Annotated in this window: 48 protein-coding genes, 1 pseudogene and 1 riboswitch (1 of these 50 running past the window's edge); of the genes and pseudogenes, 30 read left to right on the top strand and 19 right to left on the bottom strand. The window is 43.3% G+C overall.

The genetic code is table 11. The annotated features are described in order from the left end of the window. From L3V37_RS04845 to L3V37_RS04820, 6 genes are all read left to right on the top strand, one after another. Positions 1–65, top strand: partial view of an FAD-binding oxidoreductase gene (locus L3V37_RS04845; RefSeq protein ID WP_054574096.1) — the 3' end only. 1,213 nt of this gene lie to the left of the window's left edge; 65 of the gene's 1,278 nt are visible here — the last part of the coding sequence; its start codon lies off the left edge, out of view; the stop codon is at positions 63–65. Positions 66–82: 17 nt separating this feature from the next. Continuing rightward, complete coding sequence (aguB, locus tag L3V37_RS04840) at positions 83–949, top strand: N-carbamoylputrescine amidase (RefSeq protein WP_237305929.1); 867 nt, start codon at positions 83–85, stop codon at positions 947–949. A 12-nt stretch (positions 950–961) separates the two neighbouring features. After that, positions 962–2,044, top strand: a complete 1,083-nt coding sequence (gene aguA, locus L3V37_RS04835; RefSeq protein ID WP_237305928.1) for an agmatine deiminase — start codon at positions 962–964, stop codon at positions 2,042–2,044. A gap of 54 nt (positions 2,045–2,098) precedes the next feature. Next, positions 2,099–3,526, top strand: a complete 1,428-nt coding sequence (locus L3V37_RS04830; RefSeq protein ID WP_165401695.1) for an NAD-dependent succinate-semialdehyde dehydrogenase — start codon at positions 2,099–2,101, stop codon at positions 3,524–3,526. A 14-nt stretch (positions 3,527–3,540) separates the two neighbouring features. Continuing rightward, entirely contained in the window at positions 3,541–4,812 is a 1,272-nt protein-coding gene (gene gabT / locus L3V37_RS04825) for a 4-aminobutyrate--2-oxoglutarate transaminase (RefSeq protein ID WP_130546063.1), read from the top strand. Positions 4,813–5,157: 345 nt separating this feature from the next. Then, complete coding sequence (locus L3V37_RS04820) at positions 5,158–6,654, top strand: EAL domain-containing protein (RefSeq protein ID WP_237305927.1); 1,497 nt, start codon at positions 5,158–5,160, stop codon at positions 6,652–6,654. Between the two features lie 132 nt (positions 6,655–6,786). Here the strand turns inward: L3V37_RS04820 and L3V37_RS04815 are convergent, their stop codons facing one another. Beyond that, positions 6,787–7,674, bottom strand: a complete 888-nt coding sequence (locus tag L3V37_RS04815; protein ID WP_064353868.1) for a DMT family transporter — start codon at positions 7,672–7,674, stop codon at positions 6,787–6,789. Between the two features lie 110 nt (positions 7,675–7,784). Here L3V37_RS04815 and L3V37_RS04810 point away from each other — a divergent pair, with 110 nt between their 5' ends. From L3V37_RS04810 to L3V37_RS04795, 4 genes are all read left to right on the top strand, one after another. Then, entirely contained in the window at positions 7,785–8,267 is a 483-nt protein-coding gene (locus L3V37_RS04810; protein WP_005377802.1) for a MarR family winged helix-turn-helix transcriptional regulator, read from the top strand. Positions 8,268–8,290: 23 nt separating this feature from the next. Then, entirely contained in the window at positions 8,291–8,644 is a 354-nt protein-coding gene (locus tag L3V37_RS04805) for an MmcQ/YjbR family DNA-binding protein (protein ID WP_005377801.1), read from the top strand. A gap of 119 nt (positions 8,645–8,763) precedes the next feature. Next, on the top strand, positions 8,764–9,198 hold the full coding sequence (locus L3V37_RS04800; RefSeq protein ID WP_005377800.1) for a DUF962 domain-containing protein: 435 nt from the start codon (positions 8,764–8,766) through the stop codon (positions 9,196–9,198). A 202-nt stretch (positions 9,199–9,400) separates the two neighbouring features. Continuing rightward, positions 9,401–9,712, top strand: coding sequence for a hypothetical protein (locus L3V37_RS04795; RefSeq protein ID WP_130546067.1), 312 nt, complete (start codon positions 9,401–9,403; stop codon positions 9,710–9,712). 146 nt (positions 9,713–9,858) lie between these two features. Here L3V37_RS04795 and L3V37_RS04790 read toward each other — a convergent pair whose 3' ends face one another. The 7 genes from L3V37_RS04790 to metA all read right to left on the bottom strand — a co-directional run bounded on the left by L3V37_RS04790 (position 9,859) and on the right by metA (position 19,970). Then, complete coding sequence (locus tag L3V37_RS04790) at positions 9,859–10,950, bottom strand: sulfate ABC transporter permease (protein WP_225478170.1); 1,092 nt, start codon at positions 10,948–10,950, stop codon at positions 9,859–9,861. Position 10,951: 1 nt separating this feature from the next. After that, positions 10,952–11,428: a hypothetical protein gene (locus L3V37_RS04785; RefSeq protein WP_025766726.1), complete on the bottom strand. Its 477-nt coding sequence runs from the start codon at positions 11,426–11,428 to the stop codon at positions 10,952–10,954. Positions 11,429–11,437: 9 nt separating this feature from the next. Further along, positions 11,438–14,614: a response regulator gene (locus tag L3V37_RS04780; protein ID WP_225455399.1), complete on the bottom strand. Its 3,177-nt coding sequence runs from the start codon at positions 14,612–14,614 to the stop codon at positions 11,438–11,440. 156 nt (positions 14,615–14,770) lie between these two features. Continuing rightward, positions 14,771–16,927 carry a GGDEF domain-containing phosphodiesterase gene (locus L3V37_RS04775; protein WP_237305926.1) on the bottom strand — a complete coding sequence of 719 codons (2,157 nt, stop codon included), beginning with the start codon at positions 16,925–16,927 and terminating at the stop codon, positions 14,771–14,773. Beyond that, a complete protein-coding gene (locus tag L3V37_RS04770) occupies positions 16,927–17,856 on the bottom strand; it encodes a phosphate/phosphite/phosphonate ABC transporter substrate-binding protein (protein WP_053303129.1) in 930 nt (309 codons plus the stop codon). The genes L3V37_RS04775 and L3V37_RS04770 overlap by 1 nt, the downstream gene beginning before the upstream one ends. A gap of 267 nt (positions 17,857–18,123) precedes the next feature. Next, complete coding sequence (pilW, locus tag L3V37_RS04765; RefSeq protein ID WP_017820928.1) at positions 18,124–18,849, bottom strand: type IV pilus biogenesis/stability protein PilW; 726 nt, start codon at positions 18,847–18,849, stop codon at positions 18,124–18,126. A 179-nt stretch (positions 18,850–19,028) separates the two neighbouring features. Beyond that, a complete protein-coding gene (metA, locus tag L3V37_RS04760) occupies positions 19,029–19,970 on the bottom strand; it encodes a homoserine O-succinyltransferase (RefSeq protein WP_005377792.1) in 942 nt (313 codons plus the stop codon). Positions 19,971–20,310: 340 nt separating this feature from the next. Here metA and L3V37_RS04755 point away from each other — a divergent pair, with 340 nt between their 5' ends. From L3V37_RS04755 to L3V37_RS04745, 3 genes are all read left to right on the top strand, one after another. Further along, positions 20,311–20,697, top strand: a complete 387-nt coding sequence (locus L3V37_RS04755; protein ID WP_005377791.1) for a DUF6559 family protein — start codon at positions 20,311–20,313, stop codon at positions 20,695–20,697. A 102-nt stretch (positions 20,698–20,799) separates the two neighbouring features. Continuing rightward, positions 20,800–21,156: a multidrug efflux SMR transporter gene (locus L3V37_RS04750; protein WP_005377790.1), complete on the top strand. Its 357-nt coding sequence runs from the start codon at positions 20,800–20,802 to the stop codon at positions 21,154–21,156. A gap of 420 nt (positions 21,157–21,576) precedes the next feature. Next, entirely contained in the window at positions 21,577–22,527 is a 951-nt protein-coding gene (locus L3V37_RS04745; RefSeq protein ID WP_225466641.1) for an LpxL/LpxP family Kdo(2)-lipid IV(A) lauroyl/palmitoleoyl acyltransferase, read from the top strand. 70 nt (positions 22,528–22,597) lie between these two features. On the opposite strand, the gene L3V37_RS04740 is transcribed toward L3V37_RS04745, so the two are convergent. Then, positions 22,598–24,070 (bottom strand): carboxypeptidase M32, encoded by a 1,473-nt coding sequence (locus L3V37_RS04740; RefSeq protein ID WP_237305925.1) that lies wholly within the window; start codon positions 24,068–24,070, stop codon positions 22,598–22,600. Between the two features lie 223 nt (positions 24,071–24,293). Between L3V37_RS04740 and L3V37_RS04735 the strand changes: the two genes are divergently transcribed. Further along, positions 24,294–24,929, top strand: coding sequence for a LysE family translocator (locus L3V37_RS04735; RefSeq protein ID WP_017820932.1), 636 nt, complete (start codon positions 24,294–24,296; stop codon positions 24,927–24,929). Continuing rightward, on the top strand, positions 24,929–25,495 hold the full coding sequence (locus tag L3V37_RS04730; protein ID WP_025766721.1) for a hypothetical protein: 567 nt from the start codon (positions 24,929–24,931) through the stop codon (positions 25,493–25,495). The genes L3V37_RS04735 and L3V37_RS04730 overlap by 1 nt, the downstream gene beginning before the upstream one ends. Before the next feature lie 106 nt (positions 25,496–25,601). Here the strand turns inward: L3V37_RS04730 and L3V37_RS04725 are convergent, their stop codons facing one another. Beyond that, entirely contained in the window at positions 25,602–26,978 is a 1,377-nt protein-coding gene (locus tag L3V37_RS04725; RefSeq protein WP_005377785.1) for a sodium:alanine symporter family protein, read from the bottom strand. Positions 26,979–27,100: 122 nt separating this feature from the next. Beyond that, positions 27,101–27,200: riboswitch (glycine riboswitch) on the bottom strand. Positions 27,201–27,727: 527 nt separating this feature from the next. Here L3V37_RS04725 and L3V37_RS04720 point away from each other — a divergent pair. Continuing rightward, on the top strand, positions 27,728–27,886 hold the full coding sequence (locus L3V37_RS04720; protein ID WP_005377784.1) for a hypothetical protein: 159 nt from the start codon (positions 27,728–27,730) through the stop codon (positions 27,884–27,886). 31 nt (positions 27,887–27,917) lie between these two features. Next, complete coding sequence (locus tag L3V37_RS04715) at positions 27,918–28,652, top strand: chromosome segregation ATPase (RefSeq protein WP_017820934.1); 735 nt, start codon at positions 27,918–27,920, stop codon at positions 28,650–28,652. Positions 28,653–28,742: 90 nt separating this feature from the next. Here L3V37_RS04715 and L3V37_RS04710 read toward each other — a convergent pair whose 3' ends face one another. The 6 genes from L3V37_RS04710 to proV all read right to left on the bottom strand — a co-directional run bounded on the left by L3V37_RS04710 (position 28,743) and on the right by proV (position 35,159). Further along, the gene (locus tag L3V37_RS04710; RefSeq protein WP_005377782.1) at positions 28,743–29,126 is read right to left on the bottom strand and encodes a hypothetical protein; all 384 of its coding nucleotides are present in this window, start codon (positions 29,124–29,126) and stop codon (positions 28,743–28,745) included. Positions 29,127–29,225: 99 nt separating this feature from the next. Beyond that, positions 29,226–29,591: a VOC family protein gene (locus tag L3V37_RS04705; RefSeq protein ID WP_237305924.1), complete on the bottom strand. Its 366-nt coding sequence runs from the start codon at positions 29,589–29,591 to the stop codon at positions 29,226–29,228. A gap of 146 nt (positions 29,592–29,737) precedes the next feature. Continuing rightward, positions 29,738–31,687, bottom strand: a complete 1,950-nt coding sequence (locus L3V37_RS04700; protein WP_237305923.1) for an LTA synthase family protein — start codon at positions 31,685–31,687, stop codon at positions 29,738–29,740. 194 nt (positions 31,688–31,881) lie between these two features. Continuing rightward, positions 31,882–32,889, bottom strand: coding sequence for a glycine betaine/L-proline ABC transporter substrate-binding protein ProX (gene proX / locus L3V37_RS04695; protein ID WP_005385703.1), 1,008 nt, complete (start codon positions 32,887–32,889; stop codon positions 31,882–31,884). Continuing rightward, positions 32,882–33,967, bottom strand: a complete 1,086-nt coding sequence (gene proW / locus L3V37_RS04690; RefSeq protein WP_237305922.1) for a glycine betaine/L-proline ABC transporter permease ProW — start codon at positions 33,965–33,967, stop codon at positions 32,882–32,884. The genes proX and proW overlap by 8 nt, the downstream gene beginning before the upstream one ends. Before the next feature lie 4 nt (positions 33,968–33,971). Continuing rightward, entirely contained in the window at positions 33,972–35,159 is a 1,188-nt protein-coding gene (gene proV / locus L3V37_RS04685) for a glycine betaine/L-proline ABC transporter ATP-binding protein ProV (protein ID WP_005377777.1), read from the bottom strand. A gap of 438 nt (positions 35,160–35,597) precedes the next feature. Here proV and L3V37_RS04680 point away from each other — a divergent pair, with 438 nt between their 5' ends. From L3V37_RS04680 to L3V37_RS04650, 7 genes are all read left to right on the top strand, one after another. Beyond that, a complete protein-coding gene (locus L3V37_RS04680; protein WP_005377775.1) occupies positions 35,598–37,478 on the top strand; it encodes a DUF294 nucleotidyltransferase-like domain-containing protein in 1,881 nt (626 codons plus the stop codon). Then, positions 37,478–38,224, top strand: a complete 747-nt coding sequence (locus tag L3V37_RS04675) for a 3'-5' exonuclease (protein ID WP_237305921.1) — start codon at positions 37,478–37,480, stop codon at positions 38,222–38,224. The genes L3V37_RS04680 and L3V37_RS04675 overlap by 1 nt, the downstream gene beginning before the upstream one ends. A 192-nt stretch (positions 38,225–38,416) precedes the next feature. Beyond that, the gene (locus L3V37_RS04670) at positions 38,417–40,075 is read left to right on the top strand and encodes a BCCT family transporter (protein ID WP_005377772.1); all 1,659 of its coding nucleotides are present in this window, start codon (positions 38,417–38,419) and stop codon (positions 40,073–40,075) included. 314 nt (positions 40,076–40,389) lie between these two features. Beyond that, positions 40,390–40,923, top strand: a complete 534-nt coding sequence (gene ectA / locus L3V37_RS04665) for a diaminobutyrate acetyltransferase (protein WP_005393379.1) — start codon at positions 40,390–40,392, stop codon at positions 40,921–40,923. Between the two features lie 34 nt (positions 40,924–40,957). Further along, complete coding sequence (ectB, locus tag L3V37_RS04660; protein ID WP_017820939.1) at positions 40,958–42,223, top strand: diaminobutyrate--2-oxoglutarate transaminase; 1,266 nt, start codon at positions 40,958–40,960, stop codon at positions 42,221–42,223. A gap of 14 nt (positions 42,224–42,237) precedes the next feature. Next, positions 42,238–42,624 carry an ectoine synthase gene (locus L3V37_RS04655; RefSeq protein WP_005377769.1) on the top strand — a complete coding sequence of 129 codons (387 nt, stop codon included), beginning with the start codon at positions 42,238–42,240 and terminating at the stop codon, positions 42,622–42,624. Between the two features lie 87 nt (positions 42,625–42,711). Beyond that, positions 42,712–44,133 (top strand): aspartate kinase, encoded by a 1,422-nt coding sequence (locus L3V37_RS04650; protein WP_005377768.1) that lies wholly within the window; start codon positions 42,712–42,714, stop codon positions 44,131–44,133. 189 nt (positions 44,134–44,322) lie between these two features. On the opposite strand, the gene L3V37_RS04645 is transcribed toward L3V37_RS04650, so the two are convergent. Further along, positions 44,323–45,888, bottom strand: coding sequence for an arylsulfatase (locus L3V37_RS04645; protein ID WP_130546076.1), 1,566 nt, complete (start codon positions 45,886–45,888; stop codon positions 44,323–44,325). 386 nt (positions 45,889–46,274) lie between these two features. Here L3V37_RS04645 and L3V37_RS04640 point away from each other — a divergent pair, with 386 nt between their 5' ends. Then, complete coding sequence (locus L3V37_RS04640; protein WP_130546077.1) at positions 46,275–48,605, top strand: tetratricopeptide repeat protein; 2,331 nt, start codon at positions 46,275–46,277, stop codon at positions 48,603–48,605. A 47-nt stretch (positions 48,606–48,652) separates the two neighbouring features. Here the strand turns inward: L3V37_RS04640 and L3V37_RS04635 are convergent, their stop codons facing one another. Then, complete coding sequence (locus L3V37_RS04635; RefSeq protein ID WP_047100658.1) at positions 48,653–49,441, bottom strand: SUMF1/EgtB/PvdO family nonheme iron enzyme; 789 nt, start codon at positions 49,439–49,441, stop codon at positions 48,653–48,655. A 178-nt stretch (positions 49,442–49,619) separates the two neighbouring features. On the opposite strand from L3V37_RS04635, the gene L3V37_RS04630 reads away from it, so the two are divergent. From L3V37_RS04630 to L3V37_RS04620, 3 genes are all read left to right on the top strand, one after another. After that, entirely contained in the window at positions 49,620–50,945 is a 1,326-nt protein-coding gene (locus L3V37_RS04630) for an anaerobic sulfatase maturase (protein ID WP_130546078.1), read from the top strand. A 53-nt stretch (positions 50,946–50,998) separates the two neighbouring features. Then, positions 50,999–52,084: a hypothetical protein gene (locus tag L3V37_RS04625; RefSeq protein WP_130546079.1), complete on the top strand. Its 1,086-nt coding sequence runs from the start codon at positions 50,999–51,001 to the stop codon at positions 52,082–52,084. A 170-nt stretch (positions 52,085–52,254) separates the two neighbouring features. Further along, a complete protein-coding gene (locus tag L3V37_RS04620; RefSeq protein ID WP_130546080.1) occupies positions 52,255–53,253 on the top strand; it encodes an HAD family phosphatase in 999 nt (332 codons plus the stop codon). Between the two features lie 106 nt (positions 53,254–53,359). Here the strand turns inward: L3V37_RS04620 and L3V37_RS04615 are convergent, their stop codons facing one another. Beyond that, on the bottom strand, positions 53,360–54,877 hold the full coding sequence (locus tag L3V37_RS04615; protein ID WP_130546081.1) for an arylsulfatase: 1,518 nt from the start codon (positions 54,875–54,877) through the stop codon (positions 53,360–53,362). 250 nt (positions 54,878–55,127) lie between these two features. Between L3V37_RS04615 and L3V37_RS04610 the strand changes: the two genes are divergently transcribed. Both L3V37_RS04610 and L3V37_RS04605 read left to right on the top strand, forming a co-directional pair. Beyond that, positions 55,128–56,564: an arylsulfatase gene (locus L3V37_RS04610; protein ID WP_237305920.1), complete on the top strand. Its 1,437-nt coding sequence runs from the start codon at positions 55,128–55,130 to the stop codon at positions 56,562–56,564. Between the two features lie 152 nt (positions 56,565–56,716). Beyond that, positions 56,717–57,671: pseudogene (locus L3V37_RS04605) on the top strand (RTX toxin); the annotation flags it as partial.

Here is a 57,671-nt window from a genome sequence, read left to right as displayed (position 1 = left end):
TCCAAATTCCGTTTACGGCAATGGGTGCGGCTTACTACAACCTACGTGACAAACTGGCGATTTAAGAGATAAGGAATATCCAATGAGCAAAGTGGTGAAATTTGCAGCCCTTCAACTGACGAAAAGCTGGGATCTGGAAGACAACTTAGCCAAAGCAAAAAAGGCGATTCGTGAAGCAGCACAAAACGGTGCGAACGTGATTCTTCCACAAGAGTTGTTTGCTGCGCCTTACTTCTGCAAAAGACAAGAAGCGAAGTATTTCGAGCTTGCAGAAGAAACGGAGAATTGTCGTCTTATTAAAGAGATGAGTGCGTTGGCTAAAGAGCTCGGCGTGGTGATTCCAGTCAGCTACTTTGAAAAAGCGGGCAACACGTTTTTTAACTCGCTAGTGATGATTGATGCCGATGGTACGGTACTAGATAACTACCGCAAGTCACACATTCCTGACGGCCCGGGCTACAGCGAGAAGTACTACTTTAGCCCTGGCGATACCGGTTTCAAAGTGTGGCAAACCAAGTTCGGTAAGTTTGGTGCTGGCATTTGCTGGGACCAATGGTTTCCGGAGCTTGCGCGCAGTTTGGCTCTACACGGGGCTGAAGCGATTTTCTACCCAACTGCAATCGGTTCTGAGCCTCAAGATCCAACTCTGGACTCGCGTGATCACTGGCAACGTACAATGCAAGGTCACTCGGCAGCAAACCTCGTTCCAGTGATTGCGTCAAACCGAGTGGGTATTGAAGTCGATGATGGTATCGAGACCACGTTCTACGGCTCTTCTTTTATCACGGACCACACTGGTGCAAAAATTGCCGAAGCACCGCGTGAAGGTGAAACCATCATTTACGCAGAAATCGACCTCGCTACGACAGCGAAAGCGCGTCACGCGTGGGGCTTGTTCCGCGACCGTCGTCCAGACCTTTACACCAGCGTTGGCAAGCTGGCTGTTTAAGGAGGCGTTAGTATGAAGTTATCGACAACACCAGCGCAAGATGGCTTCTATTTTCCGGCTGAGTTTCAGCCGGTTAGTGAAGTTTGGCTAGCGTGGCCAGAAAGGAAAGACAACTGGCGTGATGACGCATTACCCGCGCAAGAAACCTTCGCCAGAATCGCGAACTTAATCGCGGAAGTGACCAAAGTGTGTGTGGCGGTGTGCTCGCACAACTTTGACCGAGCGCGTCAAATGCTTCACTCAGATGTACGTTTGGTGGAAATCCCATTTAACGATGCGTGGATGCGAGACATCGGGCCGACCGTGCTTGTTAACCAAGCGGGCGAGCGCCGTGGGATTAGTTGGCAATTCAACGCGTGGGGCGGCGAATACAACGGCCTTTACGACAACTGGCAGCAGGACGATCTTGTCGCTGGTTCGGTGTGCGACATCATCGGTATTGATCATTACCGCGCACCGTTTGTACTTGAAGGTGGGGCGATTCACACCGATGGTGAAGGCACGCTTTACACCACAGAAGAGTGCTTACTCAGCCCAGGACGTAATCCGCAGTTGAGCAAAGCGCAAATCGAAGAGCAGTTAAAGGTCTACCTCGGTATCGAAAAAGTCATTTGGTTGCCAAATGGTTTATTCAATGACGAAACAGACGGCCATATCGACAACCTGATGCACGTTATCGCACCGGGTAAAGTGGTACTAAGTTGGACCGATGACCCAAGCGATCCGCAATACGCGTTATCTCGTCAAGCGGAACAAGTACTGAAATCTCAGCACGATGCGAGAGGGCGCGAGATTGAAATTGTCCGTTTGCCATTACCGGGTCCGTTGCATTACAGCGAGCGCGAAGCCAATGGCATTGACGCCAGTTCAGGAATGAGTCGACAAGCTGGCGAACGCCTAAGTGCCTCTTATGCCAACTTTCTTATCGTCAACGAGCATGTGTTCTTGCCGATGCTGGACGAAGAGACCGACGCTATGGCGATCGATATTTTGCAAAACGCGATGCCGGAATACCAAATCATCGCGATACCGTCGAGAGAGGTTCTACTCGGCGGAGGGAACATTCACTGTATTACGCAGCAGATCCCTGCTTAAACATAAACTCGCCGCTGGCTTAGCGGCGATGATGAGTTGTCAAAAGGAATGACCATGCAACAGATACAAAACCAAAGCCTTGTTTCGTTTATGGTAGCGAATCCACAACAGGGCATTGCAGTGACTAATCCGGCGACCGGAGAACTCCTCGGGTACGCACCAGTCTCAACCGAAAACGACATTTTAAATGGCATTGAACGTGCCAGTGTGGCGCAGAAAGAGTGGGCGGCACTGCCAGCAAAAATGCGTGCTGGCATGCTCAATCGTTGGTTCCAACTCCTGTTAGAAAACAAAGCCGACCTTGGCCGTTTGATGACGTTAGAGCAAGGTAAGCCGCTAGCGGAAGCTCAAGGTGAAGTGCTTTACGGTGCGAGCTTTATCGAATGGTTTGCTGAAGAAGCGAAACGTACCTACGGTGAGACGATTCCTGCCCCAAGTGCAGACAAGCGTTTGGTGACCATCAAACAGCCAATTGGTGTTGCCTGTGCGATTACGCCTTGGAACTTCCCAATTGCGATGATCACGCGCAAAGCAGGGCCAGCTTTAGCGGCAGGCTGTAGCTTTGTGGTGAAGCCATCTGAATCTACGCCGCTGTCTGCGTTTGCGGTCGCAGAGCTTGCCTATCAAGCGGGTATCCCACGCGATGTGCTGCAAGTGGTTCTCGGTGAAAATTCACGTCAGGTAGGCGCTATTTTCACTTCGCATCCGTTGATTCGCAAGTTGTCTTTCACTGGCTCTACCCAAGTTGGTAGTGTGCTGATGCAGCAAAGCGCGGCGGACATTAAACGTACCTCAATGGAGCTCGGTGGCAACGCGCCGTTTATCGTATTCGATGATGCCGACATTGATGCAGCCGTGGCGGGTGCGATGGCGTCGAAGTTCCGTAACGCAGGCCAAACGTGTGTTTGTGCGAACCGTTTCTATGTACACAGCAAAGTGTATGACGAATTCGTTGCTAAGTTTGACGCTGCGGTTCAGCAGCTCAAAGTTGGTAACGGATTGGAAGAGGGGGTCAACATTGGTCCAGTGATCAGCGAGTCAGCGAAGCAAGGCATTCAAGCGTTGATCGATGGTGCTATCGAGCAAGGTGCGAAGCCGGTTTCAGAACTTAAGAAGCTCGATGGTCTATTTATGCAGCCAGTGGTTCTCAAAGACGTTACTCACGACATGAAGATTGTCTCTGAGGAAATCTTTGGCCCTGTCGCGCCAGTGATTCGTTTTGACAGCGACGAACAGCTGATCGAAATGGCGAACGACACCATCTACGGCCTTGCGTCGTACTTCTACAGCCAAAACATTCACCGTGTTTGGAAAATCGCAGAAGCGCTCGAATACGGCATGGTCGGCATTAACGAAGGTATGATCTCTACTGAAGTGGCTCCTTTCGGTGGTGTTAAGCAGTCCGGTATCGGACGCGAAGGAGCAAAACAAGGTATCGATGAATACATGGACGTGAAATATCTCTGCTTTGGCGGCAACTAATTAAGGACAAAACAATGACAAACCAACAACTGCACGAAAGAAGAAGCCAAGTTATCGCTCAAGGCATGGGCGCACTGTACCCACTTTACGTCGAGAAAGCAGAAAACGCTTACGTATGGGATATTGAAGGCAATAAATACATCGACTTTGCGGCAGGCATTGCGGTGACCAATACCGGGCATTCTCACAAGCGTATCAGTGATGCGGTAAAAGCTCAGTTGGACAACTTTTCGCACACGTGTGCGATGGTTACGCCGTACGCGTCATTCGTTGAGCTGGCAGAAAAGCTAACTGAACTTGCACCAGGTGATACTAAGAAGAAAGCGATCTTTCTAACCACTGGCGCGGAAGCAGTCGAAAACGCCGTGAAAGTAGCGCGCGCTCATACTGGTCGTAGCGGCGTGATAGCGTTTAAAGGCGGCTTTCACGGTCGCACAAATATGACGATGGGATTAACCGGTAAAGTTGCGCCGTACAAAGCGGGCTTTGGTCCTTTCCCGAACGAAATCTACCACGCGCCGTACCCAAATGCGTTCCACGGCATCAGCGTTGAGCAAAGCTTACAAGCGATCGACGATCTATTTGCTTGCGATATTGAACCTTCACGCGTTGCGGCGATCATTTTCGAGCCAGTGCAAGGCGAGGGCGGCTTCTACAAAGCACCTGAAGCGTTTGCACAAGGCTTGCGTCAGCTGTGTGATAAGCACGGTATCATGCTGATTGCCGATGAAATCCAGACTGGTTTTGCTCGTACCGGTAAAATGTTTGCCACAGAATACCTAGGCATTGAACCAGATCTAATGACAATGGCGAAAGGCATTGCTGGTGGTTTCCCGATCTCAGCGGTGGTTGGGAAAGCGGATGTGATGGACTCTGCGCTGCCGGGTGGTTTAGGTGGTACTTATGCTGGCTCTCCACTTGGTTGCGTTGCTGGTCTTGAAGTGCTGAAAATTATCGAAGAAGAAGACTTGTGTGCCAAAGCGATGGGCATTGGTGAAGTGGTCAATGCACGAATGACTAAGCTGCAACAGTCAGTACCTGCTATCGGTGAAATCCGTACTACGGGTGCAATGATGGCGATTGAGTTTACTGACCCAGAATCAGGCAAACCACTGCAAGAGATGACCAAAGCGGTGATTTCTAAAGCGCAAGAAAATGGCCTTATCCTGCTTTCTTGTGGGGTAAAAGCGAACGTGATTCGTCTGTTACCTCCACTGACCATCGAATCTGACGTGCTAAATGAAGGCCTAGATAAGTTGGAAAAAGTGATTCTTGAAGTGGCGTAATTCACGCACTTTTAAATAGCAATAACAAATAAAGGAAGCGGTTGGCATCAATCGTTTCCTTTTTGTTTTTTAGCGTATCTGCTGCCTATCTAAAAAGTATTGCTCAAGCTCCAAGTCGTCACTTTTATTACGGATGACTTAATAATTGTGCTCGTTCTTACTTTCCACTTAGTCGCTACTTTGTTCTCCTCGAATGTGGGTTGGTGCTCACACTCTAAATCCCGACATCTGAAAGCCACTTGAGTCTATAATTTTATTGAGCGTCATTCCTCACTTTTTGGACTATAAAAATGAGATAGTATTCATATCCCACTTAGGTTGCTTGACAGATTAGCAGGACGAACTTTGATCACAAAGAATACAAGGTATGCCATTTTACTCGGCTTAGTTCCCATCGCCATATTTGTAGTGGCCTTTCATTCGATAACCAACTTTTACGTCAACTCGGTAAAAGCGTCGAAAATAGATGCTTACGTAGATTATTTAAATCAAAGGTCTGCCTATTTGGACGGAGCAATAGTGAAGCAGATTGCTCAGTTAGATTTTACTTGTAGTGATAGTGATGTAAGAACTTTACGCGACCCACGTTTTTATAACCGTTACATTCGTTTTATTGCGATGACCACAGAAGGCGGAAAAACGTGTTCCACGGTTGGTAGTGAAGTGTCTCGCCCATCTAGTAGTGAACGATTTCAGATGGATGAGAACTTTTTCGCATCACTCATTTTGCCGCAACAGAATGACCAAATAGAGTGGATGGTCATTTATGATAATGAACACGTTGAAGTCTTCTGGGTACTTGATAACAGTTGGGTTAACGAGGTAATAAAAACGCCTTGCAAAGACTGCCTATTTGTAGAGTTTAAGTATGATGAACCAATATTTGGTGATTTAACGATAAGCCGTGGCAAAGCGAATATTGCAGGAGAAGAAAACGCACTGTCAAAAGAGTTTTTCTTTTCAGGAGAGTCTCAAGCCAACATGCTCATCAAGATATTCAGCGGTGAAAAACTTAAAAATTATGCTCAGGAAAGAGTACTTTTGTGGGGCGGTCTTGTAAGTGTGCTTGCTGGTCTTGTGACTGCCTTTGCATACATATCTGGTAAAAGCTTGAGAAAATCCATTACAGGTCTAATTGAAAATGGGATTAGTAATGCAGAATTTATTCCTTACTACCAGGCGATTGTCGATAGTCGCGATGGTAAGACAGTAGGATATGAAGCTCTGATTCGATGGTCGCGACGTGATGGAATGGTGCCACCAAATATGTTTATTGGTGCTGCAGAAGAAAGTGGCCTGATTATCCCGATGACCAATCAGCTTATTCGTAAAATCATACAAGACTTAAGTGACTTACCCGAGCATACGTGGGTCAGCATCAATATTGTTTCCTCCCATTTAGAGTCAGGTGTATTAACGAAGTTGCTGTCGGAGTTAAATTGGCCAATCTCTAATAGAATTCATTTTGAATTGACCGAGAGAATACCAGTAAAAGACACTGAGGCCGCGAAAAAAGAGATTTTGTATTTAACGAATAAAGGCTACAAGTTCAAAATTGACGATTTTGGTACCGGATATGGTGGCTTTTCTTACCTACAAGATTTGGGCATCCGGTGTGTAAAAGTGGATAAGATGTTCATTGATCCAATAGGATCTGACGACCAAAAATTGAAAGTGCTGGACTCAATTGTGTCTGCAGCGAACAAAGCGGAATGTGAGATGATTGCAGAAGGTGTAGAGAGCCAGGCTCAAGTCGAATATCTGGCTCAGCATGCGATTTACCTTATTCAAGGTTATGTTTACGCTAAACCAGAGCCCCTGACTAACCTTGCAAGCGCTTAACAGCCATAATGTCAAAACGTACCGTTTTAAAGGTGTCAGTTGCCTAGGTTAGCGCTGATTTCTGCTGATGGGGTTACACTTGAGGATTCCTAACACTCTCATTACTTCTAGAGTGTTAGGAATTAACGTTACTTAGGAGGAGAGTGCGGCTCTTTTCGTTTTGATTGACGTAATGAGCTGAGGTAGTAATGACATTACGATCATTCCCAGCATTAAGCTGTATTGCAGAGGAGTGAACGTTTCCCCCAATAGCAGTAGGCCCGAAACAATGCCTGCGACTGGGTTTGCAATACCACCAAAGGTAAAATCTACGACCGACATCCGCTGTAATAACCATACATACATGCCATACCCTAATGCGGTGTTCAGAATAATTACCCACAGTAACCCTAGAATATTCGTCATGGATACGTCCTGAACGACCGTAACATATGGCTCTGGATTGTTTATCGCCAGCACACTTGTTGCGATAGACATAATCACGCCACCCAAAATGAGCTGCCATGTTAGCACTGTCCACCAGTGCATTTTTGTACCTAGTGACTTTGTTACGCTACTTCCTATCACGATGCACATAATGGCGGAGATCATCGCAAGTAAGCCCACGGGTTCGAGAGAAATAGAGCTAGGATCAAATAAGAACCAAGCTAAAGCAATCAAAGTTGCGCCGCTTATCGCTTGAATGCCACTAGGCTGACGTTTGTAGACCGCCCAACCAAACAGCATCGCAAAAACGGGGACCGAAACCATACCAACACCAGAGATGGCAGAAGGAAGCGTCAACGCCATGACAAAAATGAGACCAAAGAAGCAAGCGATGTTGATGGTTCCTAAAACAAGCAGCACCTTCCACTCACTTCTTTTCGGAAACGAGGGCTTTATTGCCAGCAACAAAAGACCCGCAGGCAGTGCCCTTAGAGCGCCAAGTAAGACGGGAGGCCAGTCCGGTAGAGTAAACTGAGTAACAGCGTAAGTCGTCCCCCAAAAAAAGGCGGGAATCATCGCAAGTAAAATGTTCATGTTAAATATCTTTATGTAGAGATAATTAAATGTAACGATATCGGCAAGGTGGCTTTTTGTAAAGTATCTTTATGTTAAAATAAAAAATATATGATGTTTGGAGAGAAATAATGGATGCAATTGATAGAGTGGTAGAGCAGTGGGCTAGGGAGAAGCCAGACCTCGACACTGAACCGATGGCAATAATGGGTCGACTAATGCGAATTGCAAAACACATGGAATCTAGGGTCGCCGAGCTACATAAGAAGTACGATCTGAAAATGGGTGAATTTGATGTGTTAGCGACACTGCGTCGAGCTGGTTCACCATATTGTCTTACTCCCTCAGCGTTAATAGAGTCGATGATGCTCACTTCGGGTGCGATGACTAATCGCTTAGATAAACTAGAGAAGAAAGGGTTTATTACCAGAACCCATAGTAAAGAAGACCGACGTAGCGTCACCGTTGAACTAACAGGGCAAGGCTTAACCTTAATTGACAAGCTAATTTTGGAGCATGTAGACGTTCAGCAATCGTTATTACATGGTTTAGAAGGCAATGAAAAAGAGCAGGTTAACCAGGCGTTAAAATTGCTATTGCCACAATTTGAGTGAGAACGCAGAAGGAGGTAGGGGATATGAAAAGCAAAGAACTAGAACAATACTTAAGTACCTTCATGTGTGCAGAAAGCGATTTCCCATTTGGGCCTGAAGCGGTTGTTTACAAAATCAAAGGCAAGATGTTTGCCATCATTGCAGAGAGAAACGGTCGGGAGTATGTCAGCGTAAAAGTAAAACCAGAAGATGGAGAAGTCTTAACGTCGCAGTTTACGGACATTATCCCGGGTTATCACTTAAATAAGCGTCATTGGATAACGGTTTATTTTAACGGTGATGTCGAGGATGGGTTGATTCAAGACTTGTGTGAACGCTCTTATGCTCTTGTCGTTGCCAAGCTGCCGAAAGCACAACGAGCGTTGCTTGGTGAGTAATCGGCAACGCACTGGCCTCTGTTGTTTTGTCGCTCGTTGCTCGTAGCCTTTACGGAAAAATTCGCACCTTTTTCATCCTCGGGCTATATAAGAATAAGAAGGTGGAAAAGGGGAATGATATGCGAGCATTATCTGAATGGCTAAAAGAATACGGGGAGAGTCACCAAAACCCTATTAACCAAAAGATTCACACAATCGCAGTTCCAGGTATCTACCTTTCTGTGGTTGGACTTATTTGGTCGATTCCCCAGATTTCATTATTAGGCTTCGAACTTAATTGGGTTTGGGTAGCAGTGATCCCCACTTGGGTTTTCTATTTTCGTTTGTCTCTGAGCGTATTCATGATGATGATCGGCTACACATTAGCGTGCATTGGCCTTATTTGGTCTCTAGAGGTATTGATGTTGCCCGTTCTGCATATTTCTATGCTCTTGTTTGGTGTATTGTGGATATTGCAATTTATCGGTCACAAGATTGAAGGTAAAAAACCGTCGTTTTTTGAGGATTTACAGTTTCTACTCATCGGCCCGATTTGGGTGTTCAGAAAACACTAGCGATAAGCAAAATCAGGCATCATCCGAATTACACAAGACATATAACGTTCAGAGATTATGTAGCTCTTACTACAGAATACCTCTCCTTCTTATTGCCACGACAAGCATTCACTTTAGATACGCACTATGATTAAAGAGGTGCCAACGCACTTTACGCTATCGAGATACTTAAACTTACGGCAAGTTTACTTTAGGGGGATGAATGTACGACCGACAATATAAATATGCCTATTGGAGAGAAGAGCGTAAAAAAGGCAAATGGCACTATATATTAAAGTCCTTCTTTATGATTTGTTGTGCATTACTGCTTGGTAAAGTCATCGGTTTGTTCATTTTTGGAGAGCTGCGTTCTTTAAGCGACATTTGGGAACAACTCCCTGCGGATGTTTTTATTATGATGCTCGTGGGTTTTCCAATTAGTGTGCTTGGTTGGTACCACGAAGAGTCAAAGTTTTTCCGGGCGCTGCGACGCAAAGAAAAGCGGTTAAAAGGCAATCAAAACAAACCGAAATAGAGTAACCTTTGTCTCTGTTTGGATTGCCACTTACCTATCTGATCGATTCTATCCCTTCCAGTCATTTAGCGTTTAGTTACGTGTTGCAAAAAGCCTTCTTAATACAACAGCCCCCAGTGTTGTGGAAATTGGTACTGTAAGAAACATTAAAAAACGAAGTTGAGCATTAGCGTATAAAGGCTCGCACTGTCATCCTTTGGGGCTGATGAAAACGCGCCAGAGCTATTATTGTAGGTGTTGAACCTTTGCCATTCTGCGTTTAGGGAAACGTTGTAATCTAGGTCGTATCTCAATCCGAGTAAGAAACTGTCTCCACTTTTTTTATCCCGACTATTAAACTGCTGACCGTAAACAATATAAGGAGTCAACTTGTTTACATTGTAACTTGTTGTCGCGTACCAAGATGAGGAAAGATTGCTGGTCTGTCCTTCTGCCATAATCACAATGTTATCGAGCTCGTATCTTAACCCTAGAGAAAACAGATCGATCGTGTTGTTTTTTTCTGTTTCAACTAGACGGTCAATGATTGTGGTTCCGCCACCGGGAGTGGATTGCTCAATGTTAGAGAGCGTCGTTGTTTGATCATAATCGCCGTGGAGGTAGGAAAAGTTCCAACGATAACTCTCTCCGCTTAGCGTTAAGTTCATCCCTGCAGTGTTGTTTGACTCAATTTCCAATTCAGTACGTTCATTGATGGTTACGTCACTATTGTCTTTAAACCCGACAAACGGCATGGCGGTAAGTACGACTTGCTCATTGAGGTCATGAATCCAGCGTGCAGATAGGCCGTTATAAGCCGTGATACCTAGAATGCTGTCATATACCTCATTCGGTGGGCGGGCTTGGGTAAAAGCGTGGCCGACATAGTTGTACTCAGACATCAAAAACAGTGGCAGTCTTAAGCGTCCTCCTCGTATTTCTATGTTTTGATAGGTATAAGCCAAATACGCCCACTCGAGCTGAGGCGAGCTCCAATGGTCTTGCGGGCGCTTTACGACTTGTGCGGATGCCCGAAATGCCTTGTGAAAATAATCGAGCTGCATGCCGAAAGTGGTATCGCAATCGAAACAAGATTCATCGCCAATAAAGCGGTTAACTAGTACCGTAGTTGGGTTATCGGATTTTGCCCACGACGTAGAGCCAAAACCACTTAAAGAAAGTTGTTCTGTTAGTTCAATCGTGGCTGAGCTCGGAAAGGTCGCGATACTCAGCGATAACATGGTTAAATATTTTTTCATATCAATTCTCCGAGCTAACCACACATAAAACATGAGCATTACTAGGGACGCTCGATGTTGGGGCATAACCAATTCTATTCGGCTTCTCTTGCATCCATGCTATGAGGTCATCAATGCTGGAGCGTGCAATCACTTTTGGCGGTCTAGCTTTACCTGAAAAAGACAAGCTTGCCCAATGCGCGTTCATTTGCGCTAAATTTTTGTTGAGAAGATAACGATAGAACTCAGCTCTTTCTGTTGATGTTGCAGGCCAGTCAGAGAGTTCAATTCGCTGGCCTTGTAAAAGTTGCGTCTTCCCTCTGTACAATTTTCGCGCTTTATTGACAGTGAGCGGAGAGAATTCGTCATTAAATGAGAAAACGGCGTAGCTCTCTGCAGCGAGAGCTTGGCAATTTAATGAAAGAAGAACAATCAGAATAAACAGATAGCGTTTTATGTAACGCAAAGGAAAAGCAACGCGAGAATGATTTCTACTCATAGAATCCACCTACATTGCTTGTTCAATTTGATACAACAGTTTTTCTTTGCGCACAGGCTTTGGTACGTAGGCATCCATTCCTGAATCAAAGCAGCGCTGAATGTCATCATCTACGACGCTTGCGGTTAATGCGATAATGGGCGTCTTAGCTAATCCTTTACTCGCTTCATAAGCTCTAATTTGCCTAGAAGCTTCGAACCCATCCATTATGGGCATCATGCAATCCATCAAAATAACATCAAACTTTCCATCTTTTTGGAACATTTCGACTGCAATTTGTCCGTTTTCTGCGACTTCGAATTGATAGCCTGCTTTAGATAGCAATAGAGAAGCCACTTTCTGGTTCACTCTATTATCTTCGACAAGCAAGATACGTTCGGAGCGAATAGGCGTTACCGTTGCTTCTGGTTGCTCTGAACTCGCAGGTAGTTTATGAGTAGTATCGAGAGTAGTGTTCTCTTGGTGTGGTTCAGCAGGCGTCGTGTTGGAAACACGTAACCCAATTGCCTTATCTAACTTCTCTTTAAGCAACCCTGCTTTAAACGGTTTGGGCACATAGTCATCCATTCCAACGTCAAAGCATTTTTGTATATCGTCATCGACCACACTTGCCGTTAGAGCAATAATCGGAATTCTGAAAGCGCGTTTTTCTTTTACTTCTATTTGACGAATTATTTGGGTGGCTTCAAATCCATCCATTACGGGCATCATACAGTCCATTAAAATTAGGCTGTATTGATTCTGTTGAAATTTTTCAACCGCTTCTTGTCCGTTTACTGCGACATCAAAGTCGAAGCCAGCTTTTGTGACGTGTAGCCCCGCGATTTTTTGATTGACCGTATTGTCATCAACGACCAAAATTTTCGGCAAAGATTTAACATGTTGCGCTGAAATGCTCTCTTGTTGTGCGTGCGAGAAATTTGCCGCACAACTTTCAAGTGCTTTAATTAAGCGCTGCCCTAGTAGTGGCTGAGTGACCAAGGCGCTGATACTGCTTCTAAAGTCGAATTGTGGGCTATGAAGGTGCTTGATGAGGCAGACACGAATGTTTCGTTTACAAAGGCTTTCTATCTCATCGATATGCATCGCCGCTGCATTTGGTGATGCTTCTACATGAATAACGATAACGCGCTCGTTATCAATCCACGTTGGCAACGCACTTAAGGTATCTACTGACTGCGTTATATTGATGTTGAAAAAACTTAACTCGTTACGCAGTTTTTGTTCTAGTTGAGTACTGCTGCATACAATCCATATGTCGTTGTGATTCAGAGCGTGATAAGCGTTAAACTCTTGAGTCACCACAGGAGCAGTTAGTTCAAAGAAGAAGCGACTGCCTTTACCTTTCTCGGATTCAAGTTGAATTTCTCCACCCATTAGCTCAACTAATTGCGTGCTAATGGCAAGCCCAAGTCCAGTTCCCCCAAATTGTCGGGTAGTAGAGTTATCCTCTTGGGCAAATGGAGCAAATATTTTCTTTTGCTGCTGGGCATCAATACCAATCCCTGAATCTTTAACGGAAAACTCGATGACCGCTTCACCATTTTTTATTTCGCGGGTGATGACCGATAGCTCTACACTGCCTTGTTCGGTAAATTTTACCGCGTTAGACATGAAGTTCATGACAACTTGGCGTATACGATGGTCATCCAACATTACGTGGTAAGGCGTGTTACGGCTAATGTTGACTTGCACATCGATGCCTTTTTCCTTTGCTTTCGGTGAAATGATAGAAGCAATGTCATAGATAGACTCTCGAACACAAGTTGAATGTGGGCTAATGAGCAGCATCCCAGATTCAATTTTTGAGAAGTCTAGAACGTCATTAATTAAACTCAAAAGCAGTTGGGAGGAGGTTTCAATCGTGTCGACGTAATCGCGTTGTGTGGCAGTCAGGGAAGTATCGGATAACACTTCAGAGATGCCAATAACGCCATTTAGCGGCGTGCGGATCTCGTGGGACATGTTGGCCAAAAAGCTACTTTTGGCTTTACTCGCCTTAATTGCATCATCTTTTGCTTGTTCTGCATCTTCTTTAGCTTGTGTGAGCTTTAGTCTGGACAACATCCGCTCATCACTAAGCTTTTTTACCTCTCGAGCAAACTTACTCAGCTCGTCTTTACCCTTTATTAGTTGAGCAAGAGGTGAATTTTCAGTGTTACTTTGTTCATTGCTTTCGTTACTGAGAAATTTGAGGACTAGATTCAAGTTTCCAGTAACTTTTCGCACCAATCTTAGCGTTAAACTTACGACCAACAGCGTTAAAAGGCTCATCATTGCGATAAAGGTAAAGCGGTGCTGTGTCGTCGTGTTGATTGTCTTTGATATATCATCACTCAGCTGTTGTTCCATTTTGTCGTCAACACTTTGTAATAACGATAAGCGTTTGTTGAGTGCAGATAACCCCGCATCAATCTCATCCGGGGTTAATGATTTGAGTTGAGCTGGTTGCAATAAATAAGCACGAAACTCTTGGCTTTTGATAAAGACTTCACCCGTAAACGTCTCAATGAGCAGATCTACTTGTTGTTGATTGGCATTTAGCGTCACAAAACGCTCTAGAAATAGTTGTTGGTTCTGGATTAAAGATTGGATAGAAGCCTGTGTTGTGAGGTCATACTCGTTATTTTCCTCTGAAGATCGAATCAAATATTCGCTTAATCTATGCTCTTCAGTGGACCAAAACATCAACCATTCAAGTTGCATCAAAGAAGAAAGGTGAGTGTTTGTTTCATAACTCACATTTCTAAAATAGACTTTGTCTAAGCTCATGAGGATTTCTTTGAACGTATCAGCGCGCCACTCTGCCGCATCTAACTTTTCTTCTTGATTTTGCGAAGAGAGCATCGAGAGGGTTGCTTCCTCAAAGCTTGTCAACTGGTTTAGTATCTCAGCGTTTTCACCGAATACTGGTGCAGCGGTGTCGCGTAGCAATTGAGATATCTGCTGAGTTTTTAGTTGCTTATCTATTACATCAGGGTTATTCGGTAGGTGATAAAGCGAAGATACGCGGTCGATGTAGACAGAGAATAACTGTGCTTTTTGTAGTTCCTGAGCCTGGATAGAAAGGCTTTGTACATGTTTACCCGCGAGGACAAGCAACAATAAAATTGGCAGCAAAACCAACCCAAATAGCTTTTGTTTTACCGACAGGTTGTTCCAAGAAAAGATTCCTACCACGCGCATTTCCATATCCAATAAGTTGATATGAAAAGTGTAGTTTATTTATCTCAGATGTTAGATTTTAAGAGAAAATTCATATTAATGAGGTGGGGGAAGTGTGACCGATATTGCATTACGAGTACTAACGCGCTAAGCGGCAATAGTTAACAAAACGGCGTTCTAAGCAAAGTGATTGACGCTTTGAGCGCCAATCCCTCGTTGGTATTCAAATGCAATCAATTCCTCGGCAGGTACAGGTCTACCTAAGAAAAAACCTTGTACGACGTCACAGTGGAGAGACTCCATTCGTGTGAGTTGAGTTTGAGTTTCTACGCCTTCGGCTACTACTTTCATTCTTAGGTTGTGAGCCATGGATACAATCGCGCGAACTAATGAATCGTCTTGATCGCTTTTTCGGATTTGAGCGATAAATGAACGATCAATCTTGAGCCCGTCAAAAGCCATATGTTGTAGGTAGGCAAGGGCTGAATACCCCGTACCAAAGTCATCTAGCCAAACTTCCACTCCGATACTTTGTAGTTTTTTAAGCACATATTGAGCTTTCTCTGTATCATCAATAAAAAGTGACTCTGTCACTTCAACATGAATGGTTTGAGGGGCGACATCATGTCGTCGTAAATACTTAGAAAATAATTGACTTAAATCTTGGCGATAGATTTGTCTTGGGGACAAGTTTAATGCGATGTGAAAATCAGTACCGAAATGTTCTGCCCACATTGCCCGCTGAGCAACTGCCGTCTCAATGATATGTTCTCCAAGCTCCAATATTAAATCACTTTGCTCTGCGATCGGGATAAACGATTCTGGACTGATATAGCCTTTCTCGGGATGATTCCACCTAACCAATGCTTCGACCCCAATTAGGCGATAGGTTTTTAGATCAAATTGTGGTTGATACCACAGCTCGAATTGAGACAAGTCACGTACTGAACGACGCAGTTCTCGTTCTATGTATAAACGTTGTTTAATCGTTTCATCAAACGTGGAATCGTATATCGTCATAATGTCTTTACCGCGTCTTTTGGATTCCTGCGCCGCAAGAGAAGAAAGCTGTAAAAGAGACTCAGCGTTAGAACCAAATTCTGGATACACAGCAATTCCGAGGCTTGCCGTAATTTGAATATCGTTCTCTTCTAAACTAAAGGGAGAGAGTAGTTGGCGATGAATATCGTGCGCTTTTTCTGTAGCTTCATGATTGTCCGAGCACGGAAAGGCCAGTACAAATTCGTCCGCACCTACTCGACTTACGATGGTAGAAAGGCGGTAAAGCGGCTTAAAATAACTCGGCAAACGGCTTTGAAGCTCTGAGGCAAGATGGCCTAGCAATTTATCCCCAATGTTATGTCCATAGTTATCGTTAATGTGCTTAAAGTCATCCAAGTCAATAAACACAACCGCGAGTGAGGGGGATTTGTGGTCAGTTATTTGCGTTTGAATATCAATGAGTAACTTTTCTCGGTTTGGCAGGGAAGTCAGAATATCGTGGTACGCCATGAACTCAACTCGGCTAGTGTATCGGTTCACTTTGTTTGACATTTTGTTGTACGCCGAAATAAGTTCTCCCACTTCATCTTTGCTTTGTATGTCGGTGACTGGCAGCGCTTGGGTATTTGACTCTGAAAATTGATCTTTTAGTTGCTTGAGTGGCTTAGTTAACGACCGCCCCAAAGCATAAGCGATGATGCTACCGAATAGAACGGATATCCCACTGATCGTTAGCAGCAAGTTAAACATCTTCTGTTTATCGTTTGAGGTAATCGCTTGGACTTGTTCAATGTTCTGTTCTTTCTCTTCCAGTAGATGTATCAAGTTAAGCTCAAGATATACCGCCCCAAGAGTAATGTTTGATTGCTGAATCGGCGCTGCGATCTCCAACTGATGCTTGGAAAAGGAAACGAGAGTTCTAGATTCTTCTATTGCTTTCAAAATAAAAGGAGAGCGGTCATGAGGTTGGGCAAACATCCTTAGCTGAGTAGTGCCGTCGTGAAAGATTAGCCCTTCATTGTCAACAACATGTATTTTCGAGACATCTGGCTGGCTCAATGTTGCCTTAATTTGCTCATACGCTTGACTGATATTGTCTGTATAGAGTGGATCAAAAAGCTGTTTTGATAATAGCTCTGCATAAACCAACCCTTTTTGCTTAACGTAAGATTCTGTTTTTTCTTGAGAGTTGTTCGTGATTTGTTGAGTTAAGCTATTTGAATACGCATCGTAACCGTGCATGTATAACGCAAGATTTATCACCACAACAAACAAGACAACGAACATTGTCGAGCAAATGTATTTGGTTTCGAGTGAGAGCTTTTGAAACATCAATCCACCTTCGGTAACAAGTGAACTGACTTGCGCACTGTACTTAAGGAGGCTCGCATTTCTGGAGTAAGCGCGCTGAATTTTTTGGTGTTCTGAAACTTTTTAAGTGCGAGAGAGCCTTCGTGAGTTGTATCCATATCAAGCAGTATGGACGTGATTTTACGCTGTTGCTCTAGGCTCATGCTTGGAGAAGCGAGAATCAAATCCCTGGGTATTTCAACAGAACGAGAAAAAATCGCTAGTTTGTCTTTCATGTTCTCTGGCAAATCTTTGGGATTGTTCCAGTTGAAGTTACTGAATGCTCCTGCTGCAACTCTCTGTTTATATACCCATACAGATAGGTTGATTTCATTTGACTGAGCGAGTTGCTCATCAAGGAATAAATAACCAATGCTGTCTTTGGCCGGTTTGTCATCAGGAGAGGGAAGGTATTGCAGTTTTTCTCCGTGGTTCAGCAATGTAATCGCAGGTAGGTAATAGCTGCTGGTAGACGTGCGCTTTTCGAAAACAAGCGTTTTTCCGCGCAGGTCAGAAAGTGACTCAATGCCACTCTCTTTATTAGTAAAGAACACCGTATGATATTTTTGCAGGCCTTTTTTCCATCGTATAGCAAGAACTTGGCTATTAGACTCCTTTTCTAAGGTCATCGCATTAAAGGGGGTCGCCGTTGCAATTTGAACGGTGCCATTTTCAAGCGCAACCGCGAGCTGACGATAATTTTTAAATACCTTTACCGCCCCTTTTGCGTAACCATATTCAGTCATATTTTCAGTTACATACTGAGTAAGGGGCGTCGCTTTTTTGATTTTGCTTTGGGCTTTATTGGACACAATGCCAAATGTGAATGTTTTCTCAATATTTTCTTGTGCACTGACGACAAAAGGTGAACTCAGCAAAGTGAGTAATAACAGAGTGCAGGCAGGTTTCATCCGGCTTCAACTTCCTTCTGGTGCATGTCAGTAATATTTAGTATTTATCAATGTGCCGAAATCAATCTTAAAAACAGTATGATGTACAAATTTCGTTGTGTGCGCACTTTTTATAATGTGACTTGGTCACTTATTCCGTTCAAATAGTACCGAATTTGACGTTTATGTACAGGATGAATGTATCACCGTGAGTCTGAATTCATTGGATTCTTGGTCAAGCGCTGTATTGGCGGTGAGCTAATGCGCCTTATGTATCGCTATTTTGTACTAAGAAAATTTTTCCAACTGTTTTTGATACTTTTTCTCGAGAGCTTCATTGCCTGCTGCACGTTCAAGTTGAATCATGAGTTGCAAAGAGGGCTTCTTCACGCCATACATTTGATTGAATCTCATTAATCGAATTCTAGCTTCAGTATAATCACCGCTATCAATTTCTATTTTAGCGAGTTGCAAAATCGATTTTGGTCTATGGGGATCATGATCGATAGCTCTAGTAAAGTAGTATCTCGCTTTGTCTTTATCTTGTGATTTTAGCGCGCAAAAAGCTGCATTCTCATAGCTTGCTGGAATAAGGTAGTAATAAGGCTGCTCAATGGCTCGATTAAACATCTGATCGGCTTTTTCGAAGTCACCTCGCTTGCAAAGAAAAGTACCGTAGTTATTGAGCACATTTCCGTTTTTAGTGTGTTGGCGTAGAGAGCGTTTATACATCTGTTCGGCTTTAATATCTTCACCAACCGTTTCGTAGTAGTGAGCCATAGATAATTGCGCGCGATAGTATTGAGGTGCGTGGTTTAAGGCTTGTTGTAAGTTATCATGCGCGCGAATCATGTTACCGCCGTCTAAATAACCTAAGCCAAGTGCGATACGTGATTCTGCCATTGCCACAGGATCGGCTTTAACGACAGGGCTTCCATCTTCTTTCACCGTCACGCAACCCACGAGTGCAAACTGAGACAATAATATTAGTGCACCGAGCTTTGCTGTTTTCATTCTTTATCCCTACATCCCTGAATCTTTCTGCATGATATGAATTACTTAGCAAAAACCTATTGAGGAAAAAACACTATGCGATCAGGTTTGCAAACTGTTATGAAAAAGCCGCCATATGGCGGCTTGGTTCACATATTACATTTCGGTAATGATGAGTGCTTTGTTTGCTTATTTTGAAGCTAATCGTCTTTAGTGAAAGCATCTTCACTGAAGTGATCGAGGTCGTACGGTGTTTGCTGATAAACACAGTAGTTCAGCCAGTTTAAAAAGAGGAGGTGTCCATGGCTTCTCCAACTTGCAATTGGTGGGTTATCTGGGTTGTTGTTTGGGTAATAGTTGACAGGAATAGCGGGCTCCATACCTTCGCTTAAATCTCGGATATATTCATTATGTAAGGTGTGAGAATCATACTCAGGGTGTCCTGTGACAAAGACATTGCGTTTGTCTTTTGTGGTGGCTAAGTACACACCTGCGACATCCGATGTCGCTAAAATGTCTAAGTCAGTATGCTCTTCTAGAAAGTGAGGCGAAAAATCTGCGTAACGCGAGTGAGGAGCCAAAAACGTGTCATCAAATCCGCGTAAGATAGGGTGAAATTGATGATGGATTTGATGATGATACACGCCTGAAAGTTTTTCTTTACGCGTTTTTTTAGGTAGATCGTAGAGTAGCTTTAACCCTGCTTGCGCAGCCCAGCAAACATAAAGAGTGGATGTCACATGATCTTTTGCCCACTCCATGATGGTTTTGAGATGATCCCAATAAATGACATCTTCAAATTGCACCAAACCTAATGGAGCTCCAGTAATGATCATGCCATCGAAGTTTTTATCTCTCACCATTTCAAATTGGCGATAAAACGTGTCTAAATGTTCAGTTGGCGTATTTTTACTCGGGCGGTTATCAATGCGCAGTAATTCGACGTTAACCTGTAGTGGGCTGTTTGAGAGTAGACGCAGAAACTGAGTTTCAGTCTCTATTTTTTTTGGCATCAGATTAAGGATCAGCACTCTTAAAGGACGTATTTCCTGACTCGCTGCACGCGTTTCACTCATCACGAAGATGTTTTCTGTCCTTAATACATCGGTAGCTGGTAATTGATCTGGAATTCTAATTGGCACGACTTTCTCTCCCTAAGTATAGTCAATCTAGACGTCTATACTTCTAAAGCTAACTTAATTAAGTTTAGATGTCGATACGAAATCCGACTTTTCAATCTACTCTTTACATTATGGTAAACCGTACTCGGGGTTGTCACACAATTGTGACTAAAGCAGAGTTTCTGATGAGATAGGTTTGAAACGCAGTGTGTACTATTTGCTGGTAATTATGCGATCACGTTAATATGTGAAGGTGACTTCGTAGTAAGGAAGTCTCAAATTAATGAGCCATACTAAAAACAATCAGCTCACCATTTTGCATTAATGTGCATATTTGGAAACATCGTCAGTGGAGGACATTATGTTCGGTATTTTCAAGAGAAAGACAAAGATTCAGAGCATCGCTCAAGAAGTTCCTTGCGTGCTACTGCATTCGTTTGGTGATAAAGACATTTATACGCCGGAAGAGATTGATCAAGCTCTTCAAAAGCTGGGTTATGATAAGAGCAAGGATATCAGTCATTATCAGTATGCGTATGGAATGTTTGCCGATGAAGCCTCTTACGAGCTCCTAGAACTAACGGATGAGCTAGGTAATTATGGTCATTTCCAACGTGAAGTAGGTAAGATGCTACTCAATACACCTGAGCCGATTGATATGCATATCTACTTTGAAATTTCTCGTCAGCACCAAAACGTCAGCCTTTCACCTGGTCATCAAAAAGTAAGCGAAAGTGATGGTGTGTAAACATCGTTAGTGGTATTCCATCGTGAGATGAGTTGGGTATAATGCGCGGCCTAATTATCCGGACATGTTGTCGGTTACATTTCTGTTGAGCGTTAATGCCTTATGTTCAAAATGCTTGTCTCTATGCCACCAATGTTGGCGCTGTCGATAGCGATTGTATGTGAAGTGATTGCCACTTCTTATATTCCCAAAACAGAGCAATTTACGAAAGTAATGCCGAGCACAGTCGTTTTGATTGGTTACGGCATCGCTTTCTTCTTGCTTTCCGTCACAGTGCAAACAATGCCTGTCGGGGTTGTTTATGCCATATGGAGTGGTGCTGGGATCGTTTTGGTTGCGACGGTTGGTTACTTTGTTTACGGACAGCGTCTAGACTTACCAGCCCTAGTTGGTATTGGGTTTATCATCGCTGGTGTGTTGATCGTAAATTTATTATCCAAAACAGTAGGGCACGAATAACGCCACTCTACTTGTTAAGTGAATAAGAAGCCGCAGCGAGAAATTGCTGCGGCTTTTTAGTGCAAATTCAATCGCTAATGGCGAGTATTGATATGACGTCTTATTATTGCATTCATCACGGTCGCATTATGTGATTGAACAATAGGCATTATTTAGCGAATTGAAAATACAAAGTTATGTTTCTTCAAACTTTAGGAAAGGGCAGTAGATAAATCACTCCGATAGATGTTAACGTGGCGACTCATCTTTACTGCTTTTTCATTCCCTACATATTTCTGCAAAGTTCTTATTGTGTAGTGTGTCGAAGAACCATAGAATCCGCGCGCTTTAATTTATGTTATTAGCGTTATCAATGATAAAAGTGCAGTCCATTATCATTGTTTTTATCACTTATAGATGGGCACATCTGACAATACTTACATGAACAAATACAAAAAGCCTGCATTCAAGGCCGAATTTCTTTTGCCTCGTTACTGGGGAACGTTAATTATCATTAGCGTGATGTACTTACTTAGCCTCCTTCCTTTTAAAGTTCAACTAGCTTTGGGACGCAAAATTGGTCGTTTAGCTATGCGACTCATGAGAAAACGTCAAGTTACGATCAGACGCAATCTTGAGCTTTGCTTCCCTCATATGGAAAAATGCCAACGCGAAGCAATTCTAAAAGACAACATCGACAATACTGGCATCGCACTTTTTGAGACCGCAATGGCATGGTTTTGGTCAGATAAACGGGTAAACAAACACGTCACGATAAAAGGCATGGAGCATCTAGAGGCTTTAGAGAAGTCAGGCAAAGGTGCATTAATGTTGGCCGTACATTCAATGAATCTAGAGTTAGGTGCTCGAGCTTTTGGCATTAAAAAGTCTGGAACCGGTGTTTATCGCCCAAACAATAATCCGTGCTTTGATTATTTTCAGTATAAGGGACGCTCTCGCTCTAATCGTACACTGATTGATCGTAAAAACGTCAAAGCCATGCTTGAATCACTTAAAACGGGTGAGCGGGTTTGGTATGCACCGGACCACGATTATGGTAACCGACGCTCGACATTTGCACCGTTATTTGCCGTTAAAAATGCTTGTACTACGACAGGTACAAGTTTGTTGGTTGATTCTACAGATTGCGCCATTGTGCCTTTTACGATGGTAAGAGGAAAAGACGGACACTATACCCTAACCATTAGTGCGCCCGTCGAAGGTTTCCCGAAAGAGGATCATCAACGCGCCGCCGCATTCGTGAATCAAATAGTTGAAACATCAATCATGGCAAGTCCGAGCCAGTATATGTGGCTTCATCGTCGGTTTAAAACTAGACCAGAGGGTGAGGACTGTTTGTACAAGCCTAGGCTCATCCCTAGCTTGGCATAACACATAGAGAGCCTACAAAAAGCCCAAGGAACATACGAACCTTGGGCTTTTACTTTCTATTCTTTTCGCTTTATAAGTAGCGATCTTTTAGGTGAGCTTGAAAGTGTTTAGCATTCAGTGTTTCACCCGTGGCTTGTTTTACCAACTCATCAGTGGTGAATAAGCTACCTTTACTCCAGATGTTTTCCGAGAGCCAATTGAATATCGGAGCTAAGTCGCCAGAACGAATAACCGCATCTACATCGACGGTTTGTTTCATTGCTGCCATAAATTGTGCAGCGTACATCGCACCGAGCGTGTAGGACGGGAAATAGCCAAAACTTCCGTCTGTCCAATGGATATCTTGCATACAGCCATTTTTGAAGTTTCCTTCGGTTGATAGCCCCAAGTACGCTTTCATCTTTTCGTTCCAGAGTTCTGGTACATCTGTATGTTTGATGACGCCGTTCATGAGATCTCGCTCAATTTCATATCGAAGGATAACGTGAGCAGGATATGTTAGTTCGTCAGCATCTACGCGAATAAAGCCTTTTTCTACGCGAGTGTAAATTTTGGCTAAATTGTCTTTTTCGAATTCACTACCAGAAAAATGGTTAGAAGCCAGTCGAGCGAGGTGATCGATAAACGCGCTGCTTCGTCCTATTTGCATTTCAAAGAAGAGTGATTGTGATTCATGAATACCCATAGAGCGAGCTTCTCCCGCGGGTGTTCCTGATAAATCTTTTGGTAGCCCTTGCTCGTATCGAGCATGGCCAGTTTCGTGGACAATCCCCATCAATGATTGGACAAACTCGTTTTCATTATAACGTGTCGTAATACGCACATCTGTCGGTACACCGCCACAAAATGGGTGGGTACTCTCATCAAGTCGACCGTGTTCAAAATCGAATTGAAGTAGCTTCATGACTTCCAAACCGAGCGCTTTTTGCTTTTCCGCAGGGTAGTGTGCAGTTGGCAATAAGATGTTGTCTGATTGTTGTTTTTCAAGCGCTTCATCGATCAAAGTAGGAAGCCAGGTTTTCACGTCAGCAAAAAGAATGTCTAACGACGCAGACGTTGTGCCAGGTTCATAAACATCGAGCATGGCATCATAAGGAGTCGTGCCATTTGCTTCGGCTCTAATTTGCGCTTCTTCCTGCGATAGCTTTACGACTTCAGCCCAGCTCTTTTCAAAACCAGCCCAGTCATTTTCTCCACGTTGCGTACGCCATGCATGTTCACATTTGGAGCCAGCAAGAGATTGAGCTTGAACTAATGATTCTGGTAGTAAGTTAGCTTGCTGCCACCCACGCTTCATTTCTCTTAGGATAGATTTTTCTTTTGTAGACAGCGTCTCTTCTTCTGCCTGAGCGAAAAGCTCTCCCAAGTGCGGTTGAGTCATTAAAGAATGGATATGTACATCGAGCTCTGCCGTGGCATTCGAGCGTGCTTCAGCGCCACCAGGTGGCATGACCGCCGCTTGATCCCAATCTATGATGGCTGATAGATGCTCAAAATTTGCCACTTTTTTGGAATGTTCAACGAGTTTTGTAAATGCGTTCATGTTACTACTCTTATTCTTTTGTTCTTTCCCTAAACACCCGATAACGGGTCCTTCATATGGTGTTGCACTAAGCAACCTGCGTTAATTTACTAATCATTAACAATTAACTCCAACCCATTGTCCATAAACTCACCCAGTTGTATAGCTCTCTTAAAAAAGAAGCTTGCGAATCTTGTGGATTGGCGGTATTGATGAAGGATTGACAATTAATTATCACGATAATATGGATATTTTGAATTTCGAGGCATTTATTATTGCCATTACGATTTTAACGTTAACGCCAGGTTTAGATACTGCACTTGTTATCCGTAACACTAGCCGATCGGGCCTAAAAGATGGATGTACAACCAGTCTAGGGATTTGCTTTGGCTTATTCGTACATGCTTTTTTTTCTGCGGTTGGTATCTCGGCGATTCTTGCGCAATCAGCAGAGTTGTTCCAAATCGTAAAAATGATTGGCGCAGCTTATCTTATCTGGCTTGGTTTGAGCAGTTTAAAAGCGCTAATGTCGTCGAAAGATGGATTGACCGTGACCGAGCAGATTCACGAAGTGTTTAATGGTAAGCGCTCTTTTAGAGAGGGCTTTCTTTCTAACGTCTTGAACCCGAAAACGGCGGTCTTCTATTTGGCTTTCTTGCCACAGTTTGTGAATCCAGAAGGTTCACCCTTGCTTCAATCAATGATGATGGCATCTGTACACTTTGCTATTGCGATGGTTTGGCAGTGTGGTTTAGCTGGCGCGCTTAACTCGGCTAAAAATCTACTAAAGAATGCAAGCTTTATGAAGTGGATGGAAGGCGCGACGGGCGCAGTATTAGTCGCACTTGGTGTGAAGTTATTGATTGAAAAACCCGTTTAATGCGTAATATTTATCGATTGTTGATACTACTCGCTGTATTTATTGTGGGGGTAGGTGCCGCTGTTGCTTGGCATACGTGGCCACAAGTACAGTTTGCGCAACGCGGCATGATCTGGTCTTGGCACTGGGGCTACTTCGAGCCTTTTGCTAATGGAATACAACAAACGCGAACTCAAGATACTAAACAGTTATTGCTCAGGCGTGTGTATTTGCATGACGCTATTGTCGTTTTTGTTTCGACAACTATGGACAATAAATTTGAGGTCGACGTTGTAAAAGAGCAAACCTGTGAACCTAAAACGACGACTTGGGCTTCGGTCTCTGTCAATCATCAACGTGTTAGGCATGTACCTATGGTGTGCGATGCGTTTGGGCAAGGCTACTTTTATCGCTACATCGGGAAACATCTGGAATCGATTGAGGTTGGTGTCGGTGACTCGTTTGTAACAGAAGCATTTTTAGACTGGCCGCTATCAGAGTTGAAAGCGGATCAATTCAAGCAAAAAAATGCGAAGTTTTTTGAAGAACGTGGAGAAAACGTTGAGCATCAATGGTTGAGAGATTAACCATTTAACCGAAGATAAATAAAGCCCGCTAAATAATAGCGGGCTTTGTGTTTTTACCATTTCTAATGTGTTTTGCTCTCTGTGACTGAGAGTTTATGACCTTTCACTAAGCTTTCACTGCTTCAACTTCACCTGATTGCGATGTTGAGCTAAAGAACAGTTTGGTTTCTGCCAGTACGACGTGACGCAGTGCGATCAAACCAATCAGGTTAGGAATTGCCATCAGACCGTTTACGATATCAGCCAGTAGCCAAATCATATCGAGGTGAAGGAATGCCCCAGATGCTACCAAGCCGACGAAAATCAGTTTGTATGGAAGCACAGCTTTAGTTCCGAACAGGAACACAACGCAACGCTCACCGTAGTAGTTCCAACCAAGAATGGTGGTAAAAGCGAAGAACATCAAACCGATTGAAACGAGCATAGGGCCAAATGTATCTGCATTTAAACCCACCGCAAAAGCATGAGTCGTCATCGCGGCGCCTGCAAGGTCACTTTGCCATGCACCGGTCAGGATTAGAGCAAGGCCTGTCATGGTACAAATAATGATGGTATCGAAAAAGGTACCCGTCATTGAAATTAGGCCTTGTTTAACACAAGAGTCTGTCTTCGCTGCTGCTGCTGCCATAGGCGCGCTACCCAAACCTGATTCATTTGAGAACACACCGCGAGCGATACCTGATTGGATTGCCAGCATGATGCTTGCACCTAAAAAACCACCAGTCGCTGCTGTTGATGTAAAGGCTGAAACCAGCACTAATTCAACGGCATTGAACAATTGGTCTGCATTCATGATGATCACGCTTAAACACGCCAACACATAAAATACAGCCATGGTAGGAACCACTTTTCCTGCAACGTTAGCAATGGATTTGATGCCACCCAAAGTTACGAAAGCAACCAAAAGAGTTAGTACGAAGGCAGATAGCTCACGGTTAACACCAAGAGATATCTCACTTGCATCCAGAATCGCGTTTACTTGTGGAAACGTACCGATACCAAAACAAGCAACACCCAAAGCAAACACTGCAAACATGATCGCGAGAGCTTTTGAGCCAACACCGTATTGCAAGTAATACATTGGGCCACCAATCATTTGGCCTTTATCATCGACTCTTCGGTACTTAACCGCCAACAAACATTCGGCGTATTTAGTCGCCATTCCGAAAAGGGCAGCGAGCCACATCCAGAATAGAGCGCCTGGTCCACCGAGTTTGATTGCTGTGGCAACACCAACAATGTTACCAGTACCAATTGTTGCTGAGAGCGCAGTACAAAGAGCTGCAAAGCTAGAAACGTCACCTTGAGTATTAGATGACTTATCTTTACTGAATACCATCGCTAGCGCTGTTGGGAGGTGTTTAAACTGGATCAAGCCAAGGCTAAAAGTGAAGTAAACACCTGTACCCACTAGCAAAATAAGCAGCGGTGGACCCCAGACAAAATTATCGATGGTTTGTAGTAAAGATTGTAGGTTGTTCATGATTTCCCCTTAATAAAACAACTAATAAGGAGAAGAGGGAAAGGACGAGATCAACGATCTCTAAAAGAACTAAGCTATTGGTTGTAGGCGGGAAGGCCAAGCAAAATAGTTAGGTTGTAACTTTCCACTCCTCTGTCCTTTTGCCTGAGAGTTTCACCTTGCGTGAGTGCAAGACTTGCTCCTTCGGCGACCGATTTAACGGTTCTCTCCAGAGGTTCCTCCAACTACAGTCCCCGCTACCTAGGTAGCACCTGAAATAGTTAATTCTTCGGCGAGTTATGCTAATCAAATGTTAAAATTTGATTAATAACCACTCTCCTGCAGTCTTCATCGGAACAATTACTCAATTAAATGAGTAAAGGTTAGTTAATGATGCTGGTCATCATTAACGTGTGAACTCTATCATGTTTTTGGTCCATTTCAACACCCTATGTCAATTTATTTTCAATGAAATAACCTCATCTATTTTCATGAAGGTATGTTTGCCAATCTTTTTGCGCGAGCAACTGCATAAATAAAACTTATTGGGTTAGGAAATGGAACCAAAAAACACTTCAGAACGATAAATGTGTTTCGATTGTTACGACATAAGTTATTCAATTAAGAACACAAAATTGATTAAAATCGGAGCACTTATTTTAAAATCTACGCTAAGTTGACCTTATGGTACGTATAAATGGGTTACAATGAATCTTTGTGAAACAGTCTACGGACCTAGGCAGTTTTTCATGAGTGGACAAGGAGGCGGTATGACCAGATTATTAGCCATTGCGGTGTTGATTGCAGTAGCATTTGTGCTGTTTCGTTATCGAACCAATGAAAAAGTCCAAAAAGCGACCGTTATAACATTAATTGGCGCATTTCTGATTTATACAGCATCAATTATGTTTGCGGAATTGATCCGCTAGCAAAGTAAAAGAGTCCTTGGAGTAGTATACGGTGAGTTCTCAGAACAAAATGGAAGAGCAAGACGACGTAGTTGTCATTGAAGAGCGTGACAAACGTACGCATATCTATATCGCAATCGCTGCGGTGTTAGGCTTGGCATTTGGTGGCCTTGTTGGATCGGTTGTCACTGCGAACAAGTGGGAATCGACTTACCACGTATTAGAAGAAAAGTATCAAGCACTAACGCAAGATAAAACCCAGTTGGCATCTCAAGTAAAAGTGCGTGAAGAGGCGCTCGACCAAGAAATACAAAACCAAGTTAGTGAGTTACTCGCCGCGAAAGATGAAGCTCATCAGAAAGCACTTAAGAAGTTGCAAAAGCAATTGACTGAGGTCGAGAAGGTTAACTTGTCACTAGAGTCTCAATTGAAGCAGCAGGCAGATAAGATTAACACGACGAAGTCAGAAAATGAGAAGTTGAGTCGTCAAGCGGATATGCAAGCGACTATGTTTGAGCGGTCCCGCGAAGTATTCCAGAAAGAGCTAAAAATTTCGCAAGAATTAGAGTCTCTCGAGAAAGAACGGTCGAAATTATTACCTAAGATTGAGAAACTCAAGAAAGAGTGTGACGTATTTTTAGAAGGCAAATCTTGGGACGTGAAGTCGGACGCGTGTGATAAACATGATGAAGCTAATTCACGACTAAGTCAGGTCGATCAAATGATTGAAGTCTATAAAATGGACCTCAAACAAATCAAAGCAATAACGGAAGATATCGGCCTTTAAGTCTTTTGTATCCGATTTTTGAAAAGCAAAAGGAGCTCTTTAAGAGCTCCTTTTTCGTTGTTAGCTATGACTTTTAGGCTGTCGCTTATATTAGATTCGTGAGGCGTCATAGCCTGAGGCGAGCAGGAGCTCTCGTTCGTGTTTAATCAGCTGAGCTCGATCTTCAATTAGTTCATTGAGTGCTTGAGATGGCTTACCTGCTAATGCTTTGAACGAAGCAAAAGATTCCGCGGTGTCGATTTTATCAATCATCTGACTGATGACATTACGAGCCTCACACGGGTTACTCGTCGTTGTAAAGTATTCTACTTGCTTTGCTGCCGATTTCATCTCAGTTAATAGCTCAAGCGGGCTACTTTCTTTGGCTACTGCCATGTAGTTATCCAGCACGCGCTTTGCATAAAGCAGTTCTTTGAGGGGGATATCTCTTCCGCTCTCGATTAGGGATTCGCTAAGGATCATACTTGAGCTCATGGGCATTCCTTCTTATTACTACGCTGCTTTTGATATTTCCTTGAGTCTAATTTATTGAAGTCACATTGGGAATGGGTAAAAAGCATTTTTAACGCATTTTTATTCATTTATGAAAACACGAATGCGATGCTTATCTGGATCGATAGCCATAAAATTTAATCCATACACTGATGTCGCTGGTGGTTGAACAAACTCAACACCTAGGTCTTTCCAGCGCTTGTAAATGCTCTCTAACGTATGCCTGTTGGGCACTGATAAAGACAGCTCGGTGCCACCACCTCTAATTCCGCTGTGAGGTGAAAGATTATCTCTTTGCTTGAGTGTCAACGTTAAGCCTTCGGTCAGTGGAATAGCGGCAAAGGTTGGAGACAACTGCGTGACTTTGCGTTCGAACAGTTTCGAATAAAAAACTTGGCTTATGTGGATGTCCTCAACGTAGAGAACGAATGAATTGATAGTCAGCATGGTTTGTTCCTTAATCAATTAGAAGTAGTAGGGGCAATCTAACGGAAAGGAACGACAGGAGTTGTCAGTAGAACATTCTCGAAGGTAAGTGACAGAATAAGAAAAAGGAGCCGTTTAGCTCCTTTTTATCAGCGGAATCATTGGTGTTAATGAGTGTGTTTGGAAGAATACCAGTTGTTTTGATACGCTTTAGATGCAAATAATGCGTTTGCTTTTGCACGCTCGACAATAGACTCGTCCACCTCTAGCGGCTCCATGGTTTGGTCTTTAAAGTCGTACGCCAGGGTCGATACCTTTTCACCAGGGGAAAGCACAACTAGATTGTCGCGCGTTAAATAACCAAAGTTTTTGTCGTATTGCATCATTGCGCGTTCATCTTCGCGAGCTAGTGGCTTCGTTAAATCACGACCAATCATCGGTGTTTTAGCATCTACCCCAATTAGAGATAACAGTGTAGGCGGCATGTCGATGTTGTTTGCTATGCGGTCATCTTTACGTGGTTGAATGCCTTTACCAAGGATCAATGCTGGAATGTGAAAGTGCTTAACCGGAACAAGGTTAGCGCCAGAAACACGTGCATCATGATCTGCAATTACAATGAAAATGGTATCATCCCAATAAGATGACTTTTTCGCCTTTTCAAAGAAAGTGCCCAAAGCGTAATCGGAATATTTAACGGCGTTGTTACGCGTCATATATTCTGAATCGTATGGCTCAATTTTGCCTTTTGGATACTCATAAGGGCTATGATTACTTGACGTAAAAACTAAGCTAAAAAAAGGTTTGTCGCTTTTTGAAAGGCGTTCAAACTCTTCGTTTGCTTTGTTATATAGATCTTCATCACTAACACCCCAAGAGCCAACAAAGCTTGGGTTGTTATAATCATCTTCTTCTACTATTTGATCAAAACCGTTACCAAAGAAGAAAGTTTTCATGTTGTCAAAGTTGGCTTCTCCGCCGTAAATAAATTGCGTGTGATAGCCTTGAGCTTTCAGTAAGTCCGCGATGGTAAAGAAACCCGTTTGGCTTTTACTCAGCTTCACTACCGCGCGAGACGGAGATGGAGGAAAGCCAGTGGTTACGGCTTCAATTCCACGAACAGAACGAGTACCAGTGGCGTACATTTGTGTGAACTGCCAACCTTCCTTCATGAGTTCATCAAGGTTTGGTGTTAGAGGCAAACCACCCAAAGCACCGACAAATTGGGCGCCTAAGCTTTCTTGTAGCAAAATCACTAAGTTTTTATGTTTACCTTGGTAAGTCGCGGGGTTACTGTTCATGGTTGGGAGTAATGAAGGGGTGAAGTCGGACTTTGTTGATGAAGTGCGAACTAATTCCAACATCTTTTGAGTGTCCATTTTTCCGTAGAACTGCTCCGCACTCTTTTCTGACTTCATGCTATTAACCGCAAACAACAATGAGTAAGATGAGTTCAGTGCTAAGTCGTTAAGCAGTGGATCGTTAGAAAAGGCGACCATAGCAGGATTTAGCGGGCGGTGACCTAAAGATGAGCGAGCACCTGCAACCCCAAAAAGAACAACGAAAAGTGCCAATAGTGGTCGCCATTTCCAGTTGACCTGCTGCGCCTTATCGGTCAGTTTCTTACTCCACTTCCAACCTAAAGTGATGGTTAAAACTGTACCTAACGCACCAATAAACAGTTCTAATTTGTAGCCAGTCCAGAGCATACTCAAGACTTCTTTTGGGTAGATTAAGTATTCCACAAACAGGCGGTTTGGACGTAGGTCGTATTCCTGAATGAATGGCGCTGTTGCGAGCTCCATGTATACAAGCACCCAAAGCCCTAAAACCATCCATATGCGTAATATTCGCTTCCAACACTCTCCCATCTTACCGGTTAATGGCATGAAGGTTGAAAACAGTGCTGGAAGAATAAATAACCAGCAAAGCGTTGCAATATCTACGCGCAAACCTTGACCTAGGATGTAAATTAAGTCGTTTAGAGAGTCAATACGGTCAATCTGCCAAAAAGCTAGCAAAACTCTTGAGATAGACAGAAATAGAAGCGAAAACAAAGAAAAGGCAGCAATTGGCTGCAAAGGCCCCCACACAGAGCTCTTTGATAAGTTTTTCATATTTATTCGAATAGTTTAATTGTTATGTTGTGTTGTTTTTAGCAAAGCAAGCGTGAAATAAACGTGAATTATAATGTGGATTTATGGTCGAGTAGTGTAAGTGTTGGTATGTCTATGTAAGGGGGAGGGGCGTTTGTGTAAAAAAAGAGCCAGTTGATAACACCAACTGGCTCTAGAGATTGATAAAGGCATGATTACATTGCGGCTTTCTTCGCTTCTTCGACCCATGCGTCGAACTTTTTCTGGTTCGCTTTGATCCAGCCATTTACATGAGACTCGATGTCCGCTGAGCTGTTCTTACCTTGGCTCATCATCATATTCTGCGCACTAACATCATTGATATTTAGTTTGATGATTTCAAACAGCTTTGCAGCAGCAGGGTTGTTTTCTGTAAACTCTTTATTGGCAACGATGCGCATAGAGTTCATCTCGAAGCCGTAGTTCTTACCGTTCTCTAGTGTCGTATCAATGTCCTTACGCTCACCAGGAAGTGAAGAGAATGGGACTTCTAACCACACAACATCTTTCCCTGGAACTAAAACGCCACTTACCCAGTACGGTGTCCAAGTGTAGTAAAGAATCGGATCGCCTTTTTTGTAACGTGAGATCGTATCAGCGATAATCGCCGCGTAGTTACCTTGGTTGTGTGTTACTGTGTCACGAAGTTTGAAAGCATCCAACTGATGCTCAACAACCATTTCACAACCCCAACCTGGGTTGCAGCCAGTTAAGTCCGCTTTGCCATCGCCGTTTGCATCGAATAGCTTCGCCAATTTTGGATCTTTTAACTGACCAATGTTAGTGATGTTATATTTTTCCGCGGTTTTCTTATCGATCAAATAACCTTGCGCAGCACCACTTACGTATTGGCCTTTACGGAAGAACTTATCATCACCGCCAGACATCGTGTACTTATCGGCGTGAAGAGGGAACCAACCAACCGCTAAGAAAGTAGCATCACCTTTAGCAATAGAGGTGTAGCCTACGTTGTAGTCCACTTCTTTGGTCGGTTTAACATCGTAACCAAGCTCTTCAAGTGCGCGGTTTACGATCAACGTTTGAAATGTTTCTTCTGCAACGGTTGATTGAACAGGCTGAACAGTGACACCTTCACCCGGTAGTTCACTTGCCACACCATAAGTTGAAAATGCGATAGTACTTAGAGCTCCAACAGAGAGCGCTTTCTTCCATGAATTATTCATTGATGTTTCTCCTAAGTTTTAGATCGTCTTGGTTCGTCTTTGTTTTCAGTTTTAATAGGTATGAAACAGGACCTGTGTGATACCAGCGAAGTTTAGTGTTGCCCGCATTAACCCCTAACACCTGGGTGATACGGTCTAACAAAATCGCAAGAATAACGATGCCTAAGCCACCAACGGCAGCAAGACCCATATCAAGTCGGCCAATACCACGAAGTACCATTTGGCCTAAGCCGCCAACAGCAATCATTGAAGCAATCACTACCATAGAAAGTGACAGCATTAAGGTTTGGTTTACACCTGCCATGATAGTTGGTAACGCCAACGGTAACTGGATGCGATAAAGCATCTGTTTTTTGTTTGCCCCGAAAGAGTGGCCAGCTTCGATAAGCTCTTCAGGTACTTGTTGAATACCCAAAATAGTCAGGCGCACAACGGGAGGCAGGGCGAAAATGATCGTTACTACTACGCCAGGAACGTTACCAATACCAAACAACATAACAATTGGTACAAGGTAAACGAACGCGGGAGTCGTTTGCATTGCATCTAATATTGGCCTAACAAATTTGGCAGCGGTTTGGCTCCTTGCCAACCATATCCCCATTGGTAGCCCTATAAGCAAACAGAAGAAAACGGCGGTTAACACCAGTGCTAGCGTTGTCATCGCTTGTGACCACGCACCAATTAGGCCAATGAAAACAAGGGATACAAGAGTAGAAAAACCAAGTTTTACATTGGAAAACTGCCACGCTAGCAAAAATAAAATGAGTACCATTATAGGCGCAGGTGTAGACACCAAAGCAGTTTCAAACGACGTTAGAATAAAGTCGATTGGAACTCGTATTGCTTGGAAAACAGGTCGACCATGTTCCACCAGCCAGTTCAAACCGGATTCTACCCAGCTATCGAGGGGTAAAACCGCATCTTGGAATGGGTTCATAATATCGAATGGCGCTTGCTCTACAGTTTCTGAGTTGAGCCAATCATTACTTGGCGCGGCCTCTGTACCTTGCGACCAAGGATCATCTTGCGCAGGAGCAGTATTTGACCAGGGATCATTGTTAGCTTGCTCTGAAGACATCGTGTTAATCCTTATCTAGTGTTTGTAGAAGACGTGATTTAGTCACGACACCAAAGTAAGTTCCTTTCTCATCTACGACAGGCACGGCATAAGGAACACCAGCAACCAGACCCAAAATGTCATTAATTGACTGATCAGGCTGAAGAGTAACTTCATCCGGTAATTGAGCACTGGCTAACGAACGGTTTTCTTTATGAGCCAAACGTAGTGAATCAAGAGATACGATGCCGGAATATCGGCTAGATTTATCGACGACAATGCCGTAATCACGGTCGTGATCCATCAGAATCTGCATCGCAGAGCCTGGACCGTCATTTTCCGATTTCTTAAAAACAGCCGCTGGCTTCTTGCGCGCGATATCTTTTGCTGTCAAGACACTTGCGATGTTTACGCCGCGGAAAAACGCTTCGACATAATCATTTGCTGGACTGTGTAATATTTCATCAGGTGTACCAACCTGAACAACCTCACCGTTTTGCATGATGGCGATGCGGTCGCCAATGCGCATTGCTTCATCCAAATCATGAGAAATGAAGACAATTGTGCGTTTGTCATCGTTCTGTAGACGAATAAGCTCATCTTGCATCTCAGAACGGATCAATGGGTCTAAAGCGGAAAACGCCTCGTCCATTAATAGGATGTCAGGATCACAGGCTAACGCTCTCGCTAAACCAACGCGCTGTTTCATACCACCGGATAATTCGTCAGGGAAAGATTCTGCATAAGGGTCTAAACCCACTCTTTCTAGGGCGGAAAGGGCACTTTTCTGACGCTCATTAACATCGATGCCGGCAAGTTCTAAACCAAAGGCGGCATTTTCAATCACCGTCATGTGTGGCATGAGTGCGAAACTTTGAAACACCATTGAGATATTATTACGACGAACTTCTCGAAGTTCATTTTCGGAGATGTGGGCGATATCTCTTCCTTTGAGATAAACACTACCTTTAGTCGGCTCAATGAGCCGGTTAAGAAGTCGAACAAGGGTGGATTTCCCGGAGCCAGAAAGGCCCATGATTACGAAAATTTCCCCTTCATTTATGGTGAGAGATACATCGTTTACGCCGACTGTTAAACCTGTCTGTTCAAAAATACCGTCTTTATCGACGCCTTTGTCGATAAGCGAGAAGGCTCTCTCTGGGTCTTCTCCAAACACTTTATACAGTCCCTTAACTTCCAGTATGGGATCCATGTTATCTGTCCTTTTTCGTGTGTTTATAACTGTTTAACGATTTGTACTCTAATTAATTTTAGTTCAACTTTCAATGAAAGGGGGTTGGTTAACTAGTTATGCTGTGCATAGAGAATTAGTTGAGCAAGGTCTGTTCAACTCTTGTTTTTTATATTTAAAACAATTGCTTGAGATGTGTTTTTATCCGCTATAACGTTGCCCTGACGTAGGGTTGAATTTATTTTGAATTTTTTTGTACATTTCAACTCAACTCACTTGCATAGATATAAGCCGTGATAGCTTAGAGCTCTACATATAAAAAGGTTAGAGCTCTAATTTTTGGTTAAGGCTTGGTCCTGTGAAATCGGTTAGGTACTGTTATCCTTAGATTTATTTATTGCTTGATTTCACTCAGGGTGATATTTATCGCTGTAGTTTAGGCAACGTATGGAATAAAAAATGGAAGCCGAACAGTTAGAAGTGCTCAATTTCATTAGCCAGTACCCACCTTTTGATGACCTACCTGAAGAGCAGCTTAGAAAAATTGCTCTCAATGCCGAGGTTGCATACTTTCGGCAAGGAACAAAAATCCTTAACTTCGGAGATACGATCCGCGACTTGTATATGGTGAGAAGTGGGGCGGTAGAGATTTATCGACGTAAAGGTGAACTTTACAACAGGATTGATGCTGGTGGACTGTTTGGTCAGATGGGGTTGTTGATGAACAACCGCGTACGTATGCCAGCCAAAGCGATAGAAGACACTCTCGTTTACTGCATTCCGGAAAACATCTTCAATGAACTTTGTGATGAGTTTGAAAACTTTGCGGACTACATGGAACTGGAAGATAGCGCGCGTTTGCGAAGCGCAATATCTAGCCGCTCCGAAAGCAATGACTTTACCACCGCTAAGGCACGTAAAATCTTAGCAAGAGATCCAGTAACTCTGGAGGCAACGGCTTCAATTCAGGAAGCTGCGATACTAATGGCAGAGGAAAATGTCACCTCTCTGCTCATTATTCGCCCGACAGAGGAGCTCACAGAAGAAGATGATGAACAGCTGCTTGGAATATTGACTGATCGCGATCTTTGCATTCGCGTACTAGCTCAAGGTATTGATACCAATATTCCAGTGAGTGAGGTCATGAGTTATGACGTGGTTTCATTGGATTATAACGCCTATGTGTTTGAGGCCATGTTAACCATGTTGCGTTACAACGTACATCATTTACCAATTTTAAAAGATAAAAAGCCGATAGGAATTATTGGCATGACGGACATCGTTCGTTACGAATCTCAGAACAGCCTATTGCTAGTGAGCTCTATTTTTCAGCAAACCAGTGTCGAGGATCTCAAGCAGGTTTCTGAACAAGTAAAAGACTGTTTCGTAAGAATGGTCAATGAAGATGCCAACGCGCACATGATTGGTCGAGCCATGTCGGTTATAGGCAGTAGTTTCAAACAACGCCTCGCTGAATTAGCTGAGCAAGAGTTCGGCCCAGCGCCCATTCCTTATTGTTTAGTCGCAATGGGTTCAATGGCGAGGGATGAGCAGCTAATTGTAACGGATCAAGATAACGCGCTTATTCTCGATAACAGTTATGACGTTGAGATTCACGGAGAGTACTTTGAAAAGTTTGCTAAATTTGTTTGTGATGGTTTAGCGGCATGCGGCTATGCTTATTGTACTGGAGACATTATGGCTACCAACCCAGAATGGCGAAAAACTCGTGCAGAATGGGAAGAATGCTTTGGAAACTGGATAGACAATCCAACCCCTGAGAGATTGTTAAATAGTAATATCTTTTTTGATCTCCTCGGTGTGCATGGGCGAGTGAAATGGGCGGAGCAATTAAGCAGCTTTATTGTGAGACGAGCGAAAAGAAATAACCGCTTTCTTGCTTGTATGGCGTATAACGCAATACGTAGGACGCCTCCACTGGGCTTTTTCAAAGACTTTGTGATGGAGAAAGATGGTCGTCATCGCAACTCGATTAACTTGAAGCGAAGGGGGACGGCTCCGTTGGCCGATTTAATACGGGTGCATTCTCTGGCAATCGGTTCGCGATCACAAAACTCTTTCGACCGTTTAGATGACATTAATGATGCTGGCATTTTACCGAAAGGCCGAGGCTTGGATTTAAGGGATGCGATGGAGCTAATCTACATGGTTCGAATTCGTCACCAAGCCCTTGATATAGAAAATGGAGAAGAGCCAGACAACAACATTGAGCCGGAGAACATGTCTGAATTTGAACGTCGAAACTTAAAAGCAGCATTTCAAATTCTAAGTAACGCTCAGAACTTTATTAAGTTTCGATACCAGAGAAGTAGCAAATAATGTGGTTCTCAAAAAATGTAGAAAAAGAACAGCTGTTGTTGGATACATCCCAGACGCCAGAGTGGTCAATGTTGTTCAAACAACTCGCTAAAGAAGCGAAAGACGAGAGGCTCAAACGCTATTATTCGACACCGATGGTTAATGGGGAAACACCAATTGAACAAGTGCCATTTGTCTCGGTAGACTTTGAGACAACAGGATTGAACTCGGAAGAGGATGTCATTCTCACGATCGGACTTGTGCCGTTTACTATTGATCGTGTTCAATGTAATGGCTCTGCTCATTGGGTCGTTAACCCAAACAGAGAGTTAAACCACGAGTCTGTCATTATTCACGGTATCACTGACTCTGAGGTTAAAAACGCGCCGCAGCTGTCTCAGATCTTGGGTGAAATATTGGATGCGTTGTCAGGCAAAGTGGTACTTGTTCACTACAAGAACATTGAAAGGCAGTTCTTTAATAACGCCTTGCTAAATAGCATCGGAGAGGGGATACAGTTTCCTGTTGTTGATACGTTAGATATTGAGTATGCGATACAACGCCGTGAATGCAGAGGTTTTATCAATAAGTTGAAAGGCAAGAAACCCGGTTCTGTACGATTAGGGCACGCTCGTGAAAGATATGGCCTCCCTGCTTATCAACCTCACCATGCCCTGACGGATGCGTTAGCAACTGCGGAGCTGTTTCAAGCACAACTGCAGTATCACTTTAATCGAAACATCCCAATATCTTCGGTTTGGCAATAGGCGTTATTTATGGTGAAAACAATAAAATGCAATGAGAGATAGGGGGCTTTAAGATTATGATGGCGGATTGAGTAACCGCTTATAAGAACAATGTTTTATGAACATGTGCTTGGTAGTGATGAAGACGTTTCATTACTCGAACTCCGACGAAAGTAATTTAAACTTGGTCACGTATTTTTAAGGAGATTATCCGTGAGCACCGATAATAACGGTGGCATTCAACGCCCCGATGGAAAAGTAAACGCAATAGATACTGACTATCAAATTGGTCAGGATAACGTTGCGCTAAAGGTAGGCCCATTTGGCCTTGATATTCACAACCGTGTTTTTGCAATTTCTGGCTTAGCAATCGTCATGTTTGTTGTGATAACACTATTATTCCGAGAACAGGTAGAGCCGTTTTTTGCAGACCTACGAGCGGGTTTGTTACACAATTTAGACTGGTTTTTTCTCGCTTCAGGTAATATTTTTGTCATTGTCTGTGTCGGATTGATCTTCACACCATTGGGCCGTGTGCGAATCGGTGGTACTGAAGCAACACCGGATTACTCCTATGCCGGATGGTTGGCAATGCTATTTGCTGCAGGTATGGGCATTGGTCTCGTATTCTTCGGTGTATCAGAACCGATGTCCCATTTTAGTTCTGCGATTGGTGGCGTGAGCGTTGAGAATGGTGTACGTACTGACTGGGCACCGCTAGGTGGTGCAGAGGGCGATGCAACTGCAGCTTCGGCATTAGGGATGGCTGCGACGATTTACCACTGGGCACTTCATCCGTGGTCAATATACGCGCTCTTGGCTCTTGGACTGGCTATCTTTTCATTTAACAAAGGTTTGCCACTCACCATGCGCTCAATTTTTTACCCTTTGTTTGGTGAGCGTGTATGGGGTTGGACTGGTCATATTATCGATATTCTTGCAGTGGTAGCGACGGTTTTTGGTTTAGCAACATCGCTAGGCTACGGTGCATCTCAAGCCGCAACGGGTTTGAACTTCCTGTTTGATGTCCCAATGACCAATACGACGCAGGTTATATTGATTATTGGTATTACTGCGCTCGCTTTAATCTCTGTTGTGGCTGGACTCGATAAGGGCGTGAAAATCTTATCTGAAATCAATATGGGTCTTGCAGCACTGCTATTGCTATTTGTTATTGTTGTTGGCCCGACGATTGCGATTTTAACTGGTTTCTTCGAGAACATCGTTTCCTATGTGGCAAATATCCCTGCCTTATCTATGCCATTTGGACGAGAGGATGTGAATTACTCTCAAGGCTGGACGGCGTTTTACTGGGCGTGGTGGATTTCTTGGTCACCATTTGTGGGTATGTTCATCGCACGTGTGTCTCGCGGTCGTTCGGTTCGTGAGTTTATTATTTGCGTTATTCTTATCCCATCTTCAGTTTGTGTGTTATGGATGACGGCTTTTGGCGGTAACGCAATTAGCCAATACGTTAATGATGGCTACGAGGCGGTGTTTAACGCAGAACTACCTTTAAAACTTTTTGCCATGTTAGATGTTATGCCATTGGCTGAGATAACATCTTTTGTCGGCATTATCTTAGTCGTGGTGTTCTTCATTACCTCTTCTGACTCAGGATCACTGGTTATTGATACTATTGCTGCGGGCGGTAAGGTCGATGCACCAACGCCACAACGCGTGTTCTGGTGTACGTTTGAAGGTTTGGTTGCGATTGCATTGATGTTGGGTGGTGGTCTAGCTGCTGCTCAAGCAATGGCGGTGACGACTGGTTTACCATTTACTATTGTTTTGCTTGTTGCAACGGTATCTTTGATAAAAGGTTTGATGGATGAACCTCGCCCAAAGGCGGTTTCTAAGAAATCAAAATAACTCGTATCAGCAGTTAAATTATTGATAAAAGCGGTATGCGAAAGCATGCCGCTTTTTTTTGGATTTCTATTTTTCTCTGAGAAATGAACAGCATGGAAAACTGTCTTGTTCTGGTTGTTTTTTGTACTGCGCATTTGGGTGACTATTTAATAAATTAGACCTCGAACTATTTTAACTTTTGGTTAATAGGTTTGTTTTTGTGACGCATTTCACAAAAATACCGATAAAAAGGCGGATTATTTGATTTTTAGTCGCGAGGGATGCCCATAATAAAAAGGAAATTTAATTAGACCTCAAAGGATATGTATTTTCACATGATCACATCAGCACCTTGGGTCCTTTATCCAGAGATTGGAGAAGACTCAAGTAAAAAATGGATTTTTCGTGAGCCTAAAATCTCTGATGGTGACGACATTTACAGCTTGATTGCAGACTGTCCTCCATTGGACATGAACTCATCTTATTGCAATTTCCTACAGTCTACGCATTTCAGCAAAACCAGTATTTTGGTTGAGCAAAAAGGCGAAATCGCAGGTTTCATTTCCGGTTATCAGAAACCAGACGAGCAAGACGTTTTATTTGTCTGGCAAGTTGCAGTCTCACCTCGCTTTAGAGGTCATGGTTTAGCATTCCGCATGTTGAAAGAACTTCTCACCCGAGAGGAATTAGGCGGTGTTAAATCGGTAGAAACTACCATCACGGAAGATAATAAAGCCTCTTGGGCTCTGTTCAAAAAGTTAGATGCGATGAACGGCAATTCTGGCCAAGTAAGCACATTTTTGGATGAAGAAGCCCACTTTAAAGGCAAACACGATACAGAATATTTGTATCGCATTCCTCTCAAATAATCCTCAAACAATAGGAATTAAAAACGGTCTCATCATGGATATTTTCAAAAAGCAGGAATCCAACGTACGCTCATATTCAAACAATTTCCCGGTCGTTTTTCGTAAAGCGAAAGGCTGCTGGCTAGAAACAGAACAAGGTGAACGATACTTAGACTTCCTTGCTGGAGCGGGATCTCTAAATTATGGCCATAACAATCCAGTACTAAAACAAGCGTTGCTTGAGTACATTGAAATGGACGGTATTACTCACGGTTTGGATATGCACTCAGAAGCGAAAGCATCGTTTCTGGAAGCGTTGGATACTTACATCCTTAAACCAAGAAACTTGGATTACAAGGTTCAGTTTACGGGCCCAACAGGCACTAATGCTGTTGAGGCGGCATTGAAGCTGGCTAAAAAAGTAAAAGGCCGCGACAGCGTCGTTGCGTTTACTAACGGTTTCCATGGTTGTACTGCTGGCGCACTGGCTGCAACGGGTAACCAGCATCACAGACAAGGTAACGGTTCTAGCCTAAGTAACGTCACTCGTATTCCATTTGAAGGTTACGCTGGCGTAGATGGTCTCGCGCTGTTCGAAACCATGCTAAATGATAACTCTGCAGGTATGGATAAACCAGCCGCTGTACTTCTTGAAACTGTGCAGGGTGAAGGTGGTTTAAATGCTGCTTCAAACGAGTGGTTACAACGTTTGAGCAAAATCTGTAAAGCCAATGACATTCTTGTGATTGTCGATGACATTCAAGCAGGTTGTGGACGTACCGGTACTTTCTTTAGTTTCGAGCCGTCTGGTATCCAACCGGATATCGTGACGCTATCGAAGTCGATCGGTGGTTACGGTTTGCCGATGGCTGTCGTATTACTTAAGCCTGAGCTTGACCAGTGGAAGCCAGGCGAGCATAACGGTACGTTCCGTGGCAATAATCACGCCTTTATTACTGCTGCAAAAGCACTAGAAATTTACTGGGCAAACGATGATTTTGAAACACACATCAAGCAGTGTTCAGACAAGGTAAGTGCTGTTATTGACCGTTGTGTTCGTCGCTTTCCACAAATGTTTGTGCAGAAAAAAGGCCGCGGCATGATGGTTGGTATTGAATGTATCAATGGTGACATGGCATCTGAAATTGCGAAAAACTGTTTCGAGAATGGAATGGTGATAGAGACAGCGGGTCCAGACGATGAAGTTGTGAAGTTCTTCTGTCCACTAACTATCAGCGAATCAGAGCTAGATCAAGGACTAAGCATCTTTGAAAATGCAGTAGAGACTATCGCTGCGAAACATTTCAAACAAGCATCTTAATAAGGATTTTAATTATGATCGTCAGAACTCTAGATGAATGCCGCAACAGCGAACGACGTGTTGTTTCAGATAACTGGGAAAGTGTCCGCATGTTGTTGAAAGACGACAACATGGGTTTCTCTTTCCACATCACAACGATTTATGAAGATACAGAAACTCATATTCACTATCAAAACCACCTTGAATCGGTGTTTTGTATGAGTGGTGAAGGTGAGATTGAAGTTGTAGGTGGAGAAACGTACCCAATTAAACCAGGTACATTATACATCCTTGATAAACACGATGAGCACTACTTGAGAGCTTATAAGAATAAAGAAATGGTAATGGCGTGTGTGTTTAACCCACCGATTACTGGCGCTGAAGTGCACGATGAAAACGGTGTTTATCCTCTCGTTGACTAAAAGATGATGGTGGGGTGCTTTGCCACCCCACACTTAACTATCTCTTCTTTTTTCTTTTTAAAGTTACCAATCAAAAAAAGGCTTATCATGACATTTACCGTAGAAAAAATCGGCGGTACATCAATGACAGCATTTGATGCTGTTCTCGACAATATTATTCTTCGTCCCAAAACACCATACAATCGTATTTTTGTCGTATCTGCATACGGTGGTATGACCGATGCGCTGCTTGAGTGTAAAAAAACCAGTAAACCAGGCGTTTATCAGCTTATCGCGAAACGCGACGACAAATGGGAAGAAGCGTTAGCGTACGTTGAAAGCCGTATGTTGCTGACCAATGAAAATATTTTTGCGGACCCAATGAATCGTATCCGTGCGGATAAATTCATTCGCTCCCGCATTGCTGAAGCGAAAAACTGTATCGCGAATATTTTAGAAACCTGTCAGTACGGTCAATTTTCGTTGCGCCAGTACTTGCCTCAAATTCGAGAGTTTCTCTCGTCTATCGGTGAGGCACATAGTGCTTACAACACAGCACTAAAACTAAAAAATATGGGTATTAACGCTAAGTTCGTTGACCTGTCTGGTTGGGATAATCAAGCGCCAAGAAGCCTTGATGAGTCGATCAGTGACGCGTTTGCTGATATCGATGTATCAAAAGAACTGCCAATCGTGACAGGTTATGCTTACTGTAAAGAGGGCCTAATGCACACTTATGACCGAGGTTATAGTGAGATGACATTTAGCCGAATTGCAGCAATAACAAAAGCGGATTTAGCAGTAATTCACAAAGAGTACCACTTGAGCTCAGCGGACCCACGCGTTGTTGGCCCTGAAAAAGTATTACCAATTGGTAGTACAAACTATGACGTAGCAGACCAACTTGCCAACCTTGGCATGGAAGCGATTCACCCAAATGCCGCTGCGGGTTTGCGTGAAAGTGGTATTGAGCTACAGATTAAAAATACATTCGAACCTGAACACGAAGGTACTTTGATCTCTTCAAGCTATCGTCCGGAAGAAGACAAAGTCGAGATCATCGCAGGTAAAGAAAAAGTATTTGCACTGCATTTGTTTGACCAAGCAATGGTAGGAAAAGCCGATAACGTTAGTTACGAATTGATGGAAATCATCTCCGATGCTCGTGTAAGTTTGGTTGGTAAAGAGATGAACGCGAACTCTATTACTTACTATCTAGGTGGCAGTACTGATAGCTTAAACAAAGTATTGTATAAAGCCGAGAAACGTTATCCGAATGCCTCGATTAAAGGTCGTATGGTCGCGCTTATCTCAGCCATCGGTTCTCAAATTGATACCAATAAGACGTTGGCAAAAGGTGTACTTGCATTGATGAATAATGGCGTTACGCCAGTTGCACTGCACTCATCGTTGAGAAATGTAAATGTTCAATTTGTTGTCGGTGATAAGGAATACCAGCACGCGATTTGCGCATTGCATGATGAGTTTTTCCAAAGTAGCAGTTTAGCTAAATCGGTTAATGTGGCTTAGTTTATCCACGGTTAAAATACAAAGGAGAGCAGGTTAGCTCTCCTTTTTTTGTTTTTCAGTTTGTACTCACAATGCCCACTTTGTATAGGCTAAACAGGCGATTTGAGTAAGTTCCTATGTGGCGATACACATAAGCCAGCAGAATGGTCTGCTGGCTTAATGTTACTGATTAACTAACGTTAACTTGACTTACTTAAACTTGCTGATTTCTTGTTCAACTTTGTCTAGTTGTTGCAGCTTCTCTTGCATTTTTAGAGAGTCGTAGTTTAGTGAAGCAGGGTTCATCGCTGTGCCACGTTGCATTGGGTATTCTGGAAGTGTTTTAAAGAACTCTCCCACAACGTCTTGTACAGGTACAAATAGCCACATGTTGTCAGCCATCCAACGCAAGTACATTTGTGATTCGCTTGGGCCTTTTTCGAATGGGTCAGCGCGTAGGTGGATGATTTTAGGCCAGTTCGGAGCAAAACGAACTGCGTTACTTAGGTTCCCTTCAAGCGTTGCAAAGTGAAGTTTCCAGTCATTCCAGCGGACAGCGTTTAATTCACCATTAGACGTAAAGTAAAGCAGCGACTCACGAGGGCCTTTTTCTTCCTTACCTTCAAAGTATGGCATGAAGTTGTAACCATCTAAATGCACACGCCATTCTTTGCCATTTGCTTTGTAGCCTTCTGCCAGTTTTTCTTTTACATCAGGTACGCCAGCAGCTGCCAATAATGTAGGCAACCAGTCTTGGTGTGCCATCATTTCATTGATCTTGGTTCCTGGCTTAATTACGCCTGGCCAACGAACCAGTTGAGGAACACGCATACCGCCTTCCCAAGTTGTACCTTTTTCACCATGGAATGGTGTTGCGCCACCATCTGGCCAAGTCATGGTTTCTGCGCCGTTGTCCGTTGAGTAGATAACGATAGTGTTGTCGGCAACACCTAGCTCATCCAGCTTGTCGAGTAAAACACCTACATGATCATCGTGTTCCAGCATACCATCGGCATAAATGCTTACACCTGATTTGCCTTGGTATTTTTCCTGCAAGCGAGTCCAAACGTGCATACGAGTGGCGTTATGCCAAATAAAGAAGGGTTTATCCGCTTTAACTGCTTTTTCCATAAATGCCAAAGAACTCTCTAGGAACTCTTCATCTGCGTGCTCCATACGTTTTCGTGTCATCGGGCCAGTGTCTTCAATCTTACCGTCGGCATAAGACTTAATGACACCACGAGGGCCATAGTTTTTACGAAACTCTGGGTCTTTAGGGTAGTAATAAGTTTCAGGCTCTTCTTCTGCGTTTAGGTGATATAAGTTACCGAAGAATTCGTCAAAGCCGTGTTTGGTCGGTAAGTGCTTATCTTGGTCACCTAAGTGGTTTTTACCAAATTGACCCGTCATGTAACCTTGTTCTTTTAACAGATCTGCAATGGTTGGCGCCCAATCAGGTATACCGTGGTCAGAGCCTGGCATACCAATTGTTAACAAACCCGTACGAAATGGCTCTTCACCCGTAATAAAGGCCGCGCGACCAGCAGTACAAGACTGTTGTCCGTAGTGATCTGTGAACAACGCACCTTCATTCGCGATACGGTCGATGTTTGGCGTTTTGTAACTCATCATACCTTGGTTGTATGCGCTGATATTCCAGTAGCCGATATCGTCACCAAAAATTGCCAGTATATTCGGTTTGTCGGCTGCTATAGCAGCACTAGACGCCGCTAACAGTCCTGCGCCTACAGCGATTTTGCTCAATTGATTTGCCATAAAAACTCCAGATTGTTGAGAGTAAAGATAAGCACAAGTGAGCCTTATGCTTAGTTGCTGCATAAGTTAATGATGTATATAGAAAAATCCTCTTATACTCGATATAACCATAAGTTATTGCTAGGTTGTAACCATTTGTTAATTAAGAATAAATAGGATTGTTTTGTTAGTTTATAGAGATTAGTAAAGTAGATTTAGATCACTGAAGAGCCTTATTTAAATGAGTAGTAGAAGAGGGGGTGGAAGTGAAAAACAATAGGATGCTCGCTTGTTTTACGGCCCAAAGCAATGCTCTCGTTGTTATGTATTGCTTGTAATTATTTGTATAACCAGTGATTTATTGTCTATATTGACTTACGTTGTACATTATAAATATAAGGGTATCTATGAGTCAGTGGGCAGAGCGGTGTTGCATTTTATTGCTAGTTAACCTTGTCTTCAGTTTTATGGCTTTTTCTCAAGAGTTATTGACAGAGAAACCAAATATTCCCTCAGGCTTAAATCCAGAATATGCTGGCACACAAGCTTGTGCAGAGTGCCACCAAAACGAGGTAGCGGCCTGGAAAGGGTCACATCACGATATGGCCATGAAGCATGCAAGTACAACTTCTGTGCGTGGTGATTTTGATAACCATGTTGTAATGCACAAAGGAATGCCTAATCGCTTTTTTAGAAAAGGCGATGAATATTGGGTCAACATTCAAGGTGCTGACGGGCAATGGCATGACTATAAGATCAGCTATACATTTGGCTGGGAGCCATTACAGCAGTACATGGTCGAGTTTGAAGATGGCCGCGTGCAGCTTATTCCTTTTGCTTGGGACACAAGAGCTAAAGTTGAAGGGGGACAGCGTTGGTTTCATCTTTATCCAGACACGACAACAACGGATGAATTCTATTGGACCAATACCGGGCAAAATTGGAACTTCATGTGTGCTGATTGCCATTCAACGAACCTAAAGAAGAATTACGACGCTGACAAAAACACTTACAACAGCTCATGGTCAGAGATTAATGTGGGATGCGAAGCATGCCATGGTCCCGCTAGTCAGCACATAGAACTGGCCAAGAAATACAAAAATGCTGGCACTTCTTTTGAGCATGACAGCCATTATGGCTTTGATCGAAATTTGTCTAAAGCAGTGTCGGATTGGGTGTTTGAGGAAGGCCATAGTACGTTACAGCCGAAATCAATTGAAGCAACCAATCAAGTGCAAACATGCGCTCAATGCCATAGTCGCCGAACCCAGTTAAATGAAACAGGTGATCATGTTAAAGGTTCCTTTTTTGATAAATATCGCTTAAGTCTTATAACACCTGAACTCTACTATCATGATGGACAGATTTACGACGAAGATTATGTTTATGGTTCGTTTCTTCAATCTGAAATGGCGGAGAAGGGGGTCACGTGCACTAATTGTCATGATCCACACACGGCAGAGTTAACGATCCCAGAAGAGGCAGTATGTTCGCAATGCCATATTGCATCGGAATATACACCTGAAAAGCATACCTTTCATAAGGCTGGATCTGAAGCATCGCAATGTACGACTTGTCACATGCCAGAAACGACTTACATGCAAGTCGATCCTCGTAGAGACCACAGTTGGCATATTCCACGACCGGACTTGAGCAAACATATTGGAACGCCCAATGTTTGCATGTCATGCCATGAAGATAAAAGCAATCAATGGGCCGATGAACAGATAGCAGAATGGTACCCGAATTCGAAGTATCGTAATCAGCAACATTTTGCTGTCGCATTTTATGCGGATTCAATTGGTCATCAAGGAGCAGCAAATGCGTTGGCATACTCTGCTCAGGATTCGTCGTTAAAAGACATTATTCGTGCTTCAGCCCTAGAGAGAATGGGGGGCAATACTGACCAAAATACAACAGTATCTTTGGCTAGGGCCGTTAAGAATGAGAATGAAATGGTTCGATTAGGGGCAATTTCAGGCTCGTCTGGTTATGAATTTCATGATCGGTGGCGGATTCTAGAGCCATTGCTTGGTGACCCGGTGCTTTCAGTGAGAGCGGAAGCTGCCTCGGTGCTGGTAGCGAACTACGCACAAATGACCCCTTTACAAAAAGATATCATTAAATCGCCTTTAGAAGAGTACATGGAAATTCAAGAGTTTAATGCCGATCGTGGTTTCGGAAGAACCAATTTGGCGAATGTGTACCGCAGCTTAGGTGAAATCGACAAAGCGGCCGAGCTGTATAAACAAGCGATCAGCATCGAACCCTATTTCGAAAATAGCTACGTTAACCTAGCAGATTTGTATCGCCACCTAGGTAAAGAAGAAGCTGCGATCACGGTGCTACAACAAGGGATGAAAGCTCAACCTAAATCCAGCACATTACCATACAGCGCAGGTCTTTCTTTGTTACGTCAAGGCAAAGCCGATGATGCGAAAAAGCTACTTAGACGCGCCGCAGAAGTTGGTGAAACTAATGCGCATTATTGGTACGTGTACGGTCTAGCTTTAGAAAAAAGCGATGTTCTAGAAGCAAGTAAAGCGTTGCATACAGCATTTGAAGTCGGTGGCAATCCACAACACTTGTTTGCTCAATGCGAGGTTCTAGCGAGAAATCATAAAAAAGGTGCTGTCGCTTTTGCTTTCGATAGGTGCATACAAGAGCTTAGTCACTATGCACCTAAACAAGCTATTGATCAGCTTAAAGCCTCTATTGTTGGGGTCAATAGGAGCTAATTACCAAAAGTGGAGCTTTTATCGCTCCACTTTTTTTCTTACTTAGTTTAATCAGCGTCTTTCGCTAATCTCAGCCCCATGTCGGACATGATGACTGACTGGCTAGCAAAATCGCGACGATAGTTTTCGGATTCGTCAGCATCATAGGCAAAGCTACCACCTCGTACAGACTTGTGTGCAAGGCTTTCTTTTTCATCTTTTGCGTTTACCGGATTATCACTTGGTGCCGATTTGTAATAGCCTTCATCAAAGGCATCAATAACAAACTCACCAACATTACCCGTCATATCGTATAAGCCAAGCTCATTCGGTTTTTTCTGACCTACCTTGTGTGCTTTATTGTTTGAGTTACTGGCATACCAGGCAACGTCGTTAATATCATCAGACCCCGCGTAAGTGAATCCTTGACTTAGATTCCCCCCTTTCGCTGCAAACTCCCATTCTGCTTCGGTGGGTAAACGATAGTGCTCTCCCGTTTTTTCATTCAATTTCTTTATAAAATAATTGGCTTGTTGCCAGCTAATGTTATTTACGGGCGTATTTGGGTTTCTAAAATAGCTCAGAGAAGATCCTGTAACCGATTCGAATAACTCTTGGGTTACCTCAAATTTTGCCAAATAGAAATCTTCCACGCGAACGGTGCGGGCCGGGCGCTCGGATTTATTTGCTGATGGATTATCCGAGCCCATCGTAAATTGTCCGCCTTCAATAAGAACCATATCTTGATCGATTTTTTGAGCAAGAGGGCTAGGTTGTGTTGTTGCACATCCAGTCATAATTAGCGAAATCGAAATAGCGGCACCAAGGTAAAGAGTATTACTTTTGGAATGCTTCATAGGGGAGCTCCATCAACATTTATGATCAAAGAATTTTATCAGGCAAGTCTATGAAAAACAGTTATACACACTATAACAAGCGCCACGAATAATTGAACATTATCATCACACTAGGCGATTAACTTAATGATTAGTCTTAACGTCGTTGGGCACAGGCTAGCAACTAAGAAGGTGATGAATGCACATAACTCAAGGTCCGCAGTTCAATGGGAAAGCATCCAAGCGATTACATGTCATGGCGAAACCTATCGGTGCAGTGTGCAATATCGATTGCACCTATTGTTATTACCTAAGCAAACAAGATTTACTTGAGTACAAGCCAGGCTGCTCACCAGTCATGGATGAGGAAACGCTAGAGACCTATATCCGTCAATATATAGCGGGACAGAATACACCTGAAATCATTTTCTCTTGGCAGGGTGGTGAGCCGACAATGCTAGGTTTGGATTATTTCAAGACAATTGTTGAGCTACAGAATAAATACCGTCCCGATGGTATTACGATCTCCAATGATCTCCAGACTAATGGCACACTGCTTAACGATGAATGGTGTGAGTTTTTAAAGGCGAACAACTTTCTCGTCGGTTTAAGCATTGATGGCCCAGAAATGATGCACAACGCTTATCGAACAAACCGAGCTGGTAGAGGCACATTCCGGCAAGTTATGAATGCGGTTGAACTATTACATAAGCACGAAGTAAAGTTTGCTACGCTCACTTGTGTTAACAACTTGACCAGCCGTAACCCACTTGAAGTGTACCGATTCTTGCGAGATGAAGTACGCTCCCCTCAAATGCAGTTTATTCCAATAGTTGAGCAGAAAACATTCAGAACAACCGCCCCTCAAACTTGGGAGCCAAACGAGCAACTAAAGCAAGGAGATAAACGGCTGATCCCAGGTCATAAAGATGCCGTTGTTGAGCCTTTTTGCGTTGCGGATGAAGCATGGGGAAATTTTCTGATCGCGATTTTCAATGAATGGGTTTTACACGATATCGGCAACGTGTTTGTTCAGTACTTTGAAGCCAGTATCGAAACCTGGATGGGCAGAAAAAACCCACTGTGTACGTTAGGTGAAATCTGCGGGAAAGGCTTAGCAATGGAGCCTAATGGTGATGTGTTTGCGTGTGATCATTACGTGTACCCAGAATATAAGGTTGGAAACATTCATCACGAAAAGCTCGATACGCTCGCTTATAGCTCTGAGCAGCAGAAATTTGGGTTTGCTAAAAGTCGTACGCTGCCCCAACAGTGCCTTCAATGTGATTATCAATTTGCATGTTTTGGAGAATGTCCCAAAAACCGTTTTATCCGTACTAGGCAAGGTGAGCCTGGTCTTAATTATCTCTGCGCGGGTTGGAAGAAGTTTTTTACCCATGTTGATCAGTCGATGGCGTACATCTTACGAGCGACAGGTAACCCAGTGGTTCACGGTAAATACAGTGACCAGATTCTACGCCAGCAAGCTACTCAAACACAGACTGTGTTTGAAACGAAGTTTTAAGATAGTCACTACGCCTGCTACAGGCCCGGAAATGAAAGAATATAGGTTATTGAATGCAAAAAATTAAGCTGCTCTCTAAATCATTACTCGTGATCTCGATCGGCATTGCTACGAGTCAAGCCGTGGTGGCACAAGAAACAACATTGCTAGACCCAGATCAAGTATCGCCGACAACGGTTGTCACTCCACAAGAAGCTCAAATGACACCGGCGCAACGAGTCGAAAAGCTGTCTTATGATGCGCAAAATAAAAAGTTGTCTTCAGAAAAACGTATTGATGCTTTACGTGAGTTAGCCAACTATCCAAGCCAAAATGCATTGGTTGCAGTTGCGCGTGGGTTGCAGGATGAAGATGCAGGTATTCGCGAAGCTGCGATCGTGGGAGCACAGCCATATATGATTGAGCACCGTTGGCGTTTGATTTCACCATTATTGAGTGATGACGCCGCCATGGTGCGAATTACAGCAGCGATTAACCTCGTTCGAGATTACGCCAATTTGAGTTCAGAGCAACAGCAGTCACTTGAAGGGCCTGTTTCAGAGCTGACAGCACACTTGTCCAGTAAGAACGATAATGTTTCCAAGTTATTACTTGCAGACGTTTACCGTTGGCATCGTGATTGGGATAAAGCGGCGCTGATATACCCAGAGTTAACTAAGCTTGAGCCAAACAACCCTCAAGTTTGGTTAAGCTACGCAGACAACTTCCGAGCGCAACAGCTAGACCAAAAAGCTATCAACGTGCTTGACGAGGGTATCAAGCTAAATTCAGAAGATGCCTCGCTGCATTATTCTAAATCTCTCGCTTTGGTTAGATTAGACAAAAAGAAAGAAGCGGCGTTTGAAATAGACAAAGCTGCGACGATGGCAAAGACGAATAGTTACTTTTGGTACTTAAATGGTGTTCTGCAAGAAGAGTTAGACTTGAAGAGGTCTGTCAACGCTTTTGAGCAAGCGTATTTGATATCTGGTGCTCCAGAACAACTGTATGCCGTGTGTGACATCTATGTCCGATACGGTAACCCTAAAACGGATGACTGTTTAACAGAGCTAAAGAAGGTCGCTCCCGACTATGTTATTGAAGAGCTCAAAAAGAAAGGTAAAAATAAGATTTCAGCGACAAGAAAAAGCGAATTGTGAGGCTGAAAAAAGTCGCCAATAGAGGGTTATTCAGCATGCGTCTCTTTAATCTACACGACACTATGACATAACTTTCTCTTGGTGTTTACCTTTAGCCGTTCTCTCTGTTTTCGATCCTCGACTATACTTTCAACTGGGTCATATTTTGTACGTCAATATAAGGAATTAAGATGGCTATAAAGTTAAAGGCGATTGTCTTAGCAACAGGTTTTGCTCTGTCTAGTTACGCTGTTGCTGCTGATATGCAAGATCCACTTCCGTCATGGAACAACACTGACGCTAAGCAAGCTATTATGGCGTTTGTTACGAAAACAACGACCCAAGGTTCGGATTCCTATGTGCCTGAAAGCCAACGAATCGCGACGTTTGATAATGATGGAACACTTTGGGCAGAAAAGCCTGTTTATCTACAGTTGTTTTTTGCGATCGATAGAGTAAAAGAAATGGCCTCTGAGCATCCTGATTGGAAGACAACCGAACCCTTTGCTTCCGCATTAAAAGGTGACATGGAGGGGATTGGTAAACAAGGACTCGAAGGTGTAATGAAGCTTGTTATGGCAACCCATTCTGGAATGTCTACTGAACAGTTTCATCAAGAAGTTAAGGAATGGTTGAAAACGGCTGTCCATCCAACAACGGGTAGACCATATACTGAAATGGTCTATCAACCTATGCTCGAACTGCTCGACTATTTAAGAGCGAACGACTATCAGACCTACATCGTTTCTGGAGGCGGTATTGAATTTATGCGCGTTTGGGCGCCGGAAGTATACGGCATTCCAACGCAAAACATCGTGGGAACGACGTTAAAGGCGGAATATCAAAGTGTTGATGGAAAACCTACCATCCTACGCATGCCGGAAATAGACTTCGTCAATGACAAAGCAGTAAAGCCTGTGACGATTCAAAACTTTATTGGCAAACGTCCGGTAATGGCGTTTGGTAATTCTGATGGTGATTTACAGATGTTAGAGTGGACGAAAGCAGGTTCAGGTCCAAGATTTTCTGCGATTATCCATCACACGGATGACAAGCGCGAATGGGCGTATGATAAAGATTCTCATGTTGGTAAGTTAGATAAATCGTTTAAAGTAGGTGAAGAGCAAGGTTGGCTATTTGTCGATATGAAACAAGATTGGAATCAAGTGTTTAAAGATAGTACCAAATGATAATCTTTGTTTGACCATAACTTGCTGCAACCAAACAATTGCAACGAAATAAAAGGCCTCACAATTGAGGCCTTAGTTAATTCCACAGTAGCTTCGATACCTAGGGCTAGTTTCTCGGTTGCTGTGTCATTGTTTCTACCACTTTTTCAATACTTAACGAGCTACCTTTTGTTGCAGGGAATTCCTTAAATGTCTCTAGGAACTTACGCACGATAGCTTGAGCAGGAACGAACATCCACATTTGATCAGCGTAAAAATGTCTGACGTAAAGTGCTGCATCTGGACCGACCTCGAACGGGTCCATACGAAGGTTTACAATCAAAGGCCAACTAGGTGTTTTGCGGTATGCCTCATTAATGGCACCCTCCATAATACTGAAGTGGATCTTCCAGTCTTTATAACGAACGGCGTTTAAATTACCACCGGCATCGAAGTAAAAGATTTCTTTTCGTGCGCCTTCTTCAGCTTTACCAGTCAGCAAGTCAAGTTGGTTGTAGCCATCTAAATGTGCTTTAAAGGTTTTTCCCGCTGCTTTATGACCCTTCAATAATTTTTCTTTCACATCAGGTTCGCCCACAGCTGCGAGTAGAGTTGGCATCCAGTCTTCTTGTGAAAAGATATCGTTGATAACCGTTCCTGGTTTAATGTTTCCAGGCCAGCGTACCATCATCGGAACGCGGAATCCGCCTTCCCAAGTCGTACCTTTTTCGCCCTTGAACGGTGTAGTACCACCATCTGGCCAGGTAAATTTCTCAGCGCCATTATCGGTACTAAAAACAACAATGGTGTTATCTGCTACGCCTAGCTCTTCAAGTTTATCAAGCATGACACCTACTTGATCATCTAGGTCCATCATGCCATCGGCGTATAAGCCGTAACCTGACTTCCCTTGATATTCTTCACTCAAATGTGTCCAGACGTGCATACGGGTTGAGTTATGCCAAATAAAGAATGGTTTGTCTTCTTTTACTGCTTTTTCCATGAAGGCCAAGCTAGCATCCATGAACTCTCGGTCTACGTTTTCCATACGCTTACGAGTAAGGGGACCTGTGTCCTCGATTTTGCCATCCGCAGTCGCCTTCAACACGCCTCGAGGTCCGAATTTTTTACGAAACTCTGGATCTTTTGGGTAAAACTCAGACTCAGGCTCTTCTTCCGCGTTTAAATGGTATAGGTTACCAAAGAACTCATCAAACCCATGGTTAGTTGGTAGGTGCTCATCTTGATCACCAAGGTGGTTTTTACCAAACTGACCAGACACATAGCCGTGATTTTTAAGTAACTCTGCGATAGTAGGATCTTTCGATTGAATACCTTCTTTTGCACCAGGCATACCAATAGTCAATAGACCGGTACGAAATGGATGTTGACCCAGAATAAATGAGGCTCGTCCGGCGGTACAACTCTGTTGTGCGTATGCGTCTGTGAAAATGGCACCTTCATTGGCGATTTTATCAATGTTAGGAGTCTTACCTCCCATCATACCATTGTGATATGCACTAATGTTGTATACACCGACATCGTCACCCCAGAACACAAGGATGTTGGGCTTATCGGCAGCAAAGGCTGTGGACGCAGCTAATGTTCCGACCAATGCCATTACCTTTTTAATCGAGTTTCGCATGAAAATCCTCCGCGAGAAATGAATCCATTACCGTTATATAACGTTACTAATTGTGTTCATCATGGTGAGGCCGAGTGAGATGACTCCAAATGATGAGACAATGTAGTTAATTGAATATAGTAGAGGTTTTTTATTACATCCAAGTAATCGCCATCTTTATAAAATGTTAATTATTATGAGCTAGACTTTAGTATGTTTTAAAAGTGATAAGACCGACTTTCAGGATTAAATTTCAATTAAAGGTAACACTATGATAAAAAAACTAGCAGCTATCTTGTGTCTATCCATTTCGTTAGAAGTGGCTGCGGAAGAGACACCAAATGTCGTAGTAATGTTGGTTGATAACCTTGGGTGGGGGGAATTAAGTTCCTATGGGAGTACCAGAGGTGTTGAAACCAAAAACTTAGATCAACTTGCTAGAGAAGGTGTACGCCTTACTAATTTTAATGTGGAACCGCAATGCACACCAACTCGCTCCTCATTCATGACGGGGAGGCGAGCGCTTAGATCTGGGACAGATAAGGTTGTTTGGGGAGTGCCTTACGGTATGGTGAACTGGGAAATAACCATTGCAGAGAAGTTTAAGGAACAAGGATATAACACGAGCCTTTACGGGAAATGGCATTTGGGAGACCAAAAAGGGCGCTTTCCAACGGATCAAGGCTTTGATGAATGGTATGGCATTGCAAATACGACGGATGAGTCAGAATATAGCTCTCAACCCGGTTATAAAGCTATATTACCTAAACCTCAAATCCTTTCAGCTAGAGCAGGGCAGGACCCTAAAGGGGTCAAAGAATATAATTTGGACTCGCGTAGAACGATTGACAGTGAACTAGTTGAACATGCCACAGATTTTATAAATCGAAATGTGAGAGAGAATAAGCCATTTTTCTCTGTAATTACTTTTACTCAACCACATTTACCGACGCTACCTCATCCTGATTTTATTGGTAAAACAGGCAAAGGAAATTACTCAGATGTGTTAGCTGAGATAGATTTTCGAGCTGGGCAAGTTATTGGTGCAATAGAAAAAGCAGGAATTAAAGACAATACACTAGTGATTTGGTTTTCTGACAACGGTCCAGAATGGCATATGCCATACCAAGGCTCTAGCGGACCATGGCGTGGTGCGTACTTTACGGCGCTTGAAGGCTCTCTCCGAACACCATTCATTGCCTCTTGGCCTAACCATATCAAACCGGGCAGAGTGAGTGATGAAATTATCCATGTTGTGGATCTATTTGCCTCACTTTCTCATGTCGGTGGATACAAATTACCAAGTGATAGAACTATAGATAGTATTGATCAGTGGGCCTTTTTAAAGGGAGACGTTGAAAAGTCTAATCGAGATGGTTTCATCGTTAACAATGGCTCTGACACCTACGCTTATAAGTGGGAAAATTACAAGATGCACTTTATTGATCAAGATATCATGCCGGAGAAAGGGCGCCCATTACAGATCCCTGAAATATACAATTTGATTGATGACCCTAAAGAGGAGTTTGATTTAAGAAATAATGCCACATGGTTATTTCCTATCATGATAGGAAAGAGAGTAAAGTTTGAATCTTCCGTTGCAACAAGCTGCGATACGATTCCTTTCCCTGCTCCCTTTGGATATAAGCCCGATTGTAGCAAGGGGAATTTCAATCAATTTCCAGTGGATGGGTTACGCCAGAAGTAGTTTACCCCAATGGCTCTTTCTCGCGTACATGAGGTATATTTTTGGTTCAATATCTCATTAGAGGTATTTAGGGCCATGTTTTTTCTAGTTTCATTTGAACAGTCACATTCGTCGACCATACTTAAAGTTAGTTGTTTTATATGGGTCGAATTATGCAGCCAATACTCTACATCCAAATCGGTAATGTTCTTTGGGCGATTTTAAGTGACGGTTCTTGGGTCCAAATTCCGTCCAAAGAACAATTAGTTCCAGAAGTAGAGGTGGTTGTTCTTAATGCCGAAGCTCTCGATATTGCATTTGATGAAGATACAACAAGTGAGGATGAATCGAGTTCAAATGATATCTTAATTGCATCTCAAAACGGTATTGAATCCACTTTTAATCAGAGCGTTCGAGATTTTAGTGAGTCTTCTGATGGGTTAAGTTTTGTTGCCTATATTCGCGCTGTTTTACCTGAGCAACTCGTTTCTAATGGCTATGTTACTAGGCCAGCAGTGCAAGAAACAGAGAGCCGTATTTCTGAGAGTCAAGCTCCTGAGCGGTTGAACCCCGATGCTACATTAACGGTGGATATTCTTGATGGCGGTGATGGATACGAAAACCAGTTTGAAGTTCCTAGTGTCACGATTCAAGGTGACGCACTCAAGATAAGCGATGAGTGGCTTGTTACTATCACCATTACCGACAGCCTCAATAATTCCATTACTGTTACAACGACCGTAGAGAATGAGGCGTATACCCTATCAGGCGTTGATCTGTCTTCTCTTGTTGAAGGGCTGCTCACGGTGACATCTGTGGTTTCTGACATTTATGGCAATAACCTGAACGCCGTCGATACGACCATTAAAGATACGCTTGCAACGGTGAACGTCAATTTCGATGGTGGAGGCGATGAATATTTAAATCAGTACGAAATCGCGACTACTCGCCTCGAAGGGACGATTGAAAACATTGAAGATGGCCAGCGTATCCAAGTTACGGTAACCGACTCGTTAGGAGCGGTCATAAACTTAGAAACGGTGGTGACTGGTGGAAGTTGGTCTCTGGACGACGTTGACCTTTCTGGATTGTCTGAAGGTACGCTGACAGTTGTTGCTGAGAGTATTG

The sequence above is a fragment of the Vibrio sp. D54 genome, assembly GCF_021728075.1.
In the GTDB taxonomy this organism is placed as follows: Bacteria; Pseudomonadota; Gammaproteobacteria; order Enterobacterales; family Vibrionaceae; genus Vibrio; species Vibrio alginolyticus.
The sequence above is the reverse complement of the archived record's forward strand: the minus strand, read 5'-3'. Positions and strand labels throughout refer to the sequence as shown.

Coding starts and splice junctions, on each gene's coding strand:
- aguB (WP_237305929.1), top strand. CDS start 83: ATGAGCAAAGTGGTGAAATTTGCAGCCCTTCAACTGACGAAAAGCTGG.
- aguA (WP_237305928.1), top strand. CDS start 962: ATGAAGTTATCGACAACACCAGCGCAAGATGGCTTCTATTTTCCGGCT.
- L3V37_RS04830 (WP_165401695.1), top strand. CDS start 2,099: ATGCAACAGATACAAAACCAAAGCCTTGTTTCGTTTATGGTAGCGAAT.
- gabT (WP_130546063.1), top strand. CDS start 3,541: ATGACAAACCAACAACTGCACGAAAGAAGAAGCCAAGTTATCGCTCAA.
- L3V37_RS04815 (WP_064353868.1), bottom strand. CDS start 7,674: ATGAACATTTTACTTGCGATGATTCCCGCCTTTTTTTGGGGGACGACT.
- L3V37_RS04810 (WP_005377802.1), top strand. CDS start 7,785: ATGGATGCAATTGATAGAGTGGTAGAGCAGTGGGCTAGGGAGAAGCCA.
- L3V37_RS04805 (WP_005377801.1), top strand. CDS start 8,291: ATGAAAAGCAAAGAACTAGAACAATACTTAAGTACCTTCATGTGTGCA.
- L3V37_RS04800 (WP_005377800.1), top strand. CDS start 8,764: ATGCGAGCATTATCTGAATGGCTAAAAGAATACGGGGAGAGTCACCAA.
- L3V37_RS04795 (WP_130546067.1), top strand. CDS start 9,401: ATGTACGACCGACAATATAAATATGCCTATTGGAGAGAAGAGCGTAAA.
- L3V37_RS04790 (WP_225478170.1), bottom strand. CDS start 10,950: ATGAAAAAATATTTAACCATGTTATCGCTGAGTATCGCGACCTTTCCG.
- L3V37_RS04785 (WP_025766726.1), bottom strand. CDS start 11,428: ATGAGTAGAAATCATTCTCGCGTTGCTTTTCCTTTGCGTTACATAAAA.
- L3V37_RS04780 (WP_225455399.1), bottom strand. CDS start 14,614: ATGCGCGTGGTAGGAATCTTTTCTTGGAACAACCTGTCGGTAAAACAA.
- L3V37_RS04775 (WP_237305926.1), bottom strand. CDS start 16,927: ATGTTTCAAAAGCTCTCACTCGAAACCAAATACATTTGCTCGACAATG.
- L3V37_RS04770 (WP_053303129.1), bottom strand. CDS start 17,856: ATGAAACCTGCCTGCACTCTGTTATTACTCACTTTGCTGAGTTCACCT.
- pilW (WP_017820928.1), bottom strand. CDS start 18,849: ATGAAAACAGCAAAGCTCGGTGCACTAATATTATTGTCTCAGTTTGCA.
- L3V37_RS04755 (WP_005377791.1), top strand. CDS start 20,311: ATGTTCGGTATTTTCAAGAGAAAGACAAAGATTCAGAGCATCGCTCAA.
- L3V37_RS04750 (WP_005377790.1), top strand. CDS start 20,800: ATGTTCAAAATGCTTGTCTCTATGCCACCAATGTTGGCGCTGTCGATA.
- L3V37_RS04745 (WP_225466641.1), top strand. CDS start 21,577: ATGAACAAATACAAAAAGCCTGCATTCAAGGCCGAATTTCTTTTGCCT.
- L3V37_RS04740 (WP_237305925.1), bottom strand. CDS start 24,070: ATGAACGCATTTACAAAACTCGTTGAACATTCCAAAAAAGTGGCAAAT.
- L3V37_RS04735 (WP_017820932.1), top strand. CDS start 24,294: ATGGATATTTTGAATTTCGAGGCATTTATTATTGCCATTACGATTTTA.
- L3V37_RS04730 (WP_025766721.1), top strand. CDS start 24,929: ATGCGTAATATTTATCGATTGTTGATACTACTCGCTGTATTTATTGTG.
- L3V37_RS04725 (WP_005377785.1), bottom strand. CDS start 26,978: ATGAACAACCTACAATCTTTACTACAAACCATCGATAATTTTGTCTGG.
- L3V37_RS04720 (WP_005377784.1), top strand. CDS start 27,728: ATGACCAGATTATTAGCCATTGCGGTGTTGATTGCAGTAGCATTTGTG.
- L3V37_RS04710 (WP_005377782.1), bottom strand. CDS start 29,126: ATGAGCTCAAGTATGATCCTTAGCGAATCCCTAATCGAGAGCGGAAGA.
- L3V37_RS04705 (WP_237305924.1), bottom strand. CDS start 29,591: ATGCTGACTATCAATTCATTCGTTCTCTACGTTGAGGACATCCACATA.
- L3V37_RS04700 (WP_237305923.1), bottom strand. CDS start 31,687: ATGAAAAACTTATCAAAGAGCTCTGTGTGGGGGCCTTTGCAGCCAATT.
- proX (WP_005385703.1), bottom strand. CDS start 32,889: ATGAATAATTCATGGAAGAAAGCGCTCTCTGTTGGAGCTCTAAGTACT.
- proW (WP_237305922.1), bottom strand. CDS start 33,967: ATGTCTTCAGAGCAAGCTAACAATGATCCCTGGTCAAATACTGCTCCT.
- proV (WP_005377777.1), bottom strand. CDS start 35,159: ATGGATCCCATACTGGAAGTTAAGGGACTGTATAAAGTGTTTGGAGAA.
- L3V37_RS04680 (WP_005377775.1), top strand. CDS start 35,598: ATGGAAGCCGAACAGTTAGAAGTGCTCAATTTCATTAGCCAGTACCCA.
- L3V37_RS04675 (WP_237305921.1), top strand. CDS start 37,478: ATGTGGTTCTCAAAAAATGTAGAAAAAGAACAGCTGTTGTTGGATACA.
- ectA (WP_005393379.1), top strand. CDS start 40,390: ATGATCACATCAGCACCTTGGGTCCTTTATCCAGAGATTGGAGAAGAC.
- ectB (WP_017820939.1), top strand. CDS start 40,958: ATGGATATTTTCAAAAAGCAGGAATCCAACGTACGCTCATATTCAAAC.
- L3V37_RS04655 (WP_005377769.1), top strand. CDS start 42,238: ATGATCGTCAGAACTCTAGATGAATGCCGCAACAGCGAACGACGTGTT.
- L3V37_RS04650 (WP_005377768.1), top strand. CDS start 42,712: ATGACATTTACCGTAGAAAAAATCGGCGGTACATCAATGACAGCATTT.
- L3V37_RS04645 (WP_130546076.1), bottom strand. CDS start 45,888: ATGGCAAATCAATTGAGCAAAATCGCTGTAGGCGCAGGACTGTTAGCG.
- L3V37_RS04640 (WP_130546077.1), top strand. CDS start 46,275: ATGAGTCAGTGGGCAGAGCGGTGTTGCATTTTATTGCTAGTTAACCTT.
- L3V37_RS04635 (WP_047100658.1), bottom strand. CDS start 49,441: ATGAAGCATTCCAAAAGTAATACTCTTTACCTTGGTGCCGCTATTTCG.
- L3V37_RS04630 (WP_130546078.1), top strand. CDS start 49,620: ATGCACATAACTCAAGGTCCGCAGTTCAATGGGAAAGCATCCAAGCGA.
- L3V37_RS04625 (WP_130546079.1), top strand. CDS start 50,999: ATGCAAAAAATTAAGCTGCTCTCTAAATCATTACTCGTGATCTCGATC.
- L3V37_RS04620 (WP_130546080.1), top strand. CDS start 52,255: ATGGCTATAAAGTTAAAGGCGATTGTCTTAGCAACAGGTTTTGCTCTG.
- L3V37_RS04615 (WP_130546081.1), bottom strand. CDS start 54,877: ATGCGAAACTCGATTAAAAAGGTAATGGCATTGGTCGGAACATTAGCT.
- L3V37_RS04610 (WP_237305920.1), top strand. CDS start 55,128: ATGATAAAAAAACTAGCAGCTATCTTGTGTCTATCCATTTCGTTAGAA.